This window comes from Delftia sp. WSY_7, from assembly GCF_043104845.1.
Taxonomy (GTDB): Bacteria; Pseudomonadota; Gammaproteobacteria; order Burkholderiales; family Burkholderiaceae_C; genus Comamonas; species Comamonas tsuruhatensis.
On record NZ_JBICLB010000005.1, the window covers coordinates 1 to 57,671 of the forward strand.

Annotated in this window: 43 protein-coding genes (1 of these 43 running past the window's edge); 15 read left to right on the forward strand and 28 right to left on the reverse strand. The window is 67.5% G+C overall.

Annotated features, from left to right (window positions below; translation table 11 throughout):
• Window positions 1-134 precede the first annotated feature (134 nt).
• From ACF8ME_RS01370 to ACF8ME_RS01395, 6 genes are all read left to right on the forward strand, one after another.
• Window positions 135-3,395 carry an RHS repeat-associated core domain-containing protein gene (locus ACF8ME_RS01370; RefSeq protein ID WP_280064310.1) on the forward strand — a complete coding sequence of 1,087 codons (3,261 nt, stop codon included), beginning with the start codon at window positions 135-137 and terminating at the stop codon, window positions 3,393-3,395.
• Window positions 3,353-3,898 (forward strand): hypothetical protein, encoded by a 546-nt coding sequence (locus ACF8ME_RS01375; RefSeq protein WP_227469494.1) that lies wholly within the window; start codon window positions 3,353-3,355, stop codon window positions 3,896-3,898. The genes ACF8ME_RS01370 and ACF8ME_RS01375 overlap by 43 nt, the downstream gene beginning before the upstream one ends.
• Window positions 3,876-4,682, forward strand: a complete 807-nt coding sequence (locus tag ACF8ME_RS01380; RefSeq protein WP_392414987.1) for a CDP-alcohol phosphatidyltransferase family protein — start codon at window positions 3,876-3,878, stop codon at window positions 4,680-4,682. The genes ACF8ME_RS01375 and ACF8ME_RS01380 overlap by 23 nt, the downstream gene beginning before the upstream one ends.
• A 1-nt stretch (window position 4,683) precedes the next feature.
• Window positions 4,684-5,277 (forward strand): lysophospholipid acyltransferase family protein, encoded by a 594-nt coding sequence (locus ACF8ME_RS01385; protein ID WP_392414989.1) that lies wholly within the window; start codon window positions 4,684-4,686, stop codon window positions 5,275-5,277.
• Window positions 5,274-6,257, forward strand: a complete 984-nt coding sequence (locus ACF8ME_RS01390) for a phosphatidate cytidylyltransferase (RefSeq protein WP_392414991.1) — start codon at window positions 5,274-5,276, stop codon at window positions 6,255-6,257. The genes ACF8ME_RS01385 and ACF8ME_RS01390 overlap by 4 nt, the downstream gene beginning before the upstream one ends.
• A gap of 70 nt (window positions 6,258-6,327) precedes the next feature.
• Window positions 6,328-7,425, forward strand: coding sequence for a hypothetical protein (locus ACF8ME_RS01395; RefSeq protein WP_392414993.1), 1,098 nt, complete (start codon window positions 6,328-6,330; stop codon window positions 7,423-7,425).
• Window positions 7,426-7,510: 85 nt separating this feature from the next.
• On the opposite strand, the gene ACF8ME_RS01400 is transcribed toward ACF8ME_RS01395, so the two are convergent.
• The 5 genes from ACF8ME_RS01400 to ACF8ME_RS01420 all read right to left on the reverse strand — a co-directional run bounded on the left by ACF8ME_RS01400 (window position 7,511) and on the right by ACF8ME_RS01420 (window position 13,238).
• On the reverse strand, window positions 7,511-9,070 hold the full coding sequence (locus ACF8ME_RS01400; RefSeq protein WP_392414994.1) for a methyl-accepting chemotaxis protein: 1,560 nt from the start codon (window positions 9,068-9,070) through the stop codon (window positions 7,511-7,513).
• 191 nt (window positions 9,071-9,261) lie between these two features.
• Window positions 9,262-10,575: a DNA polymerase IV gene (locus ACF8ME_RS01405; RefSeq protein ID WP_016447830.1), complete on the reverse strand. Its 1,314-nt coding sequence runs from the start codon at window positions 10,573-10,575 to the stop codon at window positions 9,262-9,264.
• Window positions 10,576-10,617: 42 nt separating this feature from the next.
• The gene (locus ACF8ME_RS01410) at window positions 10,618-11,556 is read right to left on the reverse strand and encodes a DMT family transporter (protein WP_017404187.1); all 939 of its coding nucleotides are present in this window, start codon (window positions 11,554-11,556) and stop codon (window positions 10,618-10,620) included.
• A gap of 232 nt (window positions 11,557-11,788) precedes the next feature.
• The gene (locus ACF8ME_RS01415) at window positions 11,789-12,616 is read right to left on the reverse strand and encodes an anti-sigma factor domain-containing protein (protein WP_016451141.1); all 828 of its coding nucleotides are present in this window, start codon (window positions 12,614-12,616) and stop codon (window positions 11,789-11,791) included.
• A 37-nt stretch (window positions 12,617-12,653) separates the two neighbouring features.
• Complete coding sequence (locus tag ACF8ME_RS01420; RefSeq protein WP_016447833.1) at window positions 12,654-13,238, reverse strand: RNA polymerase sigma factor; 585 nt, start codon at window positions 13,236-13,238, stop codon at window positions 12,654-12,656.
• A 303-nt stretch (window positions 13,239-13,541) separates the two neighbouring features.
• Between ACF8ME_RS01420 and ACF8ME_RS01425 the strand changes: the two genes are divergently transcribed.
• Window positions 13,542-14,090: a DUF3455 domain-containing protein gene (locus ACF8ME_RS01425; RefSeq protein ID WP_016447834.1), complete on the forward strand. Its 549-nt coding sequence runs from the start codon at window positions 13,542-13,544 to the stop codon at window positions 14,088-14,090.
• A gap of 19 nt (window positions 14,091-14,109) precedes the next feature.
• On the opposite strand, the gene ACF8ME_RS01430 is transcribed toward ACF8ME_RS01425, so the two are convergent.
• Window positions 14,110-14,967, reverse strand: a complete 858-nt coding sequence (locus tag ACF8ME_RS01430) for an AraC family transcriptional regulator (protein ID WP_392414996.1) — start codon at window positions 14,965-14,967, stop codon at window positions 14,110-14,112.
• A gap of 296 nt (window positions 14,968-15,263) precedes the next feature.
• Here ACF8ME_RS01430 and ACF8ME_RS01435 point away from each other — a divergent pair, with 296 nt between their 5' ends.
• Window positions 15,264-16,964 (forward strand): 2-isopropylmalate synthase, encoded by a 1,701-nt coding sequence (locus ACF8ME_RS01435; RefSeq protein ID WP_074921068.1) that lies wholly within the window; start codon window positions 15,264-15,266, stop codon window positions 16,962-16,964.
• 64 nt (window positions 16,965-17,028) lie between these two features.
• Here the strand turns inward: ACF8ME_RS01435 and ACF8ME_RS01440 are convergent, their stop codons facing one another.
• On the reverse strand, window positions 17,029-18,204 hold the full coding sequence (locus ACF8ME_RS01440) for an L-lactate dehydrogenase (protein ID WP_392414998.1): 1,176 nt from the start codon (window positions 18,202-18,204) through the stop codon (window positions 17,029-17,031).
• A gap of 219 nt (window positions 18,205-18,423) precedes the next feature.
• Between ACF8ME_RS01440 and ACF8ME_RS01445 the strand changes: the two genes are divergently transcribed.
• A complete protein-coding gene (locus ACF8ME_RS01445) occupies window positions 18,424-20,082 on the forward strand; it encodes an L-lactate permease (protein ID WP_016447838.1) in 1,659 nt (552 codons plus the stop codon).
• Between the two features lie 155 nt (window positions 20,083-20,237).
• Window positions 20,238-21,203, forward strand: a complete 966-nt coding sequence (locus tag ACF8ME_RS01450) for a GNAT family N-acetyltransferase (protein ID WP_392414999.1) — start codon at window positions 20,238-20,240, stop codon at window positions 21,201-21,203.
• Between the two features lie 38 nt (window positions 21,204-21,241).
• Here ACF8ME_RS01450 and pbpC read toward each other — a convergent pair whose 3' ends face one another.
• The 13 genes from pbpC to ACF8ME_RS01515 form a co-directional block, all read right to left on the reverse strand.
• Window positions 21,242-23,566: a penicillin-binding protein 1C gene (gene pbpC / locus ACF8ME_RS01455; RefSeq protein ID WP_392415001.1), complete on the reverse strand. Its 2,325-nt coding sequence runs from the start codon at window positions 23,564-23,566 to the stop codon at window positions 21,242-21,244.
• A gap of 33 nt (window positions 23,567-23,599) precedes the next feature.
• Window positions 23,600-24,160: an HdeD family acid-resistance protein gene (locus ACF8ME_RS01460; protein ID WP_012207099.1), complete on the reverse strand. Its 561-nt coding sequence runs from the start codon at window positions 24,158-24,160 to the stop codon at window positions 23,600-23,602.
• Between the two features lie 94 nt (window positions 24,161-24,254).
• Window positions 24,255-25,124, reverse strand: coding sequence for an endonuclease/exonuclease/phosphatase family protein (locus tag ACF8ME_RS01465; protein ID WP_392415003.1), 870 nt, complete (start codon window positions 25,122-25,124; stop codon window positions 24,255-24,257).
• Window positions 25,121-25,510, reverse strand: a complete 390-nt coding sequence (locus ACF8ME_RS01470) for a VOC family protein (RefSeq protein ID WP_047217395.1) — start codon at window positions 25,508-25,510, stop codon at window positions 25,121-25,123. The genes ACF8ME_RS01465 and ACF8ME_RS01470 overlap by 4 nt, the downstream gene beginning before the upstream one ends.
• Window positions 25,511-25,558: 48 nt before the next feature.
• Window positions 25,559-26,407 (reverse strand): carbohydrate ABC transporter permease, encoded by an 849-nt coding sequence (locus ACF8ME_RS01475; RefSeq protein WP_209799583.1) that lies wholly within the window; start codon window positions 26,405-26,407, stop codon window positions 25,559-25,561.
• A complete protein-coding gene (locus tag ACF8ME_RS01480) occupies window positions 26,404-27,300 on the reverse strand; it encodes a carbohydrate ABC transporter permease (RefSeq protein ID WP_392415005.1) in 897 nt (298 codons plus the stop codon). The genes ACF8ME_RS01475 and ACF8ME_RS01480 overlap by 4 nt, the downstream gene beginning before the upstream one ends.
• Window positions 27,301-27,321: 21 nt before the next feature.
• On the reverse strand, window positions 27,322-28,617 hold the full coding sequence (locus ACF8ME_RS01485) for an ABC transporter substrate-binding protein (RefSeq protein WP_392415007.1): 1,296 nt from the start codon (window positions 28,615-28,617) through the stop codon (window positions 27,322-27,324).
• Between the two features lie 91 nt (window positions 28,618-28,708).
• A complete protein-coding gene (locus ACF8ME_RS01490) occupies window positions 28,709-29,776 on the reverse strand; it encodes an ABC transporter ATP-binding protein (protein WP_047217398.1) in 1,068 nt (355 codons plus the stop codon).
• Window positions 29,777-29,860: 84 nt separating this feature from the next.
• Complete coding sequence (locus ACF8ME_RS01495) at window positions 29,861-31,261, reverse strand: amidase (protein WP_392415009.1); 1,401 nt, start codon at window positions 31,259-31,261, stop codon at window positions 29,861-29,863.
• Between the two features lie 131 nt (window positions 31,262-31,392).
• Window positions 31,393-32,337 (reverse strand): helix-turn-helix domain-containing protein, encoded by a 945-nt coding sequence (locus tag ACF8ME_RS01500; RefSeq protein ID WP_209672071.1) that lies wholly within the window; start codon window positions 32,335-32,337, stop codon window positions 31,393-31,395.
• 95 nt (window positions 32,338-32,432) lie between these two features.
• On the reverse strand, window positions 32,433-34,520 hold the full coding sequence (locus tag ACF8ME_RS01505; protein WP_026062436.1) for a BCCT family transporter: 2,088 nt from the start codon (window positions 34,518-34,520) through the stop codon (window positions 32,433-32,435).
• A 206-nt stretch (window positions 34,521-34,726) separates the two neighbouring features.
• Window positions 34,727-35,254, reverse strand: a complete 528-nt coding sequence (locus ACF8ME_RS01510; RefSeq protein ID WP_392415011.1) for a DUF2867 domain-containing protein — start codon at window positions 35,252-35,254, stop codon at window positions 34,727-34,729.
• Window positions 35,255-35,343: 89 nt separating this feature from the next.
• The gene (locus ACF8ME_RS01515; RefSeq protein ID WP_392415013.1) at window positions 35,344-41,406 is read right to left on the reverse strand and encodes an alpha-2-macroglobulin; all 6,063 of its coding nucleotides are present in this window, start codon (window positions 41,404-41,406) and stop codon (window positions 35,344-35,346) included.
• Window positions 41,407-41,826: 420 nt separating this feature from the next.
• Between ACF8ME_RS01515 and ACF8ME_RS01520 the strand changes: the two genes are divergently transcribed.
• Window positions 41,827-43,152, forward strand: a complete 1,326-nt coding sequence (locus ACF8ME_RS01520; protein ID WP_016451127.1) for a tol-pal system YbgF family protein — start codon at window positions 41,827-41,829, stop codon at window positions 43,150-43,152.
• Here ACF8ME_RS01520 and ACF8ME_RS01525 read toward each other — a convergent pair whose 3' ends face one another.
• The 3 genes from ACF8ME_RS01525 to argH are packed head-to-tail and all read right to left on the reverse strand — an operon-like array spanning window position 43,153 to window position 47,164.
• Window positions 43,153-44,649: a rhomboid family intramembrane serine protease gene (locus ACF8ME_RS01525; protein ID WP_392415015.1), complete on the reverse strand. Its 1,497-nt coding sequence runs from the start codon at window positions 44,647-44,649 to the stop codon at window positions 43,153-43,155.
• Window positions 44,650-44,670: 21 nt separating this feature from the next.
• Window positions 44,671-45,669: a Bug family tripartite tricarboxylate transporter substrate binding protein gene (locus tag ACF8ME_RS01530; RefSeq protein WP_016445812.1), complete on the reverse strand. Its 999-nt coding sequence runs from the start codon at window positions 45,667-45,669 to the stop codon at window positions 44,671-44,673.
• Between the two features lie 25 nt (window positions 45,670-45,694).
• Window positions 45,695-47,164, reverse strand: coding sequence for an argininosuccinate lyase (argH, locus tag ACF8ME_RS01535; protein ID WP_338499970.1), 1,470 nt, complete (start codon window positions 47,162-47,164; stop codon window positions 45,695-45,697).
• Window positions 47,165-47,355: 191 nt separating this feature from the next.
• On the opposite strand from argH, the gene ACF8ME_RS01540 reads away from it, so the two are divergent.
• Both ACF8ME_RS01540 and ACF8ME_RS01545 read left to right on the forward strand, forming a co-directional pair.
• Entirely contained in the window at window positions 47,356-48,510 is a 1,155-nt protein-coding gene (locus ACF8ME_RS01540) for a sensor histidine kinase (RefSeq protein ID WP_026062438.1), read from the forward strand.
• A complete protein-coding gene (locus tag ACF8ME_RS01545) occupies window positions 48,491-49,252 on the forward strand; it encodes a LytTR family DNA-binding domain-containing protein (protein ID WP_047217424.1) in 762 nt (253 codons plus the stop codon). Before ACF8ME_RS01540 ends, ACF8ME_RS01545 begins: the two co-directional genes overlap by 20 nt.
• A 158-nt stretch (window positions 49,253-49,410) precedes the next feature.
• Here ACF8ME_RS01545 and ACF8ME_RS01550 read toward each other — a convergent pair whose 3' ends face one another.
• Both ACF8ME_RS01550 and ACF8ME_RS01555 read right to left on the reverse strand, forming a co-directional pair.
• Window positions 49,411-50,895 (reverse strand): aminotransferase class V-fold PLP-dependent enzyme, encoded by a 1,485-nt coding sequence (locus tag ACF8ME_RS01550; RefSeq protein ID WP_016445808.1) that lies wholly within the window; start codon window positions 50,893-50,895, stop codon window positions 49,411-49,413.
• Between the two features lie 27 nt (window positions 50,896-50,922).
• On the reverse strand, window positions 50,923-51,393 hold the full coding sequence (locus ACF8ME_RS01555) for a Rid family detoxifying hydrolase (protein ID WP_016445807.1): 471 nt from the start codon (window positions 51,391-51,393) through the stop codon (window positions 50,923-50,925).
• A gap of 638 nt (window positions 51,394-52,031) precedes the next feature.
• Here ACF8ME_RS01555 and ACF8ME_RS01560 point away from each other — a divergent pair.
• Together ACF8ME_RS01560 and ACF8ME_RS01565 are read left to right on the forward strand one after the other, a co-directional pair.
• Window positions 52,032-53,444: a cache domain-containing protein gene (locus ACF8ME_RS01560; protein ID WP_016445806.1), complete on the forward strand. Its 1,413-nt coding sequence runs from the start codon at window positions 52,032-52,034 to the stop codon at window positions 53,442-53,444.
• Window positions 53,441-54,103: a response regulator transcription factor gene (locus tag ACF8ME_RS01565; RefSeq protein ID WP_017405417.1), complete on the forward strand. Its 663-nt coding sequence runs from the start codon at window positions 53,441-53,443 to the stop codon at window positions 54,101-54,103. Before ACF8ME_RS01560 ends, ACF8ME_RS01565 begins: the two co-directional genes overlap by 4 nt.
• A 17-nt stretch (window positions 54,104-54,120) precedes the next feature.
• Here ACF8ME_RS01565 and ACF8ME_RS01570 read toward each other — a convergent pair whose 3' ends face one another.
• The 3 genes from ACF8ME_RS01570 to polA all read right to left on the reverse strand — a co-directional run.
• Complete coding sequence (locus ACF8ME_RS01570; protein ID WP_016445804.1) at window positions 54,121-54,954, reverse strand: ZIP family metal transporter; 834 nt, start codon at window positions 54,952-54,954, stop codon at window positions 54,121-54,123.
• 302 nt (window positions 54,955-55,256) lie between these two features.
• Window positions 55,257-56,153, reverse strand: a complete 897-nt coding sequence (locus ACF8ME_RS01575; protein WP_392415017.1) for a dienelactone hydrolase family protein — start codon at window positions 56,151-56,153, stop codon at window positions 55,257-55,259.
• Between the two features lie 57 nt (window positions 56,154-56,210).
• A protein-coding gene (gene polA / locus ACF8ME_RS01580) for a DNA polymerase I (RefSeq protein ID WP_016451119.1) crosses the window boundary here: on the reverse strand, window positions 56,211-57,671 show its 3' portion. It continues 1,383 nt past the right edge of the window; only the last 1,461 of its 2,844 coding nucleotides appear in the window; the start codon falls outside the window, past its right edge; its stop codon occupies window positions 56,211-56,213.

Genomic DNA, 57,671 nt, shown 5'->3' on the forward strand with positions numbered 1-57,671 from the left:
AGGCCGGGCGCATCATCCAGATGCACAGCCGGGATCCCTCGGCCAAGGAGGACGAAACGGGCTGGCGCACCGAACTGCGCCACGACGCCCAGGCCCGACTGGTGGCCATGCGCAGCCTGGCCCCCGACGCCAGCGTGCTGCAAGAGCAAAGCTGGCGCTACGACGCGCTGGGCCACCTCACGGAAACCGGCACCGGCGGCTGGCCCGGCAACGGGGACAAGACGGGCAATGCCGCCTATGCGGCCCAGACCCGCCAGCACCATGACGCCCTGGGCCGCCTGCTGTGGAGCGCCGATGTCCGAGGCAGCTTCACACAGCACCGCTACGACACGGAAAGCCGCCTGCTGCAGTCCGGTCGCTACGGTGGCCGCGCCGATGACGGCAGCCGCCTCATGGCCCAGGTGCAGACCTACCAGCCCGGCGCGCCAGAGCAGCCGCCATCCGCCGCAGACAAGGCCGGCACTGAAACTGCACCGCAGGCACGCCAGTTCTACGACGACTTCGGCCGCAGCGTCGCCACCCTCAGCCCCGACAGCGGCCTGAGCATTCGCGGCTACGACGCCACCGACCGGTTGGTCTCGGGCCGCGACGCCCTGGGCCAGCAGGCGCGCTACGAATACGACCTGCGCGGCCGCATCCTGCGCCAAACCATCACGCAACTGCCGCAAGATGGCGCGCGGCCACGCACCACCACCACCCGCTGGCGCTACCAGGGCCCCAGGCTGGTGGCGCTGGAGCATCCCGAGCAAAGCGAGGCCTACGAATACAACGACAGGGGCCTGCGCGTGCGCAAGCGCATCACCCGCCATGAAGAAAGCGGTGCAAACGGTGAAAGCGGGGAGAGCAGCCAGCACCACACCCTCCACTACGAATACGACAGCCACGGCAGACTCTCCGCCGCCAGCCTTCCCGACGGCAGCTGGCTGCACTACCTGCGCGACGGCCATGGCCAGATCACCGGCCTGCAGCGGCAGCGCGTGCGCACTCCCTGGCTGCGCTGGCTCAGCCCGGCGCAAACCATTGCCACCGGATTCGAGCGCGACCTGGTGGGACTGCGCAGCTGGCAGGCAGGCAACGGCATCGAGGCCCGCTATCAGCGCAGCCGCGAAGGTCTGCTGGCGCGCATCGTCTACCGCCAGACCGGCAAGAACAACACACGCACTGCCTCTGGCACATCCCATGACTGGATGCTGGGTGCCCGGCCCACCGACATTGCAGAGCAACTGCTAGGCCTGACCCCGGCCCATGCGGCCGAGCCCATGCAAGCCAAGGCACAGGCCACTGCAGCAACTGCCGCGCAAACGACAGCCGAACCGGCGCCCGACCAGCCGGGAGCCCTGGGCCAGCCCACCGACCCCCAAGCCCTGCTGGACATGCGCTACCTGTGGGACAGCCAAGGCAACCTGCTGCTGCGCCAGGACCACTACAGCCAAGCCCCGCAGACTTTGCACCAGGACAGCCATGCCTACGACATGCACGACCGCCTGATCGTCCAGGTCCAGCGCACTGGCCAGGAACTGCGCTCCAGCCGCTACCACTATGACGAGGCCGGCAGGCGCACCCTGGACCAGCAGAACGTGGCCTCCGGCGATCTGCAGGCGGGCACGCGGGCCATCGCCTACCTGCCAGGCAGCCACCGCTGGAGTGCCGAGCGTGCAGCGGACCAGAAAGACACAACCACGCAACGCACCCAGTACAACGCCAACGGCCAGCCCCTGCAGGCAGGCCCGCGCAGCTACCGCTGGGACGCATTGGGGCGGCTGGAACAGGTCAGCGAACAGGGCGCCTCGCTGGCCCGCTACCGCTACAACCACCGGGGCGAGCGCATTGCCAAGCACACCGGCAAGGCCCAAGGAGGCAGCCGGGCGTACCTCTACGAATCCGGCCAACTCAGCGCCGAACTCGATGCCCAGGGCCACATCACGCGCCAGTACATCCACCTGGGCCAGTGGCCCCTGGCCGTCATCGACACGCCCCAAGGCCGCAAGCCTGCGGATGGCCCCGGCACGCTGGGGCGCATCGTGCAGGACCTGGGCACCATCGCGGGCCGTTGGGTGGGCGGCGGCGAACGCCTGGCCTGGCTGCACACCAACCACCTGGGTGCCGTGGAAGCGGCCACCGACACGCAAGGCCAGTTGATCTGGCGTGCACGCTACACGGCGTTTGGCCGGCAGCAGGTGCTGTCCAAGGCATCGGAGCCCGGCTTTGAAATGCCGCTGCGCCTGCCGGGCCAGTACCACGATGCTGAAACCGGGCTGCACTACAACCTGCACCGCTACTACGACCCGGACCGGGGCCAATACCTCACACCCGACCCGCTGGGCACGCCGGATGGGCCCAATCCCTACAGCTATGTGCGGGGCAATCCGCTGCGGTATGTGGATCCGGAGGGGTTGATTCTGTTTGCGTTTGATGGGACCAATAATTCCAATCCACCGCCCGAGGGCGATACTTTGTCCAACGTCTACAAGTTTTATTTGGCGTATGACGAAAAATCAAACGGGGAGAAATGGTACATGAACGGAGTGGGCCGCGATGACAAGGAGGGAAAAATCATCGCACCAAAAAATGACTACAAAGTGGCAACTACCGCACGTGCGCGTGTGGACCATATGCTGAAAAATCTGGATGAATTCCTGGAGGAGCATACGTTTGCAGATGGCAAAAAGGTCAGCATCGATATCGTGGGTTTCAGCCGTGGTGCAGCCATGGGCCGGGACTTTGCGAACCGGGTTGCCACCCGCATCAAAGAACAGCATTGGAAAGAGAAATCCGAGTGCATGGAGCTAAATTTTTTGGGATTGTGGGACACAGTGGCGCAATTTGGCGCAAATGGACTGCACAATGATCAATGGCAACTGGCCATTCCTTCTGAAGTGCGGCATGTTTTCCACGCAGTAGCACTCAATGAGCATCGCTACCTGTTCCCAGGAGAGGGCATAAACCGAGGAACTCAACTCGGATTCATAGGCAGCCATGCGGATATTGGCGGCAGCTTTGGGACTGGAGACTTATCTAATGTGGCGTTGAACTGGATCGCTGAGAAGGCAAAGGAAAGCGGTTTGAAAATGAAAAAATGGGATGAAATTGGCAATGAGGCTTGGGGAAAGGTAACAGAGCCAGTTCTCCACGATAAAAGCTACATCTACTCAGATCCACCAGATGACAGCGCCTTTTGCACAAGAGATAACAATGGAAGATCAAAAGACTGTATCCCCAGGAAAAAGCTTAGCCCTGGCGGCATGAGTCATGAAGAAAGTCAACGATTCATCATTTACAGAACCAGACCGGGAATGGATTCAGATGGAGTTTCCCGAATCACCGGAGACATCAACATGAAGGAGTACACCCAATGGCTCAAAGAAAACTATGGTCTTACCGTCGCACTGCAATAGTCTATTTCTGCTCGACAATCGCATCCTCTCTGATTGGTTGTGCGCATCGGAAGCCAGGCTTCGGCTTATCGCTGAAATTTTACAATAAAGGCTCTCGCCCGCTGGTAACCAGAAGATTTGATTTTGACGAAAAACGAGGACCAATACCTGGCTATCTTGGCCCTGGTGGAGGTGGCGCAAATATGAGCTTCATGCCAGGAGACATTAAAGGCGGAGTGCCGAAATCTGTAGAGGCAGAATGGGTTCTTCATAGTGAGGAGTTTCTAGCTTGGTCAAAAAATACTCCAGACAATGAAAGATATTCAAAGGAAAATCGTGAAATCTATAGAAAACTCTGGGCCGCCAATCCCCATTACGTACAGCGCGTAGACCTGACTCCCATTCTGACCCCAGAGCTCATCGCAAAAGTCCAAGCAGACCGGGAGAACACTCAGTTAAAAATGATTGTCATATTTCGAGATGACAAGGTGGAAATCACCGTTGAACCTTATAAGTGGCGCTAAACAGAAGCAATTACTCAGGACATTCAACAAGGGACATATGCAGGAAAATAAACTCCAGCCCATCCATGACGAGATGGATGCAAACCCCGTAAGACAGGCGCGCAACAACCATGCCAGAGCCAGTCCGGACAACGGTATGCCCGAGACCGCAGAAGAGCCACCCACCATGCATCGTCGCCCCATCGCCGCCCGGGAGCATGGCTGGGCGCGGGCATTGAGCTCTGCGCTGGCGCGGTGTGCGATCACGCCCAACCAGATCTCTGTGTTCAGTGTTCTGTTTGCAGGAGCAGGCGCTGCCATGCTGGTGTGGATGCCGACGCCCATGGGGTGGCTTGGCTGCGCAGCCTGTGTGCAATTGCGTCTGCTGTGCAATCTGCTGGATGGCATGGTGGCCGTGGAAGGGGGCAAGCAAACCCCAACCGGCACGCTCTACAACGAGTTTCCCGATCGGATAGCAGATTCGCTGCTGCTGCTGGGCCTGGGCACTGCGGCTGGGCAGTCCTGGCTGGGATGGTTGGGCGCCCTGCTGGCTGCATTGACCGCCTATGTGCGGGTAACGGGCGCCAGCCTGGGCCTGGACCAGGATTTTCGCGGTCCCATGGCCAAGCAGCATCGTATGGCGGTGCTGACAGCGGCCTGCCTTTTGGCCGCAGGGCTGGGCCTGCTGGGCCACGAAGTTGCTGGCCCGATTCTGGGTACTGCCGCCTGGGCCATCGCACTCGGGGCCCTCCTGACCTGTGTGGCCCGCACCCTGGCGATTGCCAGGCTGTTGAAAGGAGGCTGAGATGCTGCCGCACCTGCTTGCCGCCTCGGCACGGATTTTCATTGGCGCCTATCCGCGCTGGCAGGGCTCAAGCCCGCAGTCGCGCCAACGCGTCTACTTTGCCAATCACGCCAGCCATCTGGACACGGTGGCGCTATGGGCAGCACTGCCAAGCCATCTGCGCGCCCGTACCCGACCGGTAGCCGCCCGCGACTATTGGGGACGCGGATTGCACAGCCTGCTGGCCTTGCGCGGCTTCAATGCCGTGCTGATAGACCGCCACCGCGCCCAACCCGAGCAAGATCCGTTGCAGCCGCTGTATGAAGCCCTGGAGCATGGTGATTCACTGATCCTCTTTCCCGAGGGCACGCGCCATCAGGAAACCGTGCCCCAGCCGTTCAAGGCCGGCCTCTACCACCTTGCCCAACGTTTTCCTCAGGTGGAGTTCATTGCCGTCTATCTGGACAATGCGCGCCGCTGCCTGCCCAAAGGCAGCGTGGTGCCTCTGCCACTGATCTGCACCGCACGGTTCGGGCCACCCGTCGAACTGCAGCCTGGCGAGAGCCGCCAGGATTTTCTGGAGCGCGCCCGCGCAGCAGTGGAGAGCATGGCATGAGCACCCCATTCCAGGACTACCTTCCCGCCTCGTTGGTGGCCGCCGCCAGCGCACGTGTGCCCGACAGCTTCTGGTGGATCTTCGTTTCCCTGCTGGGGCTTCTTTCCGTGGCCAGCGCCACAGGCGCGGCCTTGTCGCTTTACCGCCCCGGGCTTGTGGTCCAGAACCTCAACGCACGCATACGGTCTTGGTGGCTGATGGTCGCGATTCTGGTCATCAGCTTCTTGCTGGGCAAGACAGTCACGCTGGCGCTATACGGAATGCTCTCGTTTTTTGCGCTGCGCGAGTTCATCTCACTGACGCCGACGCGGCACGGAGACCATCTTGCCTTGTGTCTTTGCTTTTATGTAGCGATCCCGTTGCAGTATTGGCTGATCGGCACGGACTGGTATGGCCTGTTCTCCATCTGCATTCCTGTCTATGCCTTTTTGCTGCTGCCTGCGGTGTCTGCACTGTCAGGCGATACCACGGATTTTCTGGCGCGCAGTGCCAAGGTCCAATGGGGCCTGATGCTCACGGTGTATTGCCTGAGCCATGCTCCGGCGCTGATGCTCTTGCAGATCCCTGGTTACGAAGGCCAGAGCCTGATGCTGCTGCTTTATCTGCTGCTGGTCGTGCAGTTGAGCGATGTCCTGCAATATGTGTTTGGCAAGCTCTTTGGCAAGCATCTGCTCGCCCCCCAGGTCAGCCCGTCGAAAACCGTGGAAGGCCTGATAGGAGGTGGCCTGAGCGCGGCATTGGTGGGAATGGGCTTATGGTGGATCACGCCCTTCACACCGGTTGAATCAGGACTGCTCTCACTATTGATCGTGCTGTGCGGTTTTCTGGGAGGTCTGGCCCTGTCAGCCGTCAAGCGCAGCCTGGAGGCGAAAGATTGGGGCGAGATGATTCAAGGCCATGGGGGCATGCTGGATCGCCTGGACTCCGTGGTCTTCTCTGCGCCTGTGTTCTTTCATGTTGTGCGTTATATCTATGCATGAATAATCAAGCACACACTCCGAAAAATGCCGTACGCCAGAAAATCATTCATTAAGCCATTCGGAATATTTCATGAAAATATTTCAATTATTAATCATATATTTCGCAACCAGCATCAATCAAGCGTACGCAAAGATAAATTTAGCCAGTACAAATACAAAGCCAGCACACCCTCCGTATGTACAACTAATCTCACCAAATGGCAGCTCGCATCTAATCAAGTCAAGATTAAAAATACACTCATCTAAAAACACCTCACCTCTATATATTCAAGAGATGAAATGTGGTTCAGAAGAATCCACCGAAATAATTAATGCACCGATCAGTCTTTACATCTTCCCTTCACTTGCAAAAACCGCCCAATACCGTCCATTACTAATCAACATGGGCCATAAAGGCGATTCGGAAATCCTGCAATTAAATAAGGACTTGTCAATGGTATCTCGCACCAGACCATTGAGCGAAATGACACTTGTCCGCAGTATCGCCGAAAGCGCCAAAGGCTATTTTATAGGAGGAGTCACAGAAAAAGACATGCCATCCCTACAGCACCTCAGCCATGACCTGAAGAAAAGCAAACCACTTGAAATACGAGGCAACCGCCGTGGGGAGACAACGACGCTTTTCGAAAGCCATGGGCGCATAATCGGCATCATCAATTATTACGCAGAGAAAAACCCTCAGCAATCTATCAAATCGGCACTGAGAGCCTATGGTGCCACAGGAAATCTGTTGGTTGAAATTCCTTTGAATTCAACTGCAACCACAGGCGTTGCACTCCATGATGGAGGTCTGGCCATCAGCTACTGGATAGGCGGACAGCTCTATGTAGAAAAACGATCGGAGAATTTTGGATTTCTATGGAGGACAAAGCTCCATCAACGCCAGAATACCTCTTCCATTTTTGGGAAAATGGTAGAGGTGGGCAAAGACATTGCATGGGTTGGCGTAAATGATAGGAAGCTCCTAGTACACCGCATCAGTCATCAAGACCAATCAGTCCATACAAGCATAGATACAGAATCAGGTGTAGTGGCATCCGGCAATGATTTCAACTACGTGCATGCTTATGGCAACGAGCTGCATATCGTGAGCGCGGACTCTCGCCTCAAGACCGACTCAGGCGCCAATCGCACCGAATTCTGTTTCATTGAAAGCCGGGATTTCTGAACTGCCCTGGCATTTCAAGGCAGCCACAGGCCATGACCTGACCGTGGCCTGCCCCAAGCCGGCGTCATCCTGCCGGCCCTTCCCCTCACCGCAACGTAAACACCTCCAGCGACCGCTCCAGCGACTGGGCGCTGGCGCGCAGTGAACCGGCTGCGCCGGCCGATTGTTCGACCAGGGCGGCGTTTTGCTGGGTGACGGAGTCCAGCTGGGCCACGGCGTCGTTGACCTGGGCGATGCCTACGGATTGTTCGCGCGTGGCGATGCTGATCTGGTGGACCAGGTCGCTGACGCGGCCCACGGCGTCGACCATGCCGTCGATGGTGCGGCCTGCGGCGTCCATGCGGGCGTTGCCGTCGTTGATGCCGTCCACGGTGCGGTTGATGAGGCCGCTGATTTCCTTGGCGGCGGAGGCGCTGCGCTGGGCCAGGGCGCGCACTTCGCCCGCCACGACGGCAAAGCCGCGGCCCTGCTCGCCTGCGCGTGCCGCTTCGACGGCGGCATTCAGGGCCAGCAGGTTGGTCTGGAAGGCAATGCTTTCGATGACGCCGATGATCTCGCCCATGCGGCGCGAGGAGCCGCGGATGTGCTCCATGGCAGCGCCCACTTCCTGGATGGCGGCGCCGCTCTTGCCGGCGACCTGGCGGCTCTGGTCGCTTTCATGGGCCATGAGCTGGGCCGTGTCGGCGGTCTGCGCCACGGTGCCCGATATCTCTTCCATCGAGGCCGCCGTCTGCTGCAGGCTGGTGGCCTGGGATTCTGTGCGCTGCGCGAGGTCGAAGCTGCCCTGGGCGATCTCGTGGGCCGTCGTGGCAAAGCCGCGCATTTCGGTGCGCACGTCGCCGACCACGGCGCGCAGGTTGATCTGGATCTGCTGCAGCCGCTGCATCAGGGCGCCCATGGGGCCGCTGTAGTCGTGCTGCATGTTGGTGCCCAGCTGGCAGCTGGCAATGTCGGCGGCAAAGCCGCTGGCCTGCTCCAGGCCCGCCACGCAGCGCTGCTGGAAGCGCCACAGCACAAAGCTGCCACCCGCCAGCAAGACGGCCAGGCGCGTGCCCCAGGCTGCGGCGCCCTGCCAGCCCAGCAGGTCGGGCAGCATGGCGGCCAGGCCCACGCCACCCAGCATCAGCGCCATGCGGGCTGTCAGGCCCAGGTCGCTGCGGCGGTCCCACAGGCCTGCCAGGCCCAGGCGGCGCAGTTCGCCGCCGCGCAGTCGCAGGGTTTCCTGGCCGGCATCGGCTTCGGCGCGCATGCGGGCATAGAGGGCTTCGGCGGCCTCGATCTCGTCCGGCCGGGGCTTGGTTCGCACCGACAGGTAGCCGCGCGGCCTGCCGCCTTCCATGATGGGCGTGACGTTGGCGCGCACCCAATAGTGGTCGCCATTCTTGCGCCGGTTCTTGACCAGGGCAGTCCACGGGTAGCCGTGGGCGATGGTGCGCCACATGTCCTTGAAGGCGGCGGCCGGCATGTCCGGGTGGCGGATGAGGTTGTGCGGCTGGTCGATCAGTTCCTCGTAGGTATAGCCGCTGACCCGCACGAAGGCAGGGTTGCAATGGGTGATCTCGCCCTTGGTGTTGGTGACGGATACCAGCAGCTCATCGCCCGGAAAGTCGTAGTTGAGCTGGCTGACGGGCAAATTCACGCGCATGGGTACCACTCCTTTGGGATGTCTCTTGTTCTTGTGAAATGGCAAGGCGAAGCGCTCTGAAGCCACCGGAATCCATCAAACGGAAACACAAATTCACATTTCCAAATCATCTCACAGCACGGCAACCCCAGTCCCATGCTCGGAACTGGTGCATGGTTTTACAGCGTGTGCGCCAGATTTGTGGTGATGATTCAGAACAGTTGAGGTGTAAAGGGATCGCTGTCCGGCGCGGGCTGGGCCGGTCCCCTGAGCAGTTGCTCGCGCGCCAGCGGGTCGTGGGCGGTGGCGTTCCAGTCGGCCGTGCGAACGAGGTTGCCCACGCGCACGCCCAGCAGGCGCAGCCGCTTGGCCAGGGGCACGCGCTTGAGGCATTGGCCTGCGGCGCGGCGCAGGGTGGCGGCATCGGCCATGGGCAGCTCCAGCGTGTGGTCGCGCGTGGCGGTCTTGAAGTCGTCGTAGCGCAGCTTGATGCCCACGGTGCGGCCCATGTAGCCCTTGCGCTGCAGGTCCTGGGCCAGGCGTTCGCACAGGTCGGTGAAGATGGCGCTCAGTTCGGCCCGGTCGCGCACGGCATGCAGGTCGCGCTCGAAGGTGGTCTCGCGGCTCATGGAGACGGGCTCGCTGTGCGTGACCACGGGCCGGTCGTCACGGCCCCAGGAGGCACCATGCAGCCAGTTGCCGTAGGCGCGGCCAAACCATTGCACGAGCTGGGGCAGGCTTTGCGCGGCCAGCTCGCCGATGGTCCGTATGCCCAGCGCCTGCAGCTTGGCGTCGGCCTTGGGGCCTATGCCATTGATCTTGCGGCAGGCCAGCGGCCAGATGACGGTCTGCAGGTCCTCGGGCTGGACGATGGAGATGCCGTTGGGCTTGTTGAATTCGCTGGCCATCTTGGCCAGCAGCTTGTTGGGGGCCACGCCGATGGAGCAGGTCAGGCCCGTGGCGTCGGTGATGGTTTTCTGGATCAGCCGAGCCAGCACGCGCCCGCCTTCGCGCTGGCCGCCAGGCACGTCGGTGAAGTCGATGTAGACCTCGTCCACGCCGCGGTCCTCCATCAGCGGGGCGATGGAGACGATGATCTCCTTGAACATGCGCGAGAAGCGCCGCACCTCGGCAAAGTCCACGGGCAGCATGATGGCCTGGGGGCACAGGCGCGCGGCCTTCATCATGCCCATGGCCGACCCCACGCCGAACTGGCGCGCCGGGTAGGTGGCCGTGGTGATCACGCCCCGGCCGACGTAGTCCTTGAGGCGCGAGAACTCGTCCACCGGAATCTCGTGCAGCCGCCCGGCGTAGCGCGCATCCAGCGCCTCGTCATGCGCGCGGCGCCCGCCGCCGATGACCACGGGCAGCCCCTTGAGCTGCGGATAGCGCAGCAGCTCCACCGAGGCATAGAAGGCGTCCATGTCCAGGTGGGCGATGCGGCGCGCAGGCGCAGCATCGGCAGGGCTTGCGGGTGTCGTGGGTGTCGTTTCAGGCACGCCGCCATTATTGCGGCAACTGTGCATTCATACAGCCTGCAGGGCTTGTTCCCACAGGCCCTGGACCATTCATCCCTGCAGGCAGATCAGCACCAGTCCCAGCACCATCAGAGCCATGCCGATCTTCTCCTGGCGGCTCAGGCTTTCGCTGAGCACGCGGCGCGAGACGATGTAGCTGAACACCACCTCGACCATGCCCAGCGTGCGCACGGGCGCGGCGCCTTGCAGGGCGTAGGCGGTGAACCAGGCCAGCGAGGCGGCCGCGCCCATGCCGCCGGCCAGCAGCGACACGCGCCAGGCGCGGAAGATGGGGCGCAGGCCCTGCGCGTGGGTGCGCGCAATCCAGGCGCCCAGGCCCAGGGTCTGCATGAGCTGGGCAATCAGCACGCCCCAGGCGCCCGACAGCCAGGGAGATATCTCGCCCAGGCGCGCCAGTTCCACGGCGCCGCCCCGGTAGCCCACGGTGGCGATGGCAAAGCAGGCACCGCAGGCCAGGCCGTAGAGCGCCGAGCGGCTGGCCCAGGCCGACAGCGACAGCATCTGGCCGCGCGGCGGCAGCGACAGGATGAGCACGCCCAAGGTGGCCAGCGCCATGGCCAGCAGGGCCACGGCCGTGGGCAGCTCGTGCAGGAAGAGGCCTGCGAACAGGGCGACCTGCAGCACCTCGGTCTTGGACAGGGTGACGGCCACGGCGAAGTTGCGCTCCTTCATGGCCAGCAGCAAGGCCGCCGTGGCCGCTACCTGGAAGAAGGCGCCCAGCGCGATCCAGCCCAGGTAGGCCCAGGAGAACCGGGGCAGCGCCCAGGCCCCGTCCCCTCCCAGGTACAGCGCCAGCAGGTAGATGCCGGCAAACGGCAGGCCGTAGAGAAAGCGCACCAGGGTGGCCGGCAGGGTGCCGAGTTCGGAGGTCAGCGAGCGCTGGGCCGTATTGCGCACAGTCTGGGCGGCTGCGGCGAACAGCACCACGGGCACCCACAGCCAGGTCAGGTCTTGGAGGGAAGAAAGCATGTCGGCAAAAAAGGGAAGGCACCGCCGGCATGGCGCGGGCGACTGAGTGCCGGCCAGCATAGCCGCCGGTCGGGCACCAGGCGCACGCACTTGGAGAAGGCTGCCGCGCCCGGCAGCGAAACAGAGGCCGGCCAGCCAACGCTGCACGCGCGCCCTGCTCTGGCCAGGGCAAGCAGGCTGCGTTGTGCAGCAGCACGGCCGTCGCCAATGGCGAGCGGGCCTGCGCGGCGCGCTACAGGTCGCGCCGGATCAGCGCGCCCTTGAACAGCACCGGTCCCGTGGGCCCGGTCTGGCTGGGCACGCCGCCCTTGGGCTCCAGGCTGATGGCCAGGGCAGGTACGCCCTGGACTTCGGCGGCCGCTGCCGTCAGCTTCACGAGCTTGTCGCGTCCCAGCACGCCCAGCGATTGCGGGCCGCCCTGGGGCGGCAGGGCCCACAGCTGCAGCGATTTGTCTGCGGCCTCGTGGAAGTCGCCCACGCGCTGCAGCACCAGGCTGTTCTTGCCGGGGTCGAAGGTCACGAGCATGGAGGCATCGGCCTTGTCGTCGGCCAGCACGGCCACGTACTGGATCTGGGGCGTTGCCTGCAGCGCGACCTGGGCGGCCTGCAGCTGGTTGCGCAGCACGGCCAGCTGGCGCTCACCGCTTTGGCGCAGGTCCTGGTGCGACCACAGCCCCACGGCCACGGCCGCCACGGTGGCGCAGGCGCCCAGCAGGGCCGCGCCGCGCCACCAGGCCAGGGCACGGCCCACGCCGGATTTCGCGCGTTCGTCCAGGCCTTGCCCATCAACGGCGCGCCGCCGGTGCGGCTGGGCGGCGCGGGCTTTTTCGGCCTGCAGCAGGTTGTCGATGCGGACCCAGACCGCATCGTCGGGGCGCACGGGAGCCTGCATTTCGGACAGGGCCGACCAGCGGCCCTGCCACAGCAGGGCGGCGGCGCGCACCGGGGCCTGGTCACGGGCCAGTTGCTCGAAGCGGCGGCGTGCCGCACCGCGCAGCGTGCCCAGGGCGTATGCGGCGGCCAGCCGGTCCAGCAGTTCGGGGTGTCGGGAAATATTCATGGCAAATCCTTGGGCCGCTCAGAGCATGTCATCTGCATCACGCATGGCGCGAGAGGCAGCGGCGCAACTGCTCCAGGCCGCGCCGGATCCAGGTTTTGACCGTACCCAGCGGCAACTGCAGCTGGCCGGCCAGTTCGCCGTGGCTGAGGTCACGCAGGTAGGCCAGGCTGACCACCTCGCGCTGGCGGCCTTCCAGCCGCTCCAGGCACTGGTACAGCGCCACCGCCTGCTCGCTGGCCTCGGCCAGTTGCAGCGGGCCCTGGCTTTCATCGCTCCCGCCGCCATGGGCCGCCAGTTGCGCCTCATCGAACTCCTCGTTCAGGTGCAGGCGTTCGGCGCGGCGCCGGCGCAGGAAGTCCAGCGCCCTGCTGCGCACCACCAGGCCCATCCAGGCCAGCGGCGGGCTCAGCGAGCCCCGGTAGCCCGAGGCGCTGCGCCAGATGTGCAGGTAGCTGTCCTGCAGCACGTCTTCGGCCCAGTCCTTGTGCCGCAGGATGCGCAGCGCAAGCCCGTACAGCCGGGACGAGGTGGCCTCGTACAGGCTGCGGAGCGCGGGCTCGTCCTGCGCTGCGATGCGGTCCAGAAGGTCCATCAGCTCTTGGTCGGTTGGTGTGGTGCCCATGCACGCATTGTGGGCGAGCGGGCGGCCCCGTGGCCCGCACTGTTGCGTCGCCGCCCCGGGGGGCTTGTCGTGTCCTTCAATCGGCTGCAGGGGTCATATCGGTGGCCTGCAGGGGGTCTGGTACCGGTCTGCCGGCCTGCGCCGGCTCTCACTGGGCAATACGCAGCACATTGCGAACCGGATGCGGATAAATTTTTTTGCACCCAGGTGAATCCAACCTCACCCATGCTGCGTATTCCGTGTGTCGCGCCCCGGACAGCGGTCCAAGGCGACATCCCTCAACCCCTCGACCTGGAGAACCTCATGAGCTACATCCTCCCCCTCGGCCTGGCCACCATGGCTGCACTGACGCTTGGCGCCTGCTCCTCCATGGACATGAGCAAGAGCTATTCCCAGTCCGGCCTGCCGGCCGCCGTGCAGGTGCCCGCAGGCCACAAGGTCGCCATGGAAACCGTCGGCATCGGCCAGATCACCTACGAGTGCCGCGCCAAGAAGGACCAGGCGATGGAGCAGGAGTGGGCCTTCGTCGGCCCCGATGCCCGCCTGACGGACCGCCAGGGCCGCGTCATCGGCCGCTACTTCGGCCCGCCCGCCACCTGGGCGCACCAGGACGGCTCCAAGGTCACGGCCACCCAGGTCGCGGTGGCTCCGTCCAGCGCAGGCAACATCCCCCTGCAACTGGTCAAGGCCGAACCTGCCACCGGCATGGGCGCCATGCAGGGCGTGACCTATATCCAGCGCGTGGCCACGCGCGGCGGCGTGGCGCCGGCCATGGCCTGCAACAGCTCCACGCTGGGCCAAAAGCAGGTGGTGCAGTACCAGGCCGACTACATCATCTGGAAGGCTTCCTGATCCGCCGCCACCGGTGCCGCTACGGCTGCCCGCCCCCTGCCCCGAAGGCCGAGGGCGGCATGCCGAACTGGCGCCTGAAGGCCAGCGAATAGGCGCTGTGACTTTCATAGCCGGCCTCCAGCGCCACCTGCACGATGGGCCGGCCGGCCAGCAGGGCCTGCATGGACGACAGCAGCCGCGCGCGCTGCCGCCAGCGGCCGAAACTCAGGCCGGTGGCCTGCAGGAAATGGCGGTGGAAAGTCTTCTCGCCCATGGCCAGCCGTGCGGCCCAGTCGGCGGCCGTGGCGGCCAGGTTTTCAGCCCGTTCACCGCCCTGGCCCACGGCCTGGCCTTCTTCGGCCAGCGCGCGGCAGACAGCCGCCATGCGCGCATCCTGCGGCCAGGGCAGGTGAAATGGCACGACAGGCGGCTGGCGCAATTCCTGCAGCAGCAGTTCGACGACCAGCCGGTTCCTCGTTTCATCCTGTCCGCGCTGCGGCGCCGCCGGCCAGCGCGCGACCTCGCTGATCAGCTCGCGCAATAGCGGCGAGACCTCGATCACGCAGTCCGCCACCGGCAGCCCCTGCGCCGCCTGGGCATCCACGAACAGGCTGCGCACCTGCACGGCACCACGCATGCGCAGGCTGTGCGGCACGCCCGAGCACAGCCAGACGCCGCGCGTGGGCGGCACCACCCAGCGCCCGCTGCGCGCGCGCACCTCCAGCACGCCCTGAACGGCATAGAGCAGTTGGCAGCATTCGTGGGAGTGCTCCTGCACTTTCATCCCGGCCGGATAGTCACCGGCCACGCCCGTGACGGGCAAGGGCGCGGCAGCCTGCAGCTCAGGCAGGCCGGCATGGCCACAGGGCACGGCGGGCAGGTCGGCGGCAGTGCGCATGTTTGTCCAGATCCATGGAGAAAATGAGAAATTCTATAAAGACAGACAAATGCCCTGCCCGCAAACTGGCACCCGTTCCCTGTGATTCACCGCCATCGCACCATGCACCGCCTGCCCTCGCCCTCCCTACCATCCCTGGCCCATGGCCGGGGTCCGGGCGCCTGCGCAGGCGCCGCATTTCGCACCGACTCTCCCTGATCCCGGCCTGGCGCAGCTTCCCCACACCGGGAAGCCAGGAGAGCGGGGCTGCCGGCCGATCCGGTGGCTGCATACCCAGCGTTTCCTGCGAGGCCCGCATGCTGAAGAATCCCGCGTCCAGATACCTTCCCTTCCCCGCCGTCGACCTGCCCGACCGCCAATGGCCTTCGCGCCAGCTGAGCCAGGCGCCCGTGTGGCTGTCCACCGACCTGCGCGACGGCAACCAGGCCCTGTTCGAGCCCATGAACCGCGAGCGCAAGCTGCGCCTGTTCCACGAGCTGGTGCGCATAGGCTTCAAGGAGATCGAAGTGGGCTTTCCCTCTGCCTCGCAGACCGACTACGCCATCGTGCGCCACCTGATCGACGAAGGGCTGATCCCCGCCGACGTGACGCCCATGGTCATCACCCAGCTGCGCGAGGACCTGATCCGCGCCACGGTGGACAGCGTGGCCGGCGCGCGGCGCGCCATCGTGCACTTCTACAACGCCGTGGCACCGGCCTGGCGCGAGATCGTCTTCGGCATGCAGGTGCCCGAGATCATCGCCATGGTGGAGCGGCACATCGCCCTGCTGCGCGAACTGACCGATGCCCACCCCGAGACCGAATGGGTTCTGCAGTACTCGCCCGAGACCTTCTGCATGGCCGAGCTGGAGGTATCGCTGGCCGTGTGCAACGCGGCCATCCGCGCCTGGGATGCAGGCCCCGCGCGGCCCATGATCATCAACCTGCCGACCACGGTGGAGGTGAGCACGGCCAATGTCTTCGCCGACCAGATCGAGTGGATGCACCGCCGCCTGGAGCGGCGCGAGCACATCGTGCTGTCCGTGCACCCGCACAACGACCGGGGCACGGGCGTGGCCTGCGCCGAGCAGGCGCTGCTGGCCGGCGCCCAGCGCGTGGAAGGCTGCCTGTTCGGCAATGGCGAGCGCAGCGGCAACCTCGATGTGGTGACGCTGGCGCTCAACCTGTACACGCAGGGCATCGCGCCGGGACTGGACTTCTCGGACATCGCCGCCGTGGCGCGCATTGCGGAGGAATGCACGGCCCTTCCCATCCACCCGCGCCACCCCTATGTGGGCGACCTGGTGTTCACGGCGTTCTCGGGCTCGCACCAGGACGCCATCGCCAAGGGCTTTGCGGCGCAACGGCCTGATGCGCCCTGGCGCGTCCCCTACCTGCCCATCGACCCGCAGGACCTGGGCCGCACCTACGACAGCATCGTGCGCGTCAACAGCCAGTCGGGCAAGGGCGGCATCGCCTTCCTGCTGCAGCGCGACCATGGCGTGACCATGCCCCGGCGCATGCAGGTGGAATTCAGCGCCGTGGTGCAGCGCCAGGCCGACGCCAGCGAGGCCGAGCTGGCCAGTGAAGACCTGTGGGAGCTGTTCGAGTCCACCTACCTCGCACCCCGGCAGCTTCCCTGGCGCTACCACAGCCACCATCTGTTCGACAGCGCCAAGGGCCAGGGCATTGCGCTGGAAGTGGTGCGGACGGACGGGCTTCGAATGCAGCTGCATGGCGAGGGCAGCGGTCCCATCGACGCCGTGGCCGCTGCCATCGGCCAGCACCTGGGCGTGGCGCTGCGCATAGACCACTACGAGGAGCGCAGCCTGGGCCAGGGCGCCGGCGCCACGGCGCTGGCCATCGTCGAGGCCGCCCTGCCCGGCGTGGCGGGCACGCGCTTCGGTGCGGGGCGCCATGCCAACATCGTGACCGCGTCCATCCTGGCGGTGCTGCATGCGGCGGGCCGGCTGGTGGCGGCGCAGCCGGAAAACCGGCGCGTACCTGCCCAAGCCTGAGGCGCAGCCTGAAAGGAAAAAAGGACCGCCGAGGCGGTCCTTTTCTCGTGCAGCTTTTGCCGGTTCAGCGCACGGCGCCCGGATAGGTTCCGGGCAGCAGGATGCTGCGGTCCACGGTATCGATCTGCGTGTGGCCGCAGAAGGCCATGGTGGTCTCCAGCTCCTTCTGGATGATCTGCAGGACGCGCGTCACGCCATGCTCGCCGTAGGCACCCAGGCCGTAGAGGAAGCTGCGGCCGATCATGGTGCCCCGGGCGCCCAGGGCACGCGCCTTGAGCACGTCCTGCCCGCTGCGGATGCCGCCGTCCATCCAGACCTCGATGTCCTTGCCCGCCGCCTCGGCAATGCCCGGCAGCGCCTCGATGGACGAGGGTGCGCCGTCGAGCTGGCGCCCGCCGTGGTTGCTGACGACGAGCGCGTCGGCGCCGCTGTCGGCCGCCAGGCGCGCGTCCTCGGCGTCCATGATGCCCTTGAGGATGAGCTTGCCGCCCCAGAGCTTCTTGATGCGCTCCACGTCGCCCCAGTTCAGGCTGGGATCGAACTGGCTGGCGGTCCACGACGACAGCGAACTCATGTCGGCCACGCCATCCACATGTCCGACGATGTTGCCGAAGGTGCGGCGCTTGGTGCCCAGCATGCCCAGGCACCAGTGCGGCTTGGTCGCCAGGTTGGCCAGGTTGCGCAGCGTGGGCTTCGGTGGCGTGGACAGGCCGTTCTTGATGTCCTTGTGGCGCTGGCCCAGGATCTGCAGGTCCAGCGTCAGCACCAGGGCCGAGCAGTTGGCGGCACGGGCACGCTCGATCAGGCGCTCCATGAACCGGCGGTCGCGCATCACATAGAGCTGGAACCAGAACGGATGGCGGCCCGTGTGTTCGGCAATGTCCTCGATGGAGCAGATGCTCATGGTGGACAGCGTGAACGGAATGCCGAAGGCCTTGGCCGCGCGCGCGCCCAGGATCTCGCCGTCGGCATGCTGCATGCCGGTCAGGCCCGTGGGCGCGATGGCCACGGGCATGGCGACCTGCTCGCCGATCATGGTGGTGCGCGTGCTGCGCCCCTCCATGTTCACGGCCACGCGCTGGCGCAGCTTGATCCGGTGGAAGTCGTCCTCGTTGGCGCGGTAGGTGCCCTGGGTGTAGGAACCCGAATCGGCGTAGTCATAGAACATGCGCGGCACGCGGCGCTGGGCCACGACGCGCAGGTCTTCGATGCAGGTGATTTTGGAAAGGTCGGTGGACACGTTTTCTGGCTTTCTGGAACCCGCATGCCGCGGGACTGCCGAGCATGGTAGTGCCGTGCGCGGGCTCCGGCCACCCGTTCGGGTTTGAAGTGATTTGTGCGCCGATTGAAATTTTCTCTCTCGCAGCCCAACCCAGGGCTAACGCTAGTGCGCCAAACCGCCATGGGAGTAACGATCCGCCCCGCACAACATCCTAAAAACTCTTCAGGAGAAGCTCCTATGGTTTGGCAACAGGTCTACGACCCTCTTTCCAACATGTGGCTGTCCACACTGCTTGCGGCCATTCCGGTCGTGGTCATGCTGGTGGGACTGGGCTTTTTGCACATGAAGGCCCATCTGGCGGCCGGCGCCGGGCTGGTTGCCGCGCTGGTGATCGCGGTCTTCGTCTACAACATGCCGGCCGGCATGGCCGGGCGCGCGGCGCTGTTCGGCGGCTTCACGGGGCTGCTGCCCATCGGCTGGATCGTTCTGAACATCATCTTCCTGCACCAGCTGACCGAGAAGAACGGCAGCTTCAAGATCCTGCAGGACTCCATTGCCGGCATCACCGAGGACAGGCGCATCCAGCTGCTGCTGATCGCCTTCGCCTTCGGCGCCTTCTTCGAGGGCGCGGCCGGCTTCGGCACGCCCGTGGCCGTGACGGCGGCCATCCTCATCGGCCTGGGCTTTTCGCCGCTGGCCGCCTCGGGCCTGTCGCTGATCGCCAATACCGCGCCCGTGGCCTTCGGCGCGCTGGGCACGCCGGTGATCACGCTGGCCAAGGTCCATGGCTACGACCTGATGGAGGTCACGGCCATGGTCGGCCGCCAGCTGCCGTTCTTCTCGGTGCTGGTGCCGTTCTGGCTGATCTGGGCCTTTGCTGGGCGCAAGGCCATGATGGAGATCTGGCCCATCATTTTGGTGACCGGCGTGTCCTTCGCCATTCCGCAGTACCTAGTGTCCAACTTCATCGGACCCGAGCTGGTGGACATCATCGCGGCCATCGTCTCCATGGTCTGCACGGTCGGCTTCCTGCGCATATGGCAGCCCAGGACCATCTGGCGCTCGACCTCGCTCAAGGGCCATGAGAGCAGCGGCGGCGAGGCCCAGGCGCCCCGCGCCGTGACCCAGCACCCGCGCGCCGACGTGATCCGCGCCTGGACGCCCTGGGCCATCCTCACGGTCTTCGTCTTCATCTGGGGCCTGCCCTCGGTCAAGGCAGCGCTCAATGGCCTGTTCGCACCGGCCTTTCCCATGGAAGGCCTGCACAACATGGTCGAGAAGGTGCCGCCCGTGGTGCGCCAGCCCACCAAGGAAGGCGCCATCTACACGCTGAACCTGCTGTCGGCCACGGGCACGGGCATCCTGCTGTCGGCCATCGTGGGCGGCCTGGTCATGAAGTACAACCCCGTGCAACTGGTCAGCCAGTTCGTGCGCACCCTCTGGCTGGTGCGTTATTCGCTCATCACCATCGTGCTGATGCTGGCGCTGGGCACGCTGACGCGCTACTCGGGCACCGACACCACGCTGGGCCTGGCCTTCGCCAACACGGGCGTGTTCTACCCCTTCTTCGGCACGCTGATGGGCTGGCTGGGCGTGGCGCTCACGGGTTCGGACACGGCATCGAACGTGCTGTTCGGCGGCATGCAGAAGGTGGCGGCCGAGCAGCTGGGCCTGTCGCCCAACCTCATGGGCGCGGCCAACAGCTCGGGCGGCGTGATGGGCAAGATGATCGATGCGCAGTCCATCGTCGTCGCCTCCACGGCCACGCGCTGGTTCAACCACGAGGGCGACATCCTGCGCTACGTGTTCTTCCACTCCGTCGCCCTGGCCTGCCTGATGGGCATCTTCGTGACGCTGCAGGCCTATGTCTGGCCGTTCCGCCTGATGGTCAATTGAGCCTTGCGCATCTGCGCCAGGCCCCAGCCGCCCGCATGCGCCGGGCGGCTTTTTTGCGCCTGGGGTATGCATCGCTGCATCAACAGATGCGCAGCGGCATCTATGGTTGTACCATGCAACCATATTCAAACCCTGCACGGCCCCAAGGAGCACCCATGCCGCAGCACGATCTTTCCCTGGTGGACGACATCCGCGCCGCCTCGCGCCAGATGGTGCGCGAGCTGGGCTTCATGCAGGCCACGCTGGCGGCCACGGACTATCCGCCCTCGGCCGTGCACGCCATCCTGGAGATCGGCGCGCAGGGGTCCATGGCGGCCTCGCAGCTGGCCCTGGTCCTGGGGCTGGAGAAATCCAGCGTCAGCCGCATGGTGCGCAAGCTGGTGGAGGCCGGCGAGCTGAAGGAAGCCGCCGATGGCGAGGACGGCCGCGTCAAGCGGCTGGCCCTCACCGCCAAGGGCCGGCGCACGCTGGCCGCCATCGAGGCCTTCGGGCGCCAGCAGGTGACGGCCGCGCTGGACCGCATGCAGCCGCCGCAGCAACAGGCGGTCTCGCGCGGGCTGGCCCTCTACGCCCAGGCACTGCAGGCGCATCGGCAGGAGGAGCCCCTGCCCGCACCCGCGCAGATACAGGTCCTGCCCGGATACCGGCCCGGCTGCATCGGCCGCATCGTGGAAATGCATGCGCGCTTCTATGCACGCCACGCAGGTTTCGGCGTCTTCTTCGAAAGCCGCGTGGCCAGCGGCCTGGCCGAGTTCGCTAGCCGGCTGGACAAACCCTGCAACCAGCTGTGGACGGCGCTGGACGGCGACCGCGTCGTGGGCTCCGTGGCCATCGATGGCGAAGACTTGGCCAAGCACCCCGAGGACCGCCAGGCGCACCTGCGCTGGTTCATCCTGGACGACGGCCTGCGCGGCGCCGGCACGGGGCGCCAGCTGCTGCAGCAGGCCCTGGCGTTCTGCGACCAGCAGGCCTTCGAGGCCACCCAGCTGTGGACGTTCAGCGGCCTGGATGCGGCACGCCGGCTCTACGAATCGTCAGGCTTCACCCTGGCCGAGGAATGGCCGGGCCAGCAATGGGGCGAGACCGTGACCGAGCAGCGCTTCGTGCGGGCTCGGCCCTGATGCTGCCCTGAGGCTGCCCTGGGGCCGCACTGCGGCGTTCAGCGCCCGCCCGCGCGCGAAGCCACCACGCCGGCGCCGCGCACCTCCACCTGCACGCTGTCCAGCACCTGCCCCTTGGCATCGACCAGTTCCAGCCGGTGGCGACCGGGCCAGGGCATCCAGGCGGCGGCAGCGCCCCGGCCGATCTCCTTGGGCGGCGGCTCGGCCGCGCCGGGCGCGGCAGTACTGACCATGCGCCAGCGCAGGCTGGCGTCCTGCCATTCCTGCGTGGCGGCCGTGCCTGCCGGGCGGGCCGACAGCTGCACGCGCTGGCGGTCTGGCGGAATGTCGGGGTCCAGCGCGAGGATGGTGCCGTTGGCCGGGCGCGCAATGCGCACGGGCGAGGCGGCCGAAGTCCCGCGTGTCGATGCGGATGCGGCAGGCAGGCCGCTGCCCGCCATGGCGAACAGGCTCTGCTGCGTGCCCGCCACGAACCACTCGCTGCGCGCGCTCTCCAGCGGCAGGCCCGACGCATCGGGACCGAAGCGCACGGCCTGCTGCAGCACGCCCGCCGGCGCCTTGGGCGCGCGGCTGGGCGTGCGGGCATGCAGGAAGCCCATCACGGCGGCCCAGACAGGTGCCGCGCCGCTGGTGCCGCTGACCGAGTGCATGGCCTCGCCGCGCGCATTGCCCACCCACACGCCCACGGTGTAGCGCTGCGACCAGCCCACGGCCCAGTTGTCGCGCATGTCCTTGCTGGTGCCGGTCTTGACGGCCGTCCAGAAGCGCGTGGCCAGCACGCTGTCGGTGCCGAAGGTGGGCGCGCGCGCCATGGGATCGGACAGGATGTCGCCCACGATGAAGGCCGCGCGTGCGTCGATGGCCTGCACGGGCGCAGCCGGCTTTTGCGCTGCGGACCCCGCGCCCGTGGGCTGCACCGCCCAGCGCACGGGCGTCAGCTGCCCGCCGTTGGCCAGGGCGCGGTAGGCGTTGGCGAGCTGCAGCAGCGGCACCTCGGCACTGCCCAGCGCCAGGCTGAAGCCGTGGTAGCCGCCGCTTTCGCGCAGCGGCAGGCCCAGGCGCTGCAGTTGCGAGAAGAAGGCATCGGGCGTGACCATGACCAGGGTGCGCACGGCCGGCACGTTGAGCGACGACGCCAGCGCAGTGCGCGCCGAGACCCAGCCCTTGAAGCGCCGGTCGTAGTTCTGAGGGATGTAGAGCCCGTTCTGCGTGGGAATGTGGGCCGATGAATCCTCGATCAGCGAGGCAGCCGTCAGCCGCCGCTCGGCAATCGCCTGGGCATAGAGAAAGGGCTTGAGGGTGGAGCCGGGCTGGCGCATGGCCGTGACGCCATCCACCTCGGCAGCCTGGCTCAATTCGCCCGACGATCCCACCCAGGCCAGCACCTCGCCCGTGGCGTTGTCCAGCACGACGATGGCGCCGTCCTCCACGTTGCGGCCCTGCAGCTCGCGCAGTTGCTGCTGCAGGCTTTGCACGGCAAAACGCTGCACGGGCGCGCTCAGCGTGGAGCGCACGCGGGCCTGGCCTTTGGACTGCGGCTCGGCCAGCAGGCGGCGCGCCAGGTGGGGGGCCTGGCCTTCGCTGGCCGCCCATTGCCGGCGCAGCAGCACGCTGGCGGTGAGCAGTTCCATGGCCGTGCAGTCGCGCGCCGCCGCATCCTCGGGCGCCAGCGACTGCAGCACGCCGCAGGCGCGCCGGCCCACGCGCTCGGGCGAGGCGTTGGGGGCACGCACCAGGGCGGCGGCAATGGCGGCCTCACGTGCGTCCAGCCCGTGCGCGGCCTTGCCGAACAGGGTGCGCGACAGCGCATCGATGCCCACGATCTCGCCCCGGAAGGGCACCAGGTTCAGGTAGGCCTCCAGGATCTGGTCCTTGCGCCAGCGCCGGTCCAGCACCTGGGCAGAGACGGTCTGGCCCAGTTTCTGCACCACGCTGCGCCCGCCCGGGCCCTGGCGCCAGTCGCCGTCCAGCAGGCCCGCCAACTGCATGGTGATGGTGCTGGCGCCGCGCGTGCGCTGGTTCCAGAGGTTGCCCCAGGCGGCGGCGGACACGGCCGCCCAGTCCACGCCGCTGTGCTCGTAGAAGCGCTTGTCCTCGCTGAGCACCAGGGCCGTGCGCAGCGCGGGAGAGATGTCGGCCAGGGCCACCCAGTCGCCACGGCGCACGCTGGCGTCTGTGCGCTGGCGCTGCAGCACCTCGCCCTCGCGCGAGAGCAGTTCGGTCTCGGAGGAGCGGTGGCCTTCGCGGACTTCGGAAAAGCTGGGCAGCGCCTGGGCGGCACCGGCCGCCGCGAACAGCAGCGCGGCCGCCAGGGCCGCGCGGGGAAGACGCATGAAGGGGGAAGGTCGCCGGGATTCGATCATGGAGCCGGCATTGTCCGCCTTTGGGCCAGCGGCTCAGGAAGAATGGCGTATGCCCTTCTTGAGCTTGAAGGACAGCAGCACCATGAGCACGCCGAAGACCACCGCATACGTGGCCAGCACCCAGAGCATGGCCATCATGCCCGCGCCCGGCTGGGCCAGCACGAAGGCGCCGAACAGCACGGACAGCACGCCGCCCAGGATCAGCAGCCACTCGCCCGTGATCTCCTTGCGCAGCCGCACGGCCGCCACGATCTGCAGCAGGCCCGTGACCAGGGCCCAGGCGCCGATGTACAACGTCATCACCAGGGCCGTGACGCCGGGCGCGACCACGGTGAGCACGCCCACCACCACGCCGGCCAGGCCCCACAGCAGCAGCACCCACCAATGGCGCATCTGGTCGCGCCCCTGGATGGCCGAATACACGCCCAGCAGGCCATCGACGAAGGTGAAGGCGCCGAAGGTCAGCACCAGCGCCGCCAGCGATACCGCCGGCTGCGCCCAGGTCAGCACGCCGAAGGCGATGGCGACCAGGCCGCGCAGCAGCAGCACCCACCAGGTGCGGTGAAGAATCGTGGACAGCGGATTGGGGCTCATGGATGCTCCTTCAAAACAGTCCCCATGACCTTGGAGCAGGCCTGCGGCACTGTCTGTAGGCCAAGGCCGGCTTGGCGGCGGCCCCTGACCTGGATCAATCCAGCTGCAGCAGCACGGGCTGGTGGTCGGAGAGCCTTGTGTCGCTGTCCACGGCCCAGCCGCGCACATGGCCGCGCAGGCTGTCGCTGACCCAGGCGAAATCGCAGGCGCCGGGCTCGGGGCCCCACTGGCGGTCGAACAACCGGAAGGTGGGCGGCTGGGGCTGGTCCGGGTGCAGCACGCTCCAGCTGTTGTGCCATTGGCCTGCGCTCAGGGCGCCCTGCTCGCCGGCCGCCCAGGGGGCGGACAGGCCGGCGTATTCATCCTCGTGCGGCTCGAAGTTGAAGTCGCCGCAGAGCACGGCATGCGTCGTGTGCGGCTTGGTCTGCTGGGGCGAGCCGTCGCTGGCGGGCTGGGGCGGCGCCTCGGCCTGGCCCAGGGCCTCGATCTGCAGGGAACGCAGCGCCAGCGCCTGGGCCATGCGCTGGCGGCGCGAGAAATATTCGAGGTGGGTGCTCATCACGCGCACGGGGCCCAGTGCGGCATCCATCACGGTCACTGCCGTGCAGCAGCGCGGCATGCTGCGCACGCCGCCATCGTGCGGATACGGCAGGCGGTGATGGGCCACCTGCAGAGCAGGCAGGCGCGTGGCCACCAGGTTGCCGAAGCGCTGCCGGCCCACGGCCGTGAATTCGTCCACGGCGGCGCCGAAGAAGACCTTCCAGCCTTCGGGAAGGGCCTGGCGGATCTGCTCCACCTGGTCGCCGGGCGCGCCCTGCAGGCCCGGATAGTGGATGGCGATTTCCTGCAGGCACAGCACGTCGATATCGGCCATGGACAGCGCATGCGCCACGATGCGCTGCGGGTCCATGCGGCCGTCCAGGCCCAGGCACCATTGGGTGTTCCAGGTGAGGATCTGCATCATGCGGGCAGCGGCTCGCGCAGCTGGAACAGGTTGCCTTCGGGATCCATGGCGTTGCACACGCGAAAGCCCGGGCCCTGCCAGGACTGCTCCCACAGCTGGCCTCCATGGGCGATGACCAGGGGGCGCACGGCCGCAAAGCTTTTCACGGTGGCAAAGAACTTGATGGCCACGTTCTCGCGCGGCTGGGGTGGCTCGGTGATGGTGATGTGCCGCGCAATCGCCTCGGGAATGGCGTGCAGCACCAGTTGCAGGTCCGGCGACTGCAGCACCATGAGCTCGCTCGTGTGGTGCAGCATGCGCATGGCCAGCACCTCCATGTAGAACAGCGCCAGCCTGTCGGGCTGCTTGGCGTAGATGAACAGGCCGGCGCTAGCGGGTCCGGACATGGTGAACCTCGGCATTGAAAGCAGGGAAGAGTGACTTTAGCACCGCCGTCACTTGATCCCCGCACGCATGAAGCTCTGCACGAACTGGCGCTGGAACAGCACGAAGGCCACCAGCAGCGGGCCCGAACTCATCAGCGTGGCGGCCGTGATGGTGGCCCACTCCACGCCAGACTCCACGCTGGAGAACACCTGCAGGCCCACAGTGAGCGGGCGCGCCTGCACGCTGTTGGTGATGATCAGCGGCCACAGGAAGTTGTTCCAGTGAAAGCTCACCGACACCAGCGCAAACGCCAGGTACACGGGCCGCGCCAGCGGCACGTAGACGCGCCACAGGATCTGCAGGGTGCTGGCACCCTCCACCCGCGCGGCCTCGTCCAGTTCCCGGGGAATGCCCAGGAAGGTCTGGCGCAGCAAAAAGATCGCAAAGGCCGATGCGAAGTACGGCAGGCCTATGCCCAGCAGCGTATCGACGGCGCCCAGTCGCGACACGGTCTGGTAGTTCGCCACCAGCAGGATGTCCGGCATGATCATCAGCTGCACCAGCACCAGCGCAAAGGCCAGGCCCTGGCCGCGAAAGCGGTAGCGTGCAAAGGCATAGGCGGCCAGCGTGCCCAGCACCAGCTGGGCCGCCAGGATCATGGCCACCAGCACGGCCGTGTTCAGGAAATAGCGCGCAAAGGGCGCGGCCTGCCAGGCACGGCGAAAGTTCTCCAGCGTCCAGGGCGCGGCCAGGTCGAAGCGTGCCGAGTATTCGGGCGGATGGAAGGCCGTCCAGAACGCATAGGCCAGCGGCAGTATCCACAGCAGGGCCAGCAGCCAGGCGGCCAGCGTGTCCAGCCAGGTGGCGCCGTACAGCGCGGGCGGCGCATGGCGCGGGGCAACGGGTGCGGCGCTCATTGGTAGTGCACCTTCTTGTCGAGCACGAAGAACTGCAGCAGCGCCACGGCCGCAAGCACCACGACCAGCACCACGGTGATGGCCGCCGCATAGCCCGTGTCCCAGAACTTGAAGCCCACCTCGTACAGGTGGTAGAGCAGCAGCGTGGAGGCGTTGTCCGGCCCACCGCGTGTGAGGATGAAGAGATGGTCCACCAGGCGAAAGGCATTGATCACCGCGTTGACCAGCACGAACAGCGTGGTCGGCATCAGCAGCGGCCACTGCACGCGGCGCAGGAAGTACCAGCGCGAGGCCCCCTCGATGGCCGCAGCTTCCCTGAGGCTGGGGTTGAGCGTCTGCAGCGCGGCCAGGTAGAAGATCATGAAAAAGCCCGCCTCCTTCCACACCGCCACCACGGTCACGCAGGCCAGCGCCGTGGACGGGTCGCCCAGCCAGTTGTGCGCGGGAAGGCCCACTGCGCCTCGCAACTGCTCCAGCAGCCCGTACTGCGGCGTGTAGAAGAACAGCCAGATGTTGGCCACGGCAATCATGGGCAACACCGTGGGCGTGAAGTACGCCATGCGCACGAAGGCGCGGCCGGCCAGCCTCTCGTTGACCCACAGCGCCATGGCCAGCGCCAGCGCCATGGACAGCGGAATCGTGGCCGCCGCGAACCACAGGTTGTTGCGCACGGCCTGCCAGAACACCGGGTCGTCCACCATCACGGCGTAGTTCTCCAGCCCCACCCACGGCCCCGGCTGGCCGCCGCGCGGCGTGGCATGCAGGCTGTCGATCAGCGTGGCCACGGCCGGCCAGTGCGTGAAGGCCACCAGCAGCACCAGCGCCGGCAGCAGCATCAGCCAGGCATGGACGGCCTGGCGGCCGCTCGCAAAAGAGGAGGAAGCGTGGCTCATGCGGTCAACGGCGCGAGGCCATCACTTGTAGCGGCGCAGGATGCGGTCGGCCTCCCTTTGCGCATCCTGCAGGGCCTGGGCCGAGGTCTTGCTGCCGTTGAGGGCGGCCTGCACGGCGTCGTTGAGCACCTTGGTCACGCGCTGGTTCTCATGCGTGGAGAACTCGGCCACCGACACGGGCAGCTGGTCGCGCGCCACCAGGGCCTGCGGGAAGTCCTGGCCGTACTTCTTGAGCGCGGGCGTGTCATAGGCGGCGGGCGAGACGGCCACGTAGCCGCTGTCCATGCTCCACTGCGCGGCCAGCGGGGGCTGGGTGACCCACTTCATGAACTGGAAGGCCGCCTCCTGCTGCTCCCTGGGCGCCTTCTTGAACAGGTAGAAGTTGCCCCCGCCCGTGGGCGAGCCCTTGCGCACATTGCCTGCGATCTGGCCCACGCCGAAGTCGAATTTGGCATTGGCACGGATATTGGTCAGGTTGCCCGTGGTGGTGACGATGATGGCGGCCTTCTTTTCCATGAAGTCCTTGGGCGTCGTGCCCCACTCCACCACGCCGGCAGGGTGCACGCCTTCCCTGACCAGGCCCACCCAGAAGTCCAGCGCCTCCACTACCTTGGGGCTGTCCAGCGTGACCTGGGTGCCGGCCTCGTTGGCCAGCAGCACGTCGTTGGGCGTGGTCAGGGTCTGCAGCATCCAGTAGGCAAAGCCCGTGGACGGGATCTGTATGCCGTACTGCACGACCTTGCCGCCGGCGTCCTTCTTCGTCAGCCTGTGGGCGGCTTCCTTGAGTTCCTTCCAGTTCTGCGGCGCCTTGTTCGGGTCCAGGCCGGCTTCCTTGAAGGCTTCCTTGTTGTAGTACATGACCACGGTGGAACGCTGGAAGGGCACGCCCCAGGTCTTGCCGCCCGCCTGGCTGTTGGCCATGAAGGCCGGGTAGAAGCCCTTGAGCCAGGCCCGGTCGGCATCGGTCTTCACGAAGTCGTCGATGGGGGCGATGGCGTCCTCGTCGATCAGCGTGAACATGTCGGTGGACAGCAGCACCGAGGTGGCCGGCGGCTTGCCCGACTTGTGGGCCGTCAGCGCCTTGACGATGGTCTCCTGGTAGGTGCCCGCATAGACGGGCGTGATCCGGTACTGCGGATGGGCCTTGTTGAACTCGGCCGCATAGCCGTCGATCACCTTGGTGATGGGGCCGCCCACGGCCACGGGAAAGTAGAACGGCACCTCCAGCGGCGTCTGCGCGCTGGCGGTGTGCAGCAGGCCCGTGGCGGCCAGGGCGGCAGCGGCTGCGAGGGTTTTGAGGAAGGCATGGCGTTGCATGGCGGACTCTCCTGGAAGGTGCTTCGGGTGCGAAAGCCGGAACGGCTGAAACGGTGGAACTGCGGAGGAAGATAGGAGCGGTGCCACGGCCTCAGGCCGTGCAGCGCCGCCCCTGTTCGTCAAAGAAATGCGTGGCCTCGCGCGCCCAGCGCAGGCCCACGAGCTGGCCCGGCTGCAGGCCGCCGAGCTGGCTGCCAGCGGTGCGCACCATCAGTTGTTCGCTGCCCACGCGGCAGCGCAGCACCAGGTCGGCGCCCAGGTATTCGAGGCTTTCGATGTCGGCAGCGACCACGGGGCCGCTGCCGACATCGCCATGGAGCGACAGGCGCATGTCCTCGGGCCTGACGCCCAGCCAGCGCGCCTGGCCCGGCTGCTGCAGGCCGGCGGGCGCGGCGCTGGCATGGCTGCCCGCGATGTGCAGGCCGTCGAGGCGCGCGATGTTCATGGCCGGCGTGCCGATGAAGCGCGCGGCAAAGGTGGTGGCGGGCCGGCGGTAGATCTCCTGGGGCGCGGCGCACTGCTCCACGCGCCCCTGGCTGAGCAGCACCACCTGGTCGGCCATGCCCATGGCCTCGGCCTGGTCGTGCGTGACATAGACCACGGTCAGCCCCAGGCGCCGCTGCAGCTCGCGCAGCTCGGTGCGCATTTCCTGGCGCAGCTGGGCGTCGAGGTTGGACAGCGGCTCATCCATCAGGCAGACCCGGGCGCGGGCCACCAGGGCGCGGCCCAGCGCCACGCGCTGCTGCTGGCCGCCCGACAGCTGGCCGGGCCGGCGCGCCAGCAGCGCGTCCAGGCCCAGCAGCGCGGCGGCCTCGTCGATGCGCCGGCGCGCCTCGGCCGCCGGGACCTTGCGCACGGACAGGCCGAAGCCGATGTTCTGCGCCACCGTCAGGTGCGGGAACAGCGCGTAGTTCTGGAACACCATGGCAATGCCGCGCCGAGCGGGCGGCAGTTGGGTGACATCCTGCCCATCGATGCGCACGCGGCCCGAGGTGGCGCTTTCCAGGCCCGCGATGATGCGCAGCGTGGTGGACTTGCCGCAGCCCGAGGGACCGAGCAGCACGCAAAAGGATCCGGGTTCAATGCGCAGATCCAGCGCCTGCAGTGCCGTGGTGCCGCCCCAGGACTTGGCGACACCTTCCATCTCGATCAAGGACATCACGCCAGTCTAGGAAGGCTGTGTGACAGGCCCGTGTCGCGCCACCGGACTGGCGCCCCGCGCAGCTCAGGCAGCTCAGGCAGCTCAGGCAGCAGGGTGCCGTCTGTGCCAGTCCGTGGCCTGCTGGAACGCCCAGCCCGCGCGCACCAGCAGGTCTTCGCAGAAGTCGGGGGCCACGAACTGGAAGGCCACGGGCGCGCCCTCGGGAGTGCGTCCGCCGGGCAGCGTGATCGTGGGGCTGCCCGTGAGGTCGAAGGGGCAGGTGTAGCGCAGCATGCCCGAGAACAGCTCGGCATCGGAGCCGAAATGCGCCATGCGTTGCAGCGTGGGGGCCGCAAAGGCCGTGGCGGGGACCAGCAGCAGGTCCACCTGCGCGAAGAGTGCGCGTACCCGGCCCGTGAAGTCCGCGCGGCGCAGCAGCAGCCGCTGGTAGTCGGTGGCAGACAGGCCCAGCCCCAGGTCGATCAGCCCGGCGAGCCCGGGGCCATAGGCCTCGCGCCGTGCAGGGAACGTGGCGCCGTGCGCCACGGCGGTCTCCACCGCGCACAGCGCCGGCCAGTCCTCCACCGCCTGGGTGGCATCGGGAAAGCGGACCTCCTGCACGCTGGCCCCCAGGCGCTGCGCCACCGCCAGGGCCTGCTCCACCGCCTGGCGGGAGGGGGCATCCACGCCGTCCAGTGCCCATTGCCGGTCCATGCCCAGGCGCAGGCCGGAGAATCCGCGCGTCATCATGGCCAGATAGTCGGGCACGCTGCACTGGCTGGCCGTAGGGTCCAGCGGGTCCGCCCCGGCGATGGCCGCGAGCATGGCTGCGGCATCGGCGGCACTGCGCGCCATCGGGCCTATGTGGTCCAGGGACGCCGCCAATTCGAAGGCGCCGTGGCGGCTCACCCTGCCCCAGGTGGGCTTGAGCCCCGTGATGCCGTTGGCGGCCGATGGAAAGCGGATGGAGCCCCCGGTGTCCGTGCCCAGCGATCCGAAGCACAGCCCCGCCGCCGTGGCCACGCCCGAGCCGCTGGACGAGGCCCCGGGCCATAGCTGGGCGCCCCAGGGGTTGACGGGGGCAGTGATCTCGGGATGGTGGTCGGCGAAGGCGCCTTCGGTCTGCTGCAGCTTGCCCAGGATGACGGCACCGGCCTCGCGCAGCCTGCGCACCACGGTGGCATCTTCCGTGGGGCGATGGTCGCGGTGCAGCGTCATTCCATGCGTGGTGGGGACGCCCCGGGTCCACAGCAGGTCCTTGAGCGCCAGCGGCACGCCGTGCAGCGCACCGCGGCGGCGGCCCTGCGCGATCTCGGCGTCGGCGCGGCGGGCGTCCTCCAGCGCCTGCTGCGCCATCACCGTCACGTAGCTGTGCAGCCGCGCGTCCACGGCCTCGATGCGCGCCAGCATGTGGCGGGTCACCTCTTCCGAGGAAATGCGGCGGGACTGGATCTCGCGCCCCACCTCCAGCAGTTCGAGATGGTGCAGTTCGCTGTCGTTCATGGCATGTCTCCCGGCGCCCGGCTCCGGGGCGCCACCGTTGTTGCACTGGAAAAGCCGCACGGGACGCACGACAGGCCCATGCTAGGGAGCCGGCGGCACCCACGCTTGTTCGGGAGGGTCAGCGACCTTGCTCAGGCGGCCAGCAGGCTGCGGGGCGTGCAGCCGAACGCCTTGCGAAAGGCTCGGCTGAAGTGCGCCGCATCGGAGAACCCATGCGCGAAGGCCGCCTCGGTCACGCTGGAGCAGCGCCCCTGCATCAGGGCCTGGCGGCTGGCCTGCAATCGCAGCTGCCATACCAGGCCCATGGGCGTCTGGTTGTGCCGCGCAAAGGCCCGCGTCACGGTGCGGGGCGAGACGTTGTGCTGCTGCGCCAGCCATTGCAGCGACAGCTCGGGCGAGCCCAGGTTGTCCTGGATGAACGCCTGGATGCGGCCGTGCAGGTCCCTTTCCGCGCGGGGCTGCACGGCCATTTCCTGCATCTCCAGCGCCAGGGCCAGCACGTCGAGCAGCGCCATGCCGAAGCGCTGCGCCAAGGCATCACCGTGCGGCGCAGGCGGCATGGTCATGGCCTCGCCGAGCATGGCCCGCAGCGGCGCCACGGCCGGGGCATGGCCATGCAGCGCCCGTCCCGCGTGCAAGGGTGCACGGGCAAATCGATTCAACAATTCGCTGCGCGGAATGCGCATCAGCAGGATATCGCGGGGCGCCACCGAGAATTCGAAGGGCTGCGCAGCGTCATAAAGCACCAGATTGCCCGCACTCAGCCGGGCCACTTGCCCGCCCTGGCGCACCTCGGCCTGGCCCTGGAGCAGATAGCCCAGCCACAGCTCGTCGCGGGCATGCAGGCGCAGGTGGGCTGCGTTGCGCACCCAGCGGTGGCTGGGCGCCGACATGGCACTGATCTCCAGCAGTCCCAGGGACCGCACGGACAGCGTGGCCCCGAAGCCGCCGGGACCTGCACCATCCCCCTGCGCGCGGTGGCTGTCGGCCGGGATGCAGTGGCGGCAGACCACCTCGTGCCAGTAGTCGAAACGATGGCGTGGCTCCTGCGAATGGGTAGAGTATTCGAGCTGCATGGCAGCGCCCAGTATCCGCAGGCTGCCGCCGGCTGGCACCCCGGTGTTTACCCAAAGGCCCGGGGTGCCGCGACGGCGGCGCTGCCAAGCACGGCTCAGCTGTGGCCCGGCGCCCGGTTCAGCAGATGCGTGCGCTGGTCGGCGCTCAGCGACAGGTAGCGCTCGTAGTGGCGCAGGATGTCGGCGATGACTTCCTCGCTGCGCAGGTACTGGATGTCGTGGCCCAGGCGTCCGTCCTCGAAGAACGTGATGGGCTCGTAGACATGGCGGCGCTCCTGCTCGTTGGCCGCCTCGCTCACCAGGAAGGTGGGCACCGTGCGGCGCGTGGCGCGCACGCCGTAGACGAAGTCGCGCAGCGAGGGATCGGGCACGGTCAGGCGCACGGCGCCCTCGCCGTCCAGGTCCTCGGTGACCACCGCCTCGACGCCGCGCTTGTGCATTTCGGCTGCCACCTCGTTCATGGCGGGCAGCACCACGCCGGCCAGGAACCTGCGCACATCGGCGCGCGAGGGCTGGTGCACGATCTGCTCCAGGCGCTTGCGCCAGTGCTGGCCGCTCCAGAAGCTGGTGGCCGGAGCCAGGTCGGGCGAGAAGTGCGCGCGGTCGGCCAGCAGGCCGCGCCACAGCCCGTAGCACAGCGCCAGCATGATGACGGCCACCGGCAGGGCCGCCACCAGGGTCATGGCCTGCAGCGCCTTGAGGCCGCCGGCCAGCATCAGCACCATGGCCGTCGCGCCCAGCACGGCAGCCCAGAACAGCCGCTGCCAGACCGGCGAACGCGCATGGCCGCGCGATGCGATGTTGTCCACCACGAAGGCCCCGGAGTCCGCCGAGGTGACGAAGAACACCGCGATGAGCACGATGGTGAGCCAGGCCACGGGCTTGAACCAGGGCAGGTACTCGAAGAAGCGGAACAGCAGCGCATCCACGTTCGAGGCCGTCTGCCCCAACGCGCCCATGGCCACGTGGGTGTCTATCCAGATGGCGCTGTTGCCGAAGGCCGTCATCCACAGCAGGTTGAAGGCCGTGGGCACCAGCAGCACGCCGGTCACGAACTGGCGGATGGTGCGCCCGCGCGAGATGCGCGCGATGAACATGCCCACGAAGGGCGACCAGGAGATCCACCAGGCCCAGTAGAGGATGGTCCAGCCGCCGAACCAGCCTTCCTGGCTGGGCGGCTCGTAGGCAAAGGTGCGGAACGACAGCTGCACCAGGCCAGACACGTAGTTGCCGATGTTCTCGCTCAGCGCCTCGAACAGGAAGACCGTGGGCCCGGCGACGATGACGAAGGCCAGCAGGATGAAGGCCAGCATGAGGTTGAACTCGCTCAGACGCCGCACCCCTTTGTCCAGGCCCGAGACGGCCGACAGCCCGGCCAGGCAGACAACGATGACGATGACCGCGATGCGGAAAGCCGCCGCAGAGGTGTCCCAGCCCGTGAGGGTGTGCAGGCCGGCGGCCAGCTGCAGCGCGCCGTAGCCCAGCGTGGTGGCGATACCCGCGATGGTGCCCACCAGCGCGAAGGCATCCACGCTGTGGCCGATGGGGCCGTTGATGCGCTTGCCCAGCAGCGGGTACAGGCCCGAGCGCATGGTCAGCGGCAGGTTGTAGCGAAAGCCGAAGTAGGCCAGCACCAGGCCCATGGTCCCGTAGACGGCCCAGGCATGGAAGCCCCAGTGGAAGAAGGTGGACTGCAGGGCCTCGCGTGCGGCGGCCGGCGTGGAAGGCACGGCCGTGGGCGGCTTGAGGAAGTGCTGCAGCGGCTCGCCCACGCCGAAGTACATCAGGCCGATGCCCATGCCGGCGGCGAACAGCATGGCGGTCCAGGAGATGAAGCTGAACTCGGGCTCCGCATCATCGGGACCCAGGCGGATGTCGCCGAAGCGGCTGGACGCGACGAAGATCAGAAAGACCAGGAACAGCGTGACCGAGACGGCATAGAACCAGTCCATGTGCCCCACCACCCAGGCCTGGGCGCTGGAGAACAGCCGGTCGGCGCTGTCGGGCATGAAGCCGCAGTACAGCAGCAGCAGGCCCAGCACCAGCAGGGAAGGAATGACGACGGGGCCCGAGAACGTGATGCGCGGTGCAGGCTCTGCAGGCGATGGCGTGGCCGCCTGCGGCGCATCCGGTGGCGGAGCCGCCGGTGGCGCCGTGCGGGGATCGGTGTTCATGTCTGGCATAGACCCTCTCTCTCTTGTGATCAATGGTGTGCCCGGGAACCGATTCGCAATGGTGGCGGCCTTGCCCTTGTGGGGCGGGCCGCGTTCCCTGCTCGGGGTATGTCCGCCGGGCAAAGGCCGCAAGTATCGTGACTCTTCGCGTCTGCCCGCGTCGGACGCAGGCCCTGAAGGCTTCCGTTTTGCTGACGTGATGCCTTCAGGCCAGGTCAGCCGGCCAGCCTGGCCACCACGACCGGGGCGATGACGCGGTGGGCCGGCGCCACGCCCAGCATGTAGATACGGCCCAAGGCATTGTGCACATGGACCACGGTGGACATGGCGGCGGTGAAGGTGGCGGACGGCGTGCCCTCGGGGCCGGGCAGCCGCATGAGGGAGACCTGCACGTCCAGGTGCCTGTCGCTGTCGCCCAGCACCACTTCGCTGTCGCTCAGGGCATGAACACGGAAGATGCCGGCGCGGTCGCCCACGCGGTAGCTCGATGGCTGGCGCTGCGCATCGACGCCGCTGAGCGTGCCCAGGTCCTTGATGCCGAAGGGCGCCACCACGCGGTTGCGCAGGCGCATCAGAAAGTCGATCCAGCCCGGCGTGCGGCCCACGCAGCGCAGGTACAGCGCCATGGGGCTGCTGCCGTCGTCCGGCAATTGCAGCTGGTAGCTGTCGTGGAAATAGGCGGTCTTGAGGCGGTCCTGCAGGGCGCTGCCTGCGGGAACCGGGGAGAGGATGACTTGTGCCATGGAGCGGAGGGTGATGAAAAAAGGGGGCGGTCCTGCAGCCATCATAGGCCGCAGGGCCGCCCCCTTGTCAGGGCGCCATCAACGCTGCATCAGCGCTTGTCGCCCACCTTGATGCGGGCGTTGGGAGCCTCGCCGAACATCTCGGGCGCATACAGTGCCTCCACCCGCGTGGGCGGCAGCGCGAAGTCGCCGGCATTGTTCAGCCGCACGGTGTACTCCACGCGCGTATTGCCCTTGGGCAGGTACTGGTAGTAGGCGCGGTAGGCCTCGAAGCTGCGCTCCTCATAGGCCAGCCAGCCCGCGCCTTCTGCGCGCTCGCCGCCCGAGGCGATCTCCGAGTCGCGCCCCAGACCGCCGCCCAGGATGGTGGCGCCCGTGGGCACGGGGTCGGTGATGGCCACCCAGGTCATGTCGGTGCGGGCCTGCACCTCCAGCGTGACGCGCAGCACGTCGCCGCGCGAGTACTGGCCTGCGGGCAGGCTCTTGTCGGCCTGCTCCACGGGCTTGACCGTGCGCGTGACGGTGTAGCCGGCGCTGAACGGCGCCTTCAACTGCACGGCCGCCACAGACTGCAGCGTGAGCCAGGGCTTGCCCGTGCCCTGCTGGGTCACCGTCAGCTGGCCCTTGCGGGCCTCGCCCACCGCGCTCCAGGGCAGGAACATGGTGTTGTTGCGCAGGCCGCCGACCACCGTGGTCGCGCCGAAGCTGGACGCCTGGTGCGCCGCGCCCTCGGTGTCGCTGGCGCGCATGCGCGTGACCTGGCTCCACTCCACGCGGGCCTGGGACGCGCCCAAAGCCGCCTGGGTGGCGCCCGTCACGGGCGTGGCCTCGAACTGCTGCGAGAAGCGCTGCAGTGCCAGCGCCCCCCACAGGTTGGCCGTGGTCGTGCCCCAGGCGCCATTGCTCTGGCGCGAGATGAAGCCGTTGGCCAGGCGCGGCAGCTCTTCCTTCCACGTCGGGTCGTCCATGTTGACCAGCATCAGGCGGGCCAGGTTGACCTCGGGGCCCTGCATCAGCCACCACCACTGGTCGTCCTGCTCGTTGCTGAAGGCCACGCGCGTGCCCTGGTAGCTCAGGCGGGCGCGCAGGATCTGCTGGGCCTGGGCCAGCTGCTGTTCGCGCTGGGGCAGCTCGCGCATGTGCTTGAGCAGGGCCACCCAGTCGATGACGGCATGCGTGGGCCAGTCGTTGGGCGCGATGGTGATGCTGTCGAGCATGCGCGGATTGGCGCGGCCCGTCAGCGCCAGCGCCTGGATGGCGGCCAGCTTGCGCATGTCCAGGTCCTTGCGCGGGCTCCAGAAGCTGCGCTGGATGCGGCCTTCGACGAAGGCGATCAGGCCGTTTTCCATGCGCTCGCGCTCGGCCGCCGGCAGCACGAAGCGCTTGTCCACGCCCTGTGCCAGTGCCGAGAGGTTGAGCAGGTGGGCCGTCAGCGTATCGCTGCCGCGGGCCGCACGGCCCGAGCCGTCGCCGGCCAGCGGGAAGTAGCTGGCCAGGCCGTCGCTGTCCAGGTAGCTGGGCAGCTGGCCCATGGTGGACTGCCACAGCGTGGCGTCGCTCATGCCCACGGCCTTGCTGGTGACCTGCTCCAGGCAGCTGTAGGGATAGCGCGCCCACCAGTCGCGCACGCCCGGCAGGCCTTCGGCCAGCTTGGGCGCCAGCGACATGCGCAGGCCGCCGCGGCCGGCCAGCGCGTCGGCCGGCAGCTGCACGGGCAGGTTGATGCTGCCATCGACCTGCATCAGCGTGCCCTGCTGCACCGTCAGCGGCACGGCCGGGATGATGCGCTGGCTGACCTTCAGCCTGTCGCTGGCGGGCTTGTCGCCACCCGCAGTGTCGCGGGCCTCGATCTCCCAGATCAGCGCCTCGGCGCGGGTCTGGCCCAGCTGGGCCGGGGCGGTGACGTTCCAGCCCACCTCGCGCGCCTCGCCCGCGGGAATCTCCACGGTCTGCGCTGCCAGCTCCAGCAGCGTGGCGCGCGGCGTGACCTGCACCTTCATGGCCTTGGCCGAGGTGTTGCGCAGCGTGACCATGGCACGGAACTGGTCCTCCTCGCGCACCAGCGGCGGCAGGCCGCTGATGATCTGCAGGTCCTGGGCCGTGCGGATGGGCGCCTGGCCCGTGCCGAACATCGACACGCCATGGTCGGCCACCGCCACCACCTGGAAGGTGGTCAGCGAGTCGTTGAGCGGCACGCTGACCTGGGCCTTGCCCTGGGCATCGAGCACCACGCTCGGATTCCACAGCAGCAGCGTCTCGAACAGCTCGCGCGTCTGGCTGCGGCCACCGCCGCCGCCAGCGGCCACGGCCTTGCGGCCGTAGTGGCGCCTGCCGATCACCTCCATCTGCGCGGTCGAGGTCTGCACGCCCCACTCGCGGCGGCGCAGCATGGCGTCGGCCAGCTGCCAGCTGGTGTTGGGCATGAGCTCCAGCAGGGCCTGGTCCACGACCGCCAGGGCCACCTCGGCGCCAGCGGCGGGCTTGCCGTCGGGCAGCGTGGCGCTGATGGTGACCTTGGCGGTGCCGCGCACCTGGTAGCTGGCCTGGTCGGCCGTGACCTTGACGTCGATGCGGTGGGCCTTGGTGCCCACGCGGATCTCGGCCATGCCCAGGCGGTAGGCGGGCTTGGACAGATCGACCAGGGCCGTGGGCGCGATGTATTCCTTGCCCTCATGCCAGAAGGCATTCCACCACTCGCGCGGCGCCTTGAAGCCCCAGGTGAAGAAGCTGTACCAGGGCACCTCGCGCAGCCGCCCGCGCAGGGCCAGCACGCTCACGTAGACGTTGGGCCCCCAGTCGGGCTGGACCTTCAGCTCCACGGTGGGGTTCTGGCCATTGAGCTGCATGACCTGGGTGCTGACGATGCCTTCGCGCTCCACGGCGACCAGGGCCGTCGCATAGCGGAAGGGCATGCGCACCTGGAAGCGCGCGGTCTCGCCGGGCTCGTAGCTGCGCTTTTCGGGCAGCACGTCCATGCGGTCATGGTCCTCGCCGCCGAACCACAGCTCGCCCTGGCGCGTGACCCAGACGCTGGAGGCGGCCTGGGCGGGCCGGCCATCCTTGTCGGAGGCGGTGACGATCAGCTCCACCTCGCCGGGCTGCGACAGCTGGGCCTCGCACTGCACCATGCCCTGGGCATCGCTGTTGCCCGTGCACACCGTGCCCATGGATTGGAGCGCGGTCTGGTTGTCGTAGCTGTAAAAGCCCCCCACCAGGCGCTTGCGGCTGCTGGTGGTGACGCGGGAGATGGCCTCGACCTTGACCGGCACGCCGGCCTGGGGCTTGCCGTCCACCCCCAGCGCCAGCGCCTGGAACTGCAGCTTGCGGCCCGTGGTGATCCAGCTTTCGGCACGCACGCCGGCCACGATGGCCGCGGGCCACAGCATCTGCGTGCTGCGCAGGGTCTGCACCTCGCCATTGGGGTCGGCATAGGTGGCCTCGATCAGCAGCTCGCGCGGCTCGCGCAGCTTGGGCAGGTTCTCGATCTTGAGCTTGCCCAGTCCTTCACGGTCCAGCGTCACGGGCAGCTTGTCGGCCACCACCTTGCTGTCCTGGGAGGCCGTGGCCTCCTCGTCATCGCTCTGGCCCGTGTCCTGGGCGCTGCGCGGTGCCGAGAAGCTGAAGCCCTGCCAGTCGCTGCGGTCCATCCAGGTGGAGCGCACCAGGGCGGACACACGCACCGGCAAATTGGCGGCCGGGCCGCCGGAGACGTAGTTCACCTGCACCTGCACCGGCAGGCTGGAGACGCCGACCAGGGCCTGCTTGCCCTCGGGGCCCACACGGCCTTCGAGCACGGGCAGGCGGAATTCCTCGACACGGAAGCTGCCCGTGCCGAAGCGGTTGCTGCGCCCGCGCGAGCCGTTGCCATCGCCGCGCAGCTCCACGGAATACGAGCCGAGCTTGGCGCCCTTGGGCACGGAGAAGCTGTTTTCCGCACTCAGGCCGCCCGTGCCCGTGGAACGCCACTGCAGCGGCTGCGTGTACTGCTGGCCGCTGCCTTCATGGGTGATGACCAGTTGCGTGGGCCGCTGCTCGGGCAGCGCAAAGCCGCCCTGCCCCTGGCCGATGCCGGTCTGGGTGCGCATCAGGTGCTTCATGGACACGGTCTCGCCGGCGCGCAGCAGCGTGCGGTCGAAGATGGTGTGGGCCACCTCGTCGCGCTGTGCGCTGCGGCTGGTGGGCACGTTGAAGCGCCAGGACTCGATGCCGCGCTGCCAGTCGCTCCAGGTGAAGGCCAGCTCCTGCTGGCCGTCCTTGCCCTGGGCGCGTGCGCTGACGAAGTAGGCCGGCGAGCGGTAGCCGACACCGCCCGTGCACTGGGGCGGCTCGGGCGACAGGCCGTCCAGGCGCGCCACGCCGCTGGCGTCGGTGGTGGCCGAGGTCAGCACCTTGCCATTGCAGTCGGAGACCTGGACCCTGGCATTGGCCACGGCCTGGCCCTTGTCCAGCGTGGTCACCCAGGCGGCCGCGTTCTCGCGGCCGAGCTTGAAGTGCACGGACAGGTTGGTCACCAGGGCCGAGGTGCGCACATACATGCTGCGCGCCGAGCCGTAGCGCTCATCGAGCAGCGACTGCCCCAGCAGCGGCGAGGCGATCTCGACCACGTGAAAGCCCGGCGTGAGCGGAATGCCCACCACCTCGAAGGGGCGCGGATCGCCCTTGACGGGCTTGGGCAGCTCCAGCGTCTTGACGTCGCCCTGGCCGGCCAGCAGCGACAGCATGCGCGTCTGCACATAGTCGCGGTTTTCGTTGTCGATCACGGGCGGCAGCGGGCCCTTGATGTCGCGCGAGGCGCGCTTGCGGTCCATGTCGGAGGACTCGTAGTCGGCCACGCGGCGCATCCAGGCGATGATCTCGGCATCGCTGCCGGGCTGCTTGGTGCTCACGCGGCTGGCATCCAGGGACCTGGTGGCCAGCTCGGACTCCACATTGCGCAGCGTCACGGGCAGCAGGGCCGGGCCGTCCGGGCCTTCGGCATAGCGCTCGACGATGCCGAAGGGCGAGGCCGCGAACTTGGCCAGCGGCGGCAGCGCGCCTGTAGCCACCTGCAGCGGGAACATGTCGGCATTGCTCAGGCTGCGGCCTGCCGCGTCCTTGAACTGCGGAGGCAGCTCCACCGTGTAGCGCGCCTGGGCCTGCATGGTGGCCGGGAAGCTCAGGTTCTGCACCAGCGAATCCTCGCTGAGCTTTTCGCCGTATTCGCTGTCGATCACGGGCGCCACCTTGGAGGCGCCGCTGCTCAGGCGAATGCCCTCGGCCAGCTTGCGCGGCACGGGGGCATTGAAGCGCAGGCGCATGGGACGGATCGGCAGGCAGGCGGCCTGGGCGTTCTCGCGCTCGCAGCTGAACTCGGCGGCGAAGGGCTCGCGCACGCGGTACTCGAAGCGCTTGTCCTGGCGGCTGGCCACGCCGTTGGGCGTGGCAATGCCGGCGCCGAAGACCAGCTTCATGGTCGTGCCCGCCGTCAGGCGGCGGTTGCAGGCCAGCGTGGCGTACTGCAGCGGGTTCTTGGCAGCGGCCTTGTCCCAGCCGCGGTGCTTGAGCAGCTCGTCGCGCTCCTTGCCTTCGATCAGGCGCACGGGAATGCGCTCGCCCACGCCTTCGGCCGTGCACCACATGTGCTGCTGCAGGCTTTGCACGGTGGCCGGGCCCGACAGGCGCAGCGCGAAGTACTGCTCCTCGTCGATCTGTTCATAGGTGTCGGGCGCCATGTCCAGCACGGCCGGGCCGCCGGTCTGGAACTGGTAGCTGGCAGCGCCCGTCACGGCCGTGCCCGCAGGCGACTTGTAGCCGGCCACCAGCTGGGCCGTGCAGCGCACGCCGGGCGGCAGGGCCTGCTTGAAGTCGAACACCCATTCGCGGTCGCTGTTCCAGCGGCCCGTGCCCTGGGTGGCCGCCGCATCGCTGCAGCTGAGCGTGACCGGCGCGGCCGCCTTGGGGTCGCCAAAGCGCACGGCCGTGCCATCGAACTGCACCACCACCTGCTCGACCTTGGCCACCTCTCCCTGCGGGCTGAACTGGCGCACGCCCAGGGCCTGCGCCGCCAGCGCCGCCGATCCCAGCAGCAGGCCCAAACCCCACCGGCCCCAGGCCCGGCCGTGCGCCGGCGGACTCTGGAACCCCTTGATCGCTGTCGTGCGAAGCACCCCCATGGCAATCCCTTCTGTCGGGCTCAGATGGCCCGGTGTTTTCTTGGAATGAGCAGGCTTTCAGCGCTGCGGCGCGCGCCGTGCACGGTGCACAGGCTGCAAATGAAAAGCCCTGCGCTGCGGCAGGGCTCGGCGGCAAGGGCTGCAACGAGGCAGATGCCCGCCGCCCGCATGCGCCGAATGCAGGGCCGCATCCGCTGCGGCTGAAAACCACTGCGCGGGATGATACCGGCCCGCATCCGCTGCAGGCCCTGCTGCGGGTGCCCGGAACCGGGTCTGCGGTGTATCCATCTGTAAGACATCGGCGCATCAACACGTCATATCCGCGCAATCACAGGACTCACGTCCCACCACAGGCCCGTCAGACTACATACAGCGTGCTGCCTATACTGCGCGGATACAACACAGGGAGAGAGTCCGTCCATGAAGCCGAACCACGTTGCCGTGCCTCAGCCGTTCTGGCACCGGATCAACCAGTTCTTCGCCTTTCCGTTCCAGTCACAGCCGCTGGGCTATGCGCTGCTGCTGTCGCTGAGCAGCCTGCTGTTCAAGGCGCTGTTCTTCCTGCCCGCACCCCTGGCCATCGGGCTGGTGCAGATCGGTATCCTGCTGGCCGCCAGCCGCTATGGTTTCAAGGTGGCAGCGCTGGGTTCGCAGGGCATATCGCGCGCTGCGGACTATCCTCGCCACCTGGACCCGGACTGGACCCATCTGCCCTGGAAGCTGTTCGCCATTTTAGTGGTGCACGGCATCATCGTCGGATGGTGTGCGCGGGTGAGCCTGGGCATGGCGCAGCTGGCCCTGCTGCTGCTGTCCTTTTTGCTGCCGGCCAGCATCATCGTGCTGGTGCAGACGACGGGCTTTTTCTCCGCACTCAATCCGCTGCTGATCCTGGACACGGTGCGCATCATCGGCAAGCCCTATGCGCTGCTGTGCTTTTTTCTGTTCCTGTTGAGCAGCGGTGCGCAGATCGCCATGTCGCTGCTGCTGCCGCTGTTCAGCGGGCTGATCCTGCTGCCGCTGTTCAACTTCGCCATGATCTATTTCGGCTGGGTCATGGCCAGCCTGCTGGGCTATGTGATGTACCAGCACCATGAGGCTCTGGGCATCGACGCCGCGCCCCAGGCAGACAGCGGGCCCGACGGGGCGCCTGCGCGCACGCCCGAACAGATCGCCCGCCAGCAGCTGGACGAGGACGTGGCCGAGCATGTGGCCGCTGGCGACCTGGCCGCCGCGCTGGGCCTGGCCTACGAGGACCAGCGCACCCACCCCGACGATACGCATGCCCAGCGCCGCTACCACCGCTTGCTGCTGCTGTCGGACAAGACGGCCACGCTGCTGGACCACGGCCGGCGCTTCATCGCCCTGCTGCTGCGCCAGGGCCAGACCGCCGAGGCGCTCAAGGTGTTCCAGGCCTGCCGCGCCAAGGAAGCGAGCTTTGCGCTGGACGATGCCGACCAGACACTGGCCCTGGCGCGCAGCACCTGGCGCGCGGGCGATGCACAGGCGACGCTGACCCTGATCTCGGGCTTCGACAAACGCTTCAAGGGCCATGCCGCCGTGCCCCATGCCTATGAACTGGCGGCGCGCCTGATGCTGCAGGGATTCGGGCGCCGGGACATGGCCCAGGGCATCCTGGCCACGCTGCAGGCGCGCCATCCCGACAGCGAGGCCACGCAGGAGGTGCGGTGGCTGCTGCGTGACCCGGAACCGGAACAGGGACCAGACCCGCGCCCGGCCCCGCACTGATCACGCCGTGGCCTGGGACCGGGCCTGCCCGTCGAGCAACAGCCGGGTCACGGCCTCATCGGGCGCCCAGCGCTGCAGTTGTGGCAGCCAGGCGCGGGCGCGCTGTGCCAGCCCCTGCTGCAGCAGGCCGTTGACCAGCAGGCACAGCGTCTCGCCCAGGCCCGGCTGGCCGGGTGCTGCCTGCAGCAGCGCGTGGCACAGCTTCTCGGCATCGTCGAACGCACGGGCACGCGTGAAGCGGCGCACCAGCCTGGCCATGTCCTCGGGCGCGATCCTGGCGCCTGGGCGGGCCAGGTCCAGGTAAATGCGGTAGCTGTCGTGCTGCCAGGCCAGGGTGGCGGCATCACGGGCCGGCAGCCTGAAGATGCGCCGGGCCGCACGGTGGAAGTCCTCGCTGGCAGGCGCATAGCGGGCTGCTGCAAACCAGGCGCGCAGCACCTCGGTGTCGGCAGGCCGCAGCTGGGCTGCGGCGCGCCAGGCGCGCAGGGCGCCCTCCATGTCCAGCGCCTGGCCCAGGCGTCGCGCGTTGGCGACATGTGCGTCGAAGCCATCGTCCGGCGCCGAATGGCGGCCCGCCAACGCCGCCCGTGGCTTGCGGCGCAGATGCAGGGCCATCAGGGCTGCGCCCGTCAGCAGACCGCCCAGATGGGCCATGTAGTCCACGCCCCGGCCGCTGAAGAAGTGCTGCAGCACTTCATTCGCAATCCAGGCCGGCAACAGGATTAGGGCCGGTGCCGTGACGTAGTTGAAGTAGAAGAACAACTGGTAGAAAAAGCGGATGCGCCGCAGCCGGTACATGACGGCGTACATGCCCATCAGCGCTGCGACCGCGCCCGAAGCGCCCAGCCCGTGACCATAGACGCCCGCACCCCCATGGACCCAGGAGGACAGCAGCGAAGCCCCGACGGCCCCCAGCAGATAGAACAGCAGATAGGTGGCCCGCCCCAGTGCCAGCTCCACCGAAAAGCCGAACATGAAAAGAAACAGCATATTGCCGACCAGATGGCCCGTGCTGGCATGCAGGAAGGCCGACGTGATCCAGGTCACCGGGCGCAGCGGCGCGTCCTCGCCATAGTCTTGCGCCCAGCGCGTGGTGAAGGGCGGCGGCTTCAGGGCCTCGTAGCGGCTGCGGTCCGTCTGCCACTGCCCGTGCAGGGGATCGCTGGCCGCAACGATCTGGCCGCTGCGCAGCAGCGCCAGGAAGGCGGGCTCCTGCTCCATGCGCTGCAGCAGCGGCTCGACCAGGCCCTTTTTCTGCAGCACCTTCGCCTGCTTGGCAATGGGCGAATCCGTGCGCTGCAGCCAGTCCACGAAGCGCGGCAACTCGATGCCCGGCAGCGCGCTGGCGGCATAGAACTGCGCTGCCGCCTGCTGGGCGCGCTCCTCGGAGCGCTGCGGCCCGAAGAACACCAGCACGTTCACGAGGATGATCAGCAGCGTCATCCACGGCGGATTGCTCCAGCGGGGCCGGTCCTCCAGCGGAATCGCGTAGAACATGCGGGACCGCTGGACGCGCGCTTACTGCGGCTGGAAGCCGCTGGTCTGGATGATGCGTTTCCAGACCTGGGTATAGGCCTGCTCGCGCTCGGCCAGTTGCGCGGGCGGCATGTGGCCCACGGTCAGGCCCAGGGCGGTGAGCTGCTCGTGCACATCGGGCTGTTTGAGCACGGTGGCCACGGCGGCGGAGAAGCGGTCGATGAAGGCCTGGGGCGTGCCGCGCGGCGCGTAGATGCCGTAGTAGGGCGTGTCCTCGAAGCCCTTGACGCCCTGCTCGGCCAGCGTGGGCACTTCGGGCATGGTGGCCTGGCGGCGCGTGCCCAGCACGCCGATCACGCGCAGCTTGCCGGCCTTGTGGTTTTCCATGAAGTCCTGCACCGAGGCGATGCCGGCCGGGATCTGGTTGCCCAGCATGTCGGCCAGCATGGGCGCGCTGCCCCGGTAGGGCGCGGCCACCAGGTCCAGCCTGTAGTGCTCGCCCAGCAGCCTGACCAGGAATTCCGGCGTGGACGCGGGCGCGGGAATGCCGATGCTGCCGCGCTTTGCGCCCTGGCGCACCCACTCCACATACTCGGCAAGGTTGCGCGCCGGCGTGTTGGCGGAGACCGCCAGCGCGTTCACGAAGGTGGCAAAGCCGGCCACGGGAACGAAGTCATGGGCCGGGTCGAAGCCCGGCTTCTTCACCACCTGGGGCAGGATGGAGATGGTGTGGTCATGCGTGAGGAACAACGTGTGGCCATCGGCCGCAGCCGCCTTGAGCTGCTGCGCCGCGATCTGCCCGCCCGCGCCGGGGCGGTTGTCCACCAGCACCGTGGTGCCCAGCACGTCCTTGAGCCGGTCGGCCAGCAGGCGTGCGATGGCATCCGTGCCGCCGCCCGGCGGAAAGCCCACGAGGATGCGAATGGCCTGCCCCGGCTGGGCCCAGGCCAGCGGGGCCAGGGCGGACGAGGCGGCAACGGCGGTCACTGCGCCGGCGGCGCGCAGCGCCCCCGTCAGCAGTTGGCGGCGGGAGGATGTCATGGCGTGGCTCCGGCGAACGGGGGGATCAGCCCAGGCGTGCGTTCAAGCGCGCCTGGTGGCCTGCCAGCTGCTTGCGCACCTGGGCCGGCGCCGTGCCGCCCAGGGTGTTGCGCGCATTGAGCGAGCCTTCCAGGCTGAGTGCCTCGAAGACATCGGCCTCGATGCCGGGATTGAAGGCCTGCAGTTCGGCCAGCGGCAGCTCGGTCAGGTCCACGCCCTTTTGCGAGGCCAGCTTGACGGCATGGGCCACGGTCTCGTGCGCGTCGCGGAAGGGCAGGCCCTTCTTGACCAGGTAGTCGGCCAGGTCGGTGGCCGTGGCGTAGCCCTTGAGCGCGGCGGCGCGCATGGCTTCGGCGTTGACGGTGATGCCGCCCTTCTTGCCGCCCGTGGCCGGGTCGGCCTGGCCGCCGATCATCTCGGCGAAGATGCGCAGCGTGTCCTTCAGGGTGTCCACCGTGTCGAACAGCGGCTCCTTGTCTTCCTGGTTGTCCTTGTTGTAGGCCAGGGGCTGGCCCTTCATCAGGGTGATCAGGCCCATCAGGTGGCCGACCACGCGGCCGGTCTTGCCGCGTGCCAGTTCGGGCACGTCGGGGTTCTTCTTCTGCGGCATGATTGACGAGCCGGTGGTGAAGCGGTCGGCGATGCGGATGAAGCCGAAGTTCTGGCTCATCCAGATGATCAGCTCTTCGGACAGGCGGCTCACGTGCACCATGCACAGGCTGGCGGCCGAGGTGAATTCGATGGCGAAGTCGCGGTCGCTGACGCCGTCCAGCGAGTTCTGGCAGACGCCTTCCATGCCCAGCGTGCGGGCCACGCGCTCGCGGTCCAGCGGGTAGGTGGTGCCGGCCAGGGCGGCGCTGCCCAGCGGCAGCACGTTGACGCGGCGGCGCAGGTCCAGCATGCGCTCGGCATCGCGCTTGAACATTTCCACATAGGCCAGCAGGTGGTGGGCAAAGCTCACGGGCTGGGCCACCTGCAGGTGGGTGAAGCCGGGCAGGATCACGTCCACGTTCTTCTCGGCCACTTCGACCAGGGACAGCTGCAGCTCGCCCAGCAGGCCTTCGATCAGGTCGATCTCGCCGCGCAGCCACAGGCGCACGTCGGTGGCCACCTGGTCGTTGCGGCTGCGGCCCGTGTGCAGGCGCTTGCCGGCGTCGCCCACCAGCTGGGTCAGGCGGGCCTCGATGTTCAGGTGCACGTCTTCCAGGTCGAGCTTCCACTCGAACTGGCCGGACTCGATTTCCTGCGTGATCTGCGCCATGCCCTTGCGGATGGCTTCATGGTCGGCGGCGGCGATGATGCCCTGGGCCGCCAGCATCTCGGCATGCGCCAGGCTGCCCGTGATGTCGGCCTGCCACAGGCGCTTGTCGAAGAACACGCTGGAGGTATAGCGCTTGACCAGATCGCTCATCGGCTCTTCGAAGAGAGCGGACCAGGCCTGGGCCTTGGTATCGAGCTGGTTGTGCGAGGCGGACGTTGGTTGATTGGCAGACATGTGAGGACGCGATCTTCGATGGGGCTGTGCAGGCAGCGCAGGCGGCGGGCGGCATCGCCCCCCGGCGCAGGCAGGAAGCGAAGATTCTATCGACCTGGGCGGCGCCACGCCCGTGCAGGGGCCTACACGGGCCTGCATGGGCGTGCATGGGTGTACATGGGCGGTGTGACCGCTGTGCAGGCCCGCCCGGCATGACCATAATCCGGGCATGCGGCGCGAACCCCACCCGCCGAAACACTACCTGCCGCCCCTTGCCGACCCAGCCGACCCCCACCACTGCCCCCCCGCCCCTGCCTGCGGCGCTGGTCTTTGACGCCTGCAACGTAGGCGTGGTGCTGCGCGCCGTGCTGTTTGTGCAGGCCGTGGTGGCAACGGCCTCGATGTTCGGCGCCGACTCGCCCCTGCAGTGGCTGCAGGGCATGGCCCTGCTGACCGGCGCCTGCCTGCCCGGCACGCTGGTCTGGCTGGTGGCCGCATGCCTGCTCAAGCACCCGCTGCAGCGGCTGCCCGCCTCCGGCCAGTACGCGGCCGGCGTGCTGCTGGGCATGGCGGCCGGGCTGTATGCCTGCGCCATGCTGCACCTGGCCGGCGGCACCAGCGCCCCCTGGCTGGCCAGCGCCGTGTCCGGCGGACTGCTGGCAGCCCTGCTGGTCGCAGCCCTGGTGCTGCGCGCACGCGGCCACGCACCCGCCGACACGCAGGCGCGGCTGGCCGAGCTGCAGTCGCGCATACGCCCGCATTTCCTGTTCAACACGCTCAACAGCGCCATCGCCCTGGTGCGCGCCGAGCCCGCCAAGGCCGAGGCCCTGCTGGAGGACCTCAGCGACCTGTTCCGCTATGCGCTGGCCGAGCCGCACAGCACGACCACGCTGGCCGAGGAGATCGAGCTGGCCCAGCGCTACCTGGCCATCGAGCAGGTGCGCTTTGGCGAACGGCTGCAGGTGCGCTGGCAACTGGACCCTGCCGCCCACGGCGCCCTGCTGCCGCCGCTGCTGCTGCAGCCGCTGGTGGAAAACGCCATACGCCATGGCGTGGAGCCCAGCGCACGCGGCGGCAAGCTGCAGGTGCGCACCGAGCGCCGTGGCGATCTGGTGGAGGTGCGCATCACCAACACCCTGCCCTCCGAGATCGATTCCGCCAGCGCAGCCGGCACGCGCGGCAACGGCATTGCGCTGGCCAATGTGCGCGCCCGGCTGTCGCTGCTGCACGACCTGCAGGCCCACCTCACGGCGCGCACGCTCAACGGGCATTTCGTGGTGCGCATCAGCCTGCCGCTGGCACCGCCTGCCAGCCAACCCACGAAGGCTTTATCGAAGAAGAAGCACCATGCACATCCTGATCGTTGACGACGAAGCCCTGGCCCGCGCGCGGCTGCGCACCCTGCTGGCCGACGTGCAGGCATGCACGGGCAGCGGCCCGCACCAGGTCAGCGAGGCGGCGGACGCCCGCCAGGCCATGGCCGTGCTGCAGGCACCGGGCCCGCGCCCCGTGGAGCTGGCACTGCTGGACATCCACATGCCCGGCCAGGACGGCCTGGCCCTGGCCCATATGCTGCGCCGCCTGCCGCTGCCGCCTGCCGTGGTCTTCGTCACCGCCCATGCCGGCCACGCGGTCGAGGCCTTCGACCTGGATGCTGCCGACTACCTGACCAAGCCCGTGCGCCGCGAACGCCTGCAGCAAGCCCTGGCCAAGGCCGCGCGCACGGCCGCGCACCAGACGGCCGAACGCGACGGCGGCCCCGTGCTGCTGATACAGGACCGGGGCGCCACCGTGCGCCTGCCCCTGTCGGAGGTGCTCTACCTCAAGGCCGAACAGAAATACGTGACCGTGCGCACCGTGGGCCGCAGCTACATCCTCGACGGTGCACTGGCCGACCTGGAGGCCCGCCACGCCGACCACCTGCTGCGCGTGCACCGCAACGCGCTGGTGGCCCGCAGCGCCCTGCGCGCCCTGGAACGCCACGACGACCCCACCGAAGGCGAAGGCTGGGCCCTGCGCCTGCACGGCATCCCCGAACTGCTCATGGTCTCGCGCCGCCAGCTCCCCCAGGTCCGCGCCGCCATCCGCGACGAAGGACAGCCCGGCTGAGGCGCAGGGCTCAAGGAGCCCGGCCCAAGACAGCCCCCCGCGTCAGAAAGCACGCCCGCAACACAAGCATGGCCCAACGCGAGGGACACCGAGCAAGGGCCGCCCCGCAGCGAGGGTGTCGTCCCCCTCGGGGGGAAGGCGCGCAGCGCCTCAGGGGGCTACATTTTTCTAGACAGATCCCACATCGCATCCACCAGCAGATCGATGTCCCGCGCGTCATGCCACAGGTGCGTGGACACGCGCACGCCGTAGTGGTCTGCCGCCGCGCCGATCACGGGGAAGTTGGAGTTGCGGATCACGAAGCCCTGCGGATAGTCGCTGAGCATGCGCGCCACGAAGGTCGAGGACTTGGTCCCGTTCATCACGTCGTCCTTGTTCTGGAACGGGTTGAAGCAGGTCAGCGCCGACAGCAGCTTGGGATCGTCCTTGGGCGAGTACAGCGAGTCCACGCCCCAGCGCTCGACGATCTTTTCCTTGAGGTAGGACGACAGCGTCAGGTCATAGGTCTCGATCTTCTTGCGGCCGATGCTGTCCCACTGCGCGCAGGCCTGGGCCAGCGCCATGAACATGGGCGTGTGCACGCTGCCGCAGGAAGTGACCGAGGCGGCGATGTCGTAGGTCTCCTTGGCCGTGGTCGTGCGCTCCAGCGCCGGATAGGCGCTGGTGTGCACCGGGTACCACTTGGGCAGGGGCAGCGGGTTGGAGGCGCGGATCTTGTTGCGGATGATGAGGATGCCCGTGGAGCCCGGGCCGCACTGCCACTTGTGGCCCGCGCCCGACATGAAGTCCATGCCCAGCTCCGCATAGTTGTAGGCCATCATGCCCGGCAGGTGGGCGCCGTCCACGATGCTGATCAGGCCGTGCGCCTTGACCACGCCCATCAGGTCGGCAATGGGCAGCATGGTGCCGGTCTTGTAGGTGGGAGAGGACCACATCATGGCGCGCACGCGCTTGCCCTGGGCCTTGAGCGCGCGGATGCGCTCGTCGAACAGGTTCACGTAGGTGGCGGCCGTCTGGTTGTTGCCCACGGGCAGCGCAATGCGCGAGACCTCGATGCCGTAGCGGTCCTGGGCGATCTTCAGCGGCGTGTCGCCGCCGCCGTGCTCGTGGTTGGTGGTCACCACCACGTCGCCACGCTGCCAGTCGATGCCCAGGATGGCGTGGCACATGCCCGAGGAGGTGTTGGCCGAGAAGGCCAGCTCGTCGGCATCCACGCCAAAGCCCGGCGCCACCTGCTTGCGCAGGTCCAGCAGGTTGCTGTAGCCGTTGCCCGAGTCGGCGGCCTTCTTGCGGTTTTCGGTATCGAACACATCGAGCACCAGCTTGGGCATGGAGCCCGCCGTGCCGATGTTCATATAGGTCTTCTCGGGCTTGAGGATGAACATGCTCTGCACGTCGGTCCAGAAGGCCTCGTCACGCATGAGCTGCTCGCGCAGCGCAGCGGCCGAGGTCTGGGCATTGCCGCTGCCGCAGGCAGCCAGCAGCGGGCCCAGCGTGGCTGCGCCGGTGCCGTAGCCCAGCATGCGCAGGAAGTCGCGGCGCTTGGAAGTCCAGCGCGCGGGATAGCCGGATTCGCCGGCGGCCGCAGTGGCGGTCAGGGATGTGGCCTGCTCGGCCGCGATCTGGGGGTGTCGTGCGTTCATGCGGTCCTCCTGTCGTTGCGCAAGCGGTCAGCGGCGGCCGACGATGGCCGAGATTTCGATCTTCACATCGCGCGGCAGGCGCGCCACCTCCACCGTGGCCCGAGCGGGGGCGCCGGTCTTGAAGTACTCGCCATAGACCTTGTTCATGGCGGCGAACTCGTTGAGGTCCTTCATGAAGACCGAGGTGGACAGCACATCCTCATAGCCCAGTCCCTGGGACTTGAGCTTGGCGCCGATGTGGTCCAGCACGGCGCGCGTCTGCTCCTCGATGGTCGTGCCCTGGATGGCCGTGCCCTGCGCGTTCAGCGGCAGCACGCCCGAGAAGTAGATCGTGTTGCCATGCGCCACCATCTGCGAATACGGGCCGATGGCCGGATAGATCTGCGTGGTGGACAGCACCTCGCGCTTGTGGGGCGCGGCGCAGCCCGCCAGCGTCGCTACCGCCGCCGCCACACCGCATGCCAGCGCCACGCGCCGCAGGTTCGATCGAATATCCATGGTATTGCCTTTCTGAAACAAGAATACAAACTGCCACTGCCGTGCCGCGTATTACTGCAACGGCGCCCCGGAAACACTTCGTCACCATTTAATTGGGTCATCGAAGGCGACATGAATCATTGACACAAAATGATTCGAATCAGTGATTTCACGGAGAAATTCTAGGCAGGGATCTGGAGCATTCGATAATGAATTTTCCCCTACGCACCACTACGCAGGACCGCTTGCGCAGTGCTACGCAGCAGGATAACTCTCTTCTGAAACAACGGCTTGGCACGGAACCTGCTCAACCGTAGCCAGGCATGTCAGACAGATGAGGGACGGCGCACCACAATACGGCAAAACCATTATTCAAGACCCCAAAAAGGGGACAACGCACCAAGAAAATGCATATCGGATTCCCTATGTCAATGGGATATTCTTTCGTGCGCGAAATATATTATCCATGGCATTTTCCTTGGGATATTCAAATTCCTTTTCCTGCGCGCGTGGATATGCAGCGCGCACAGGCCATTGGCAGATACGACGCCCGCCATTCAAGGTCCGCTGCCGGGCCCCGGCGCCATGCGCGCAAGCCCTGTTGACAAGGTCCGTGCACTGGGCGGAAAAGATCGTCGGTGCACCCCACACAGGCTCCCATGCAACTTCCGCTGAAACTTGCGCTTCTGTCGATTGCCGCCATCGCGCTGGCCCTGGGCCTGGTCGCGGTGACCGTGCAACACCAGACACTGGAGCTGGCCCGCCAGGAACGAGAGCTGGTCGAGACCGCCTACCTGCACAGCAAGGAGACCGAGCTGCGGCACTACGTGCAGCTGGCGACCACGGCGCTGGCGCGCATCCAGTCCAGCGGCGAGGAGCCATCCGTGCAGCGGCGCCAGGCGCTGGATACGCTGGCGCGCATGCAGTTCGGCGAGGACGGCTACTTCTTTGTCTACGACGAACACGGCAACGTGCTGCTGGATGCGCGGCAGATGGGCCTGTCGGGCGTGGACCTGTGCGATCCCAACAGCCCGGGCGGCGCAGGGCCCGCCAGGATCATCCTGGATGCCGCGCGCAGCGGCGGCGGCCTGGTGCGCTACCAGTGGCAAAAGCCGTCCTCGCTGCGTACCGAGGCCAAGCTCGCCTACGTGGCCACGGTCCCCGAATGGGGCTGGTCGCTGGGCACGGGCCTGTACCTGGACGATGTGGAGCAGGCGCTGCGCCAGATCGACGAAAGCGCCCAGGCCAATATCGCGGCCACGCGCTGGCGCATCTTCGGCATTGCGGCGCTGTGCATCGTGCTCATCGGCGTGGCGGGGCTGGCGTTCAATCTCAGCGACCACCGCGTGTCCAGCACCAAGCTGCAGCGCCTGGCCCAGCGCGTGGTGCATTCGCAGGAGGAAGAACGCACGCGCGTGGCGCGCGACCTGCATGACGGCGTGGTCCAGGTGCTGGTCTCGTCCAAGTTCCTGCTGGAGACGGCCCAGGCCCAGCTCAGGCGTCTGGCCGCACAGGACCCGGCCACGGCCCAGCGCATGGTGGACCAGGGACTGGAGCAGCTCAACCACGCGCTGGTGGAGATACGGCGCGTCTCCCACGGCCTGCGCCCCGCCCTGCTGGACGACCTGGGCCTGGCCCCGGCCCTGGCACTGATGAGCCAGCAGATGCAGGCCGAGGACGGCCTGCGCATGCAGTTCGGCTGCCGGGGCGAGACCCGCTTTCTGCCGCCCAGCCACGCCACGGCCCTGTTCCGCGTGGCCCAGGAGGCCGTGACGAATGCGCAAAACCATGCGCAGGCCACGCGCATCGACGTCAGCCTGCACTTTCAGCGCCGCCGCGTGGTGCTGCAGGTCAGCGACGACGGCCAGGGCTTCGACATGCGCCGCGTGCAGCGCGACCGCCAGGGCGGCATCGGCCTGCGCAACATGCGCGAGCGCATCGAGGGCCTGGGCGGCCATCTGAGCATCAGCTCGGGCGCCCGGGGCACCCGGCTGGTCGCCGTGCTCTACCGCAGCGGCGGCATGCCGCTGTCTCCCTCACCGGAATTCGAACTCCCACAGGCCGCTGCATGAACCCCATGATCCGCATCCTCCTGGTGGACGACCACCCTCTTGTGCGCGACGGCGTGTCCATGCGCCTGCAGGCCACCGACCATATCCGTGTCGTGGGCGAGGCCGCCAGCATGGACCAGGCCCTGCCGCTGGCGCGCGAGCTGTCGCCCGACCTGGTGGTGACCGACATCCGCATGCCGGGCGCCAGCGGCATCGACCTGGCCGCGCTGTTCCGCGATCAGTTCCCCCTGGTGCGCGTGCTGGTGCTGTCCATGCACGAGGACCCCGAATACGTGCGCCGCGCCGTGGCGCTGGGCGCGCGCGGCTATGTGCTCAAGGACGCGCCTGCGCAGCAGCTCATCGAGGCCATAGACCGGGTCTACGCCGGCGGCCTGTATTTCAGCCCCGGCCTGCAGCCCGTGGTCGAGGACGACGGCGCCGGTGCCGGCCCCCGGCGCGCCCTCACGCCGCGCGAGGCCAGCGTGCTGCAGTGGATCTCGGAGGGCCGCTCCAACAAGGAGATTGCGGCACTGATGGGCACCTCGGTGCGTACCGTGGAAACCCACCGGCTGCACCTGCGCCGCAAGCTGCGCATCGACGGCCATGCGGCCTTCATCAAGTACGCCGTGGACTATGCCGACCTGCTGGGCAGCACGCCCGTGCAGGCCGGTGCGGGATAGCCTGAAACGCCGCCCGCTCAGTGCGCGTGCGCCGCGCGGCTGACCACGGTGACCAGCACGATGCCCAGCATCAGCCAGCCCACCTGGGCCACGGTCTCGCGCGCGCTCAGGCGCTTTTGCAGCTGGGGAATCAGGTCGGCCAGCGCCACGTAGATGAAGCTGCTGGAGGCCACGGCCAGGAAGTACGGCAGCAGCTCCTGCAGCTGGCCGACCAGGAAATAGCCGCCAATGCCGCCCAGCGTGGTCACGGCCCCGGCCATGGACACCTTGATCAGGGCCACGCGCCGGTTGGAGCTGGACTGGCGCAGCACCACGATGTCGCCCATGTGGTGCGGCACCTCGTGGGCCAGCACCGACACCGCCGCGATCAGCCCCAGGCGCATGTCGGCCATGAAGGCGGAGGCGATCAGCACGCCATCGCCGAAGCAGTGCACGCTGTCGCCGGTCAGCACCGCCCAGCCGCCGTGGCGGTGGCCATGATGGTGGCCATGGGAATGGTCATGGGCGTGGCCCTGGTGATCGTGATGCTCGTGGTGATCGTGCTCATGGGCCGGCGGCGCGCCGTGCTCATGCCCGTGGTGCCACAGCTCGGCCTTGGACAGCAGGAAAAAGAACACCAGGCCCACCAGCAGCGTGACGAACAGGTCGTGCGCGCCGGCCTCGCTCTCGAAGGCTTCGGGCAAGAGGTGCATGAAGGCCGTGGCCAGCAGCGCGCCCGCCGCCAGGCTCAACAGCCGCTGCGGCATCATGCCCGGCGAGCGGTTGCCTCCCAGCCCCATCAACAACGCGGCCACCCAGACGCTGCCAATACCGGCGGCCAGGGTGGCCAGAATGATTGCTACCAATGTCATAGCGATTTGTGCTTCAACCGTATGCCCTTGCAGGCGAAACCCGCGAATTCTCGCAGAAAGACCGGCCCCATCGCAGCCGTGGCCTGCGATCCCATGAAGGAAGCAGGCCACGGTGTCGGGTGCCCTCGGTTTCAGCCTACAGAAGCTGTCAAGCCCCCCTGCGCGAATAAAGTTGAAAGCTAGTCAGCAATACCTTAAAAACTGGCGCGTCCTCACACCAGGGACACCGAGGAAGGGCCGCCCCGCACCGAGGGTGTCGTCCCCCTCCCGCGAAGCGAGAGAGGGGGAAGCGGCGCAGCCGCTCAGGGGGTCACCCCATGCTTATTGAACCAGGCCAGCATTTTCTGCCAACCGTCGCGCGCAGCCTGCTCGCGGTAGCTGGTCCGGTAGTCGGCATGGAAGGCGTGTGGCGCCTCCGGGTAGATCACGAACTCCGAGGCCTTGGCCGCTGCCGAGCCCTGCTTGAGCGCCTCGCGCATGCGCTCCACGGATTCCAGCGGAATGCCCGTGTCCTGCCCGCCATACAGGCCCAGCACCGGCGCCTTGAGGCTGGAGACCAGCTCCAGCGGATGGCGTGGCTGCAGCGCGGTCTTGGCGCCTTCCAGCCGGCCGTACCAGGCCACGCCGGCCTTGACCGGGCCATGGGCCGCATACAGCCAGGTGATGCGCCCGCCCCAGCAAAAGCCCGTGATGGCCACGCGCGCCGTATCGCCGCCCTGCGTGCCCGCCCATTGCACGGCGCCGTCCAGGTCGGCCATGACCTGTTCGTCGGGCACCTTGGAGACCAGCTCGCTCATGAGCTTGGCGATCTCGGTATAGGTCTTGGGATCGCCCTGGCGCGCATACAGATCGGGGGCGATGGCCAGGTAGCCGGCACGCGCCAGGCGGCGGCAGGTGTCGGCAATGTATTCGTGCACGCCGAAGATCTCGGAGATCACCAGCACCACGGGCACATTCTTCTTGCCGGCGGGCGCGGCGCGGTAGGCCGGCACCTTGAAGCCGTTCACGGTGAAATGCACCTCGCCGGCCGTCAGGCCGTCGGCCGGCGTGGAGATGGCGGTCTGCGCCATCAGCGGCGTGGCCGCGGCGGCATAGCCCAGGCCCAGGGCCGTCTGCAATGCCAGGCGCCGCGTGGGCCCCTCTTCGCTGCTGCGCCCCGGAACCAGGGCCTTCAGGTCTTGCTGCTGATCGTCACGCATGCATCTCTCCTTGGTGGTGGTTGAGAACCGGCCAAGTCTACGATGCGCGCGTGAAGCTCAATGTGCCTTGTCCCAGTTGGGGCCGACGCCCACTTCGGCGAGCAAGGGAACCTTCAGTTCCGCCACGCCGGCCATCAGGCGCGGGATCTCGGTGCGCACCCAGTCCGACTCGCCTTCGGGCAGCTCGAACACCAGTTCGTCGTGCACCTGCATGATGACGCGGACCTCGGACTGCCTGGCATCGAGCTCGGCCTGCACCGCCACCATGGCCTTCTTGATCAGGTCGGCCGCCGTGCCCTGCATGGGCGCGTTGATGGCCTGCCGTTCGGCCGCCTTCTTGCGCGGGCCGCTGCCGCCGTTGATGTCCACCAGGTACAGGCGGCGGCCGAAGACGGTTTCCACGTAGCCGTGGTCGCGCGCGAATTCCACCGTCTCGTCCATGTAGCGCTTGACGCCTGGATAGCGCTGGAAATAGCGGTCGATGTAGGCGGCGGCAGCCTTGGTCTCTATGCCCAGGTTCTTGGCCAGGCCAAAGCTGCTCATGCCGTAGATCAGCCCGAAGTTGATGACCTTGGCATAGCGGCGCTGCTCGCTGCTGACCTGCTCCAGCTCCACGTTGAAGACTTCCGATGCCGTGGCCCGGTGCACGTCGCGGCCTTCGTGGAAGGCGCGCAGCAGCGACTCGTCGCCCGACAGGTGGGCCATGATGCGCAGCTCGATCTGCGAGTAGTCGGCGCTGGCGATCACATGGCCGGGCGCGGCAATGAAGGCCTCGCGCACGCGCCGGCCTTCGGGCGTGCGGATGGGGATGTTCTGCAGGTTGGGGTCGTTGCTGGACAGGCGCCCCGTCACGGCCACGGCCTGGGCGTAGTGCGTGTGCACGCGGCCCGTGCGCGGCAGCGCCAGCTGGGCCAGCTTGTCGGTATAGGTGCCCTTGAGCTTGGACAGGCTGCGGTGCTCCAGCAGCTTGGCGGGCAGCGGATAGTCCTCGGCCAGCTTCTCCAGCACCTCTTCGTCGGTGCTGCGTGCGCCGGTGGCCGTCTTCTTGACCACGGGCATGCCCAGCTTGTCGAAAAAGATTTCGCCCAGCTGCTTGGGGCTGGCCAGGTTGAAGGGCTGGCCCGCGATGTCGTAGGCCTCCTGCTCCAGCTGCACGATGCGCTGGCCCAGGTCGTTGCTCTGCCTGGCCAGCGTGGCGGCATCGATGAGCACGCCGTTGCGCTCTATGCGGAACAGGGCCTCGCTGGTGGCGATCTCCAGCTCGTAGATGCCGCGCAGGCCGTCGTGCGCCTGCAGCTGCGGCCACAGCACGCGGTGCACGTCCAGGGTCTGGTCCGCATCCTCGCAGGCGTAGGCGGCAGCCTTGTCCACGGGCACCTGGGCGAACGGGATCTGGTGGGCGCCCTTGCCGCACAGGTCTTCGTAGCTGATGCCCGTGCGGTTGGTGTGGCGCAGCGCCAGGCTGGCCAGGCCGTGCGGGCGGTGCACCTCCAGCACATAGCTTTGCAGCATGGTGTC

Coding starts and splice junctions, on each gene's coding strand:
- ACF8ME_RS01375 (WP_227469494.1), top strand. CDS start 3,353: ATGGCTCAAAGAAAACTATGGTCTTACCGTCGCACTGCAATAGTCTAT.
- ACF8ME_RS01385 (WP_392414989.1), top strand. CDS start 4,684: ATGCTGCCGCACCTGCTTGCCGCCTCGGCACGGATTTTCATTGGCGCC.
- ACF8ME_RS01390 (WP_392414991.1), top strand. CDS start 5,274: ATGAGCACCCCATTCCAGGACTACCTTCCCGCCTCGTTGGTGGCCGCC.
- ACF8ME_RS01395 (WP_392414993.1), top strand. CDS start 6,328: ATGAAAATATTTCAATTATTAATCATATATTTCGCAACCAGCATCAAT.
- ACF8ME_RS01400 (WP_392414994.1), bottom strand. CDS start 9,070: ATGCGCGTGAATTTGCCCGTCAGCCAGCTCAACTACGACTTTCCGGGC.
- ACF8ME_RS01405 (WP_016447830.1), bottom strand. CDS start 10,575: ATGCACAGTTGCCGCAATAATGGCGGCGTGCCTGAAACGACACCCACG.
- ACF8ME_RS01410 (WP_017404187.1), bottom strand. CDS start 11,556: ATGCTTTCTTCCCTCCAAGACCTGACCTGGCTGTGGGTGCCCGTGGTG.
- ACF8ME_RS01415 (WP_016451141.1), bottom strand. CDS start 12,616: ATGAATATTTCCCGACACCCCGAACTGCTGGACCGGCTGGCCGCCGCA.
- ACF8ME_RS01420 (WP_016447833.1), bottom strand. CDS start 13,238: ATGGGCACCACACCAACCGACCAAGAGCTGATGGACCTTCTGGACCGC.
- ACF8ME_RS01425 (WP_016447834.1), top strand. CDS start 13,542: ATGAGCTACATCCTCCCCCTCGGCCTGGCCACCATGGCTGCACTGACG.
- ACF8ME_RS01430 (WP_392414996.1), bottom strand. CDS start 14,967: ATGCGCACTGCCGCCGACCTGCCCGCCGTGCCCTGTGGCCATGCCGGC.
- ACF8ME_RS01435 (WP_074921068.1), top strand. CDS start 15,264: ATGCTGAAGAATCCCGCGTCCAGATACCTTCCCTTCCCCGCCGTCGAC.
- ACF8ME_RS01445 (WP_016447838.1), top strand. CDS start 18,424: ATGGTTTGGCAACAGGTCTACGACCCTCTTTCCAACATGTGGCTGTCC.
- ACF8ME_RS01450 (WP_392414999.1), top strand. CDS start 20,238: ATGCCGCAGCACGATCTTTCCCTGGTGGACGACATCCGCGCCGCCTCG.
- pbpC (WP_392415001.1), bottom strand. CDS start 23,566: ATGATCGAATCCCGGCGACCTTCCCCCTTCATGCGTCTTCCCCGCGCG.
- ACF8ME_RS01460 (WP_012207099.1), bottom strand. CDS start 24,160: ATGAGCCCCAATCCGCTGTCCACGATTCTTCACCGCACCTGGTGGGTG.
- ACF8ME_RS01465 (WP_392415003.1), bottom strand. CDS start 25,124: ATGATGCAGATCCTCACCTGGAACACCCAATGGTGCCTGGGCCTGGAC.
- ACF8ME_RS01470 (WP_047217395.1), bottom strand. CDS start 25,510: ATGTCCGGACCCGCTAGCGCCGGCCTGTTCATCTACGCCAAGCAGCCC.
- ACF8ME_RS01475 (WP_209799583.1), bottom strand. CDS start 26,407: ATGAGCGCCGCACCCGTTGCCCCGCGCCATGCGCCGCCCGCGCTGTAC.
- ACF8ME_RS01480 (WP_392415005.1), bottom strand. CDS start 27,300: ATGAGCCACGCTTCCTCCTCTTTTGCGAGCGGCCGCCAGGCCGTCCAT.
- ACF8ME_RS01485 (WP_392415007.1), bottom strand. CDS start 28,617: ATGCAACGCCATGCCTTCCTCAAAACCCTCGCAGCCGCTGCCGCCCTG.
- ACF8ME_RS01490 (WP_047217398.1), bottom strand. CDS start 29,776: ATGTCCTTGATCGAGATGGAAGGTGTCGCCAAGTCCTGGGGCGGCACC.
- ACF8ME_RS01495 (WP_392415009.1), bottom strand. CDS start 31,261: ATGAACGACAGCGAACTGCACCATCTCGAACTGCTGGAGGTGGGGCGC.
- ACF8ME_RS01500 (WP_209672071.1), bottom strand. CDS start 32,337: ATGCAGCTCGAATACTCTACCCATTCGCAGGAGCCACGCCATCGTTTC.
- ACF8ME_RS01505 (WP_026062436.1), bottom strand. CDS start 34,520: ATGCCAGACATGAACACCGATCCCCGCACGGCGCCACCGGCGGCTCCG.
- ACF8ME_RS01510 (WP_392415011.1), bottom strand. CDS start 35,254: ATGGCACAAGTCATCCTCTCCCCGGTTCCCGCAGGCAGCGCCCTGCAG.
- ACF8ME_RS01515 (WP_392415013.1), bottom strand. CDS start 41,406: ATGGGGGTGCTTCGCACGACAGCGATCAAGGGGTTCCAGAGTCCGCCG.
- ACF8ME_RS01520 (WP_016451127.1), top strand. CDS start 41,827: ATGAAGCCGAACCACGTTGCCGTGCCTCAGCCGTTCTGGCACCGGATC.
- ACF8ME_RS01525 (WP_392415015.1), bottom strand. CDS start 44,649: ATGTTCTACGCGATTCCGCTGGAGGACCGGCCCCGCTGGAGCAATCCG.
- ACF8ME_RS01530 (WP_016445812.1), bottom strand. CDS start 45,669: ATGACATCCTCCCGCCGCCAACTGCTGACGGGGGCGCTGCGCGCCGCC.
- argH (WP_338499970.1), bottom strand. CDS start 47,164: ATGTCTGCCAATCAACCAACGTCCGCCTCGCACAACCAGCTCGATACC.
- ACF8ME_RS01540 (WP_026062438.1), top strand. CDS start 47,356: ATGACCATAATCCGGGCATGCGGCGCGAACCCCACCCGCCGAAACACT.
- ACF8ME_RS01545 (WP_047217424.1), top strand. CDS start 48,491: ATGCACATCCTGATCGTTGACGACGAAGCCCTGGCCCGCGCGCGGCTG.
- ACF8ME_RS01550 (WP_016445808.1), bottom strand. CDS start 50,895: ATGAACGCACGACACCCCCAGATCGCGGCCGAGCAGGCCACATCCCTG.
- ACF8ME_RS01555 (WP_016445807.1), bottom strand. CDS start 51,393: ATGGATATTCGATCGAACCTGCGGCGCGTGGCGCTGGCATGCGGTGTG.
- ACF8ME_RS01560 (WP_016445806.1), top strand. CDS start 52,032: ATGCAACTTCCGCTGAAACTTGCGCTTCTGTCGATTGCCGCCATCGCG.
- ACF8ME_RS01565 (WP_017405417.1), top strand. CDS start 53,441: ATGAACCCCATGATCCGCATCCTCCTGGTGGACGACCACCCTCTTGTG.
- ACF8ME_RS01570 (WP_016445804.1), bottom strand. CDS start 54,954: ATGACATTGGTAGCAATCATTCTGGCCACCCTGGCCGCCGGTATTGGC.
- ACF8ME_RS01575 (WP_392415017.1), bottom strand. CDS start 56,153: ATGCGTGACGATCAGCAGCAAGACCTGAAGGCCCTGGTTCCGGGGCGC.